Source organism: Fervidicella metallireducens AeB, assembly GCF_000601455.1.
GTDB lineage: Bacteria > Bacillota > Clostridia > Clostridiales > Caloramatoraceae > Fervidicella > Fervidicella metallireducens.
The window spans coordinates 1-50,262 of the sequence record NZ_AZQP01000018.1; the positions used below are offsets into that span (position 1 = coordinate 1).

The window sequence follows — 50,262 nt, forward strand, 5'->3', positions numbered from 1 at the left end:
CCTCATTTTGTGCTTAAACAACTAAAAAATTTACTCTTCTGACCCAAATTGTATCTAACTTCGATTTTACAGTGGAAGTTAATTCTACAAAGTGGAAGTTAACTTTTCAATTCACCTTTTATTTAATTAAAAACATTGTTATTAACTTTAATCTTTATTTAGTTTTTTCTTGTCAGGTAAGGGACCAAAATATTGATAGTAATAACATTGTATTCTTCCATTGTATAGTTTTCTATTTTTATCAGCCTTTTTCCCAAATAGTTTTTGGAAATTTTCATTTGATGTCAATATAAAATAAGACCACGAATCTAATTTTAAAAAAACCTCACCTATCTCAGTATAAAGTTTTTCTACTTCCTTAATCTCACCTAATCGTTCACCATATGGAGGGTTGCAGATAATACATCCATACTTTTTCTTAGAACTAAACTCTTGTACTGGTAATCTTTGAAATGCTATATATTCTTCAACTCCAGCCTTTTGAGCATTTTCCCTAGCAGTTTTAAGTACCCTTCCATCTATATCAGAAGCAAGTATTCTGAAATTTTTATGGTTAATTTTATTTTTTGCATAGTCTCTAGCTTCTCTCCATATATTTGAATCTATATTGGGCCAGTCTTCAGAAATAAAATGCCTGTTCAACCCTGGAGCAATGTTTTTCCCAATCAGAGCTGCTTCTATTGCAATGGTACCCGAACCGCAAAATGGATCTGCCAAAACCCTTGTTGGTTCCCATCTGCTTAAAAGTACTAGTGCTGCTGCTAATGTTTCTTTTAAAGGAGCTTCTCCACTTAATTCCCTATATCCTCTTTTATGTAGCCCCGCTCCTGATGTGTCGATAGTTAAAGTAACTATATCCTTAAGTAGCGCAACTTCTATTTTATAAACAGGACCTGATTCAGAAAACCAATCCTGATTGTATTTAATCTTCATAGATTCAACAATGGCTTTTTTGACGATTGACTGGCAATCTGATACACTGAACAAGCCTGATTTTACTGATTTACCAACCACATGCATTTTCCCATTTATGGGGATTATCTCACCCCAGTTTATACTTTTTGTACCTTGGAATAACTCTTCAAATGTTGTTGCTTTAAACTCTCCCATTTTTATTAAAATTCTATCTGCAGTTCTCAGCCATAAATTACATGTAACTATATCCCATTCATCACCTTCAAAGGTTACTTTTCCGTTTTCAACAACCAGATTTTCATATCCTAAATTTCTAAGCTCCTGCGCCACAATTGCTTCCAACCCAAATGTGGCAGTAGCTATTAAAGTATAGTTCATATATTTCTCTCCTATCTTAATGTTACAGTTTTATTTGCCAGCATTAACATTATATAATCATAAATCATCTTTTACAACATCAATAGTTTTTTAGTAGTTATAGATTTATCTTTGATTTAGTCGTAAAATATTCATGTAGGGAGGTTGTTAATATGTCTGAAGCAGTTTTAAATTTTTTTATCTGTAATAATAAAGTTTACGATACAGTGGCATTTGATAATGTGTATGTTGAAGAACATCCATCAGTTTATGAAGTAATAAGATTAATTAATGGGGTGCCTTTGTTTTTAGAGGAACATTTTGAAAGATTGATTAGTTCTGCTACCCTATTAGGATATAACCTGAATATAACATTAGAAGAAATACGCAAAAATATTGAAAGAATTGTAGAAAAAAATAATGTTCAAAATTATAATGTTAAGCTTGTTGTAAACAATCTAGATGAAACAAAAAAAGATATGTATTATTTTTTCATCGAAAGCAATTACCCTGATGAAGATATGTATTTAAAGGGGGTTTCTGTATTTTTATATAATGGTGAAAGAGAGAATCCAAATGCAAAGGTTATTCAAAAACATTTAAGGAATAAAATTAATGAACAACTCAAAAAAGAAAAATGCTATGAAGCACTCCTTGTAAATAGTAATGGTGAAATTACCGAAGGCAGCCGTTCCAATTTATTTTTTATAAAGGATGATATTGTTTTTACAGCCCCATCAGAGGATGTTCTTATGGGAATTACCAGACAAAGAATCATTCGTTTATGCAGCCTAAATGGCATTAAAGTGACAGAATCAAAAATTAAAGTTGCTGAACTTGACAGTTTTGACTCTGCATTTATAAGTGGTACTTCTCCTAAGGTTTTGCCTATTTCAAACATTGGAGATATGAAACTCTCAACAAATAATCCTTTATTAAGAAAAATCATGGAAATCTATGACGATGAAATTAACAGTTATATTAAATTTCATAAAAAAACTGTGTAATATATTAAAAATTTAATTGGATTGTTGATACATATTATTTGTGAACAAAATTTACAAGAACGTCATGATATAACTCTGTAAAGCCTAAAACTTAGGGAATTATTCATGACGTTCTAAAATATAAGTCTTTGTAAAATGTTCGAAAAAATGTCTTTTCTATTATTTAGAAAAAGAAAAATAGGTTATAAACAATTCAAAAAGTGTTGTATAAATTTTTATAATTCATTTTTCCACAATCCATGTAAATTACAATATTCCCTTGCATAAATAACTTTTCCATCTACATTAAATAATGCTTCTGGCTTGTCACCTGGATTTAGATATTTTCTATATAGTTTATTATCAACATGTAATTCTATCCATTCAATATAGTGATTATCTAGCATTGGATGCTCTACACTTCCTACCTTTACTAAAAAACCACCATCAACCCTCTCAATTATTGGAACGTGCTTTTCCCTTGCAGCATCAACCGTATTCTCAACCTGTAATGTCATTGGTTTTCCACAACATATTAATTGTCCTTGCCCGCTATGAATCCCTTCCACTATGTTACCACAAACCATACATTTATAGACCTGTTTAACCTCTAACATTTTAACCCCTCCCGATAATTATTTTCTTTTAATATTTATTATACCATATAACTCAAATTGTAAAATAGATATACCCGACTTATATCTAAAATTTAACATTAATTAGTACTTCTCTCATCCATATTATATTTTATTCCAATCACGAATTAAATATTTCTCTGTTTTTATCTTTTCACAAAATTCTCTTGAATAATAGGTTATATTTTCTATGGATTTTACAGGAAATACCCCAGCAACACTATTAGTAATAAAACATTCTTCAAAATATGGCATTTCATCACTTGTAATCACACAGCATTTTACTTCATAGCCAGTTTTTTGAGAAAATTCAATCACTTTCTTTCTAATTATTCCATTTAATATTCCAGATGTTATGCTGGGTGTATAGATTGTGTTCTTATTTCTGAAGAAAATATTGGCATAACACGTTTCTGCTATTTGAGATTTTGTGTTTAGGAAAAGGGCTGTATCATAACCTTTAGATTTTGCCCTTATATCTTCCATATAATTAGTCCCATAGTTAAAGGTTTTAATATAATTCAGTATGTTTGCTTCATCTCGTTTTGTCCTTGTTAAACAGAGTCTCAGTCCATTTAAATATTGTTGCCCTTTATAATTGGCATCCCTTATTTCAAAGTTTAGTTTATTATCTAAAATAGCTATTTTTAATACTCCTTTACCTTTGTTTCTTATATTTAAATATTTTTCAATTTCATAATTGTAATCTTCATATGTCAGCTTAAAATCAATGCTAAGAATCCTTGCTGCCCTTTTATGTCTTTTAAAATGTTCATCAACGTAGTGACATTTATTTCCCTCAAAATATAAAGTCTCAAATGGTACTAATCCATATGCTAATTCCTTTCTGAAGATACAATCCAAGTTATTCACCCTTTCCAGTTAAAGCTTTATATATTGCTCTCCCTTTATGAAGGGTTTCTTCATATTCATCCTCCGGATCAGAATCCCATACAATTCCTCCACCTACGTTATAATATACTCCCTTGTCATTGATTACAGCTGTTCTTATCGCAATATTTAAATCAAAATTTCCATTATTGGAAATATATCCAATTGAACCTGTATATATTCCCCTGGATACATTCTCCAGTTCATCTATAACCTCCATAGACCTTAACTTAGGTGCACCTGTTATTGAGCCCCCGGGAAAGGTACCCTTGATTATTTCAGAAAAACTAATGTCCTTAAGTAATTTTCCCTGTATTGTAGAGACTAAATGATTAACAGTTGCATATTCTTCAACTTCAAATAAACTTTCAACCTTTACAGTTCCAGGAATGCATATTCTTGAAAGATCATTTCTTTCAAGATCAATAATCATCAACAACTCAGAACGGCATTTTTCACTGCTGTATAAATATTCTTTTAAGGCTTTATTTTCCTCATAAACAAGTGATTTTCTAACTGTTCCCTTAATTGGTCTTGTTGTTATCAAGTTACCCCTTTTTCTTAAAAATTGTTCTGGGGATGTTGATAATATATAGCTACCATCAAGGTCTAAAAAGGCATTATATGGTCCATAATTTACCTTTCTAAATCTTGTATATACTTCATGAGGATTTAGACTACCTTCTCCAAGAAATTGTTGGGAAATATTAACCTGATATGTATCACCGCATCTTATATATTCTCTAACACCTTCTACTCTTTCTTTAAACTCTTCCTTTGTAAAATTTGATCTCAGAATAACTCTGTTGCAATTTTTGTCATCAATATTTATGTATAAACATCCTTTTATTTTTTCTATTACTTTTTCGTCTTCAGTACATATATATGTACATTTATTAGCATGATCTATTAAAATAAAATCTTCAAAATATGCAAAGTAAACATCAGGAATGTTTACATTGATTGGATTATTATTTTTTACATTCATTATTTCCATCCCAAAATCATAAGATAAATATCCTACAAATCCTCCATCAAAGACCAATCCAGTATTTAAAGGTTTTTTCTCCATTAATAGTTCATCAAGTAATTTCAAGATATCTTTTTCAACCAGCATATTATTTATATACGAATGACCTTTTTCGTATTTTACAATAAATTGAGGATTAAATACTATTATTGAATTATCTCCAGTATCTTTAACCATAAAGCTGCTTTCAAGCAAAGCTGTGTTTTTATCCTTTACTTGTAAGTAAGCTGAATAGGAATCAATTTCATAATCTAGTTTAGTTATTTTCATTTCTGCCACTCCTTAAAAAGTTTTTAAGCATATCTAAACCATGCTCGGTTAATATAGCTTCTGGATGAAACTGTACTCCCTCTATATTATATTTTTTATGTCTTACACCCATTATCTCGCCAGTTAAAGTTTCAGCTGTTATTTCTAAATCATCTGGTAAAGTCTCCTTTGAAATTACTAGTGAATGATATCTCGTAACATTAATTGGATTTTTAAGTCCTTGAAAAACACCTTTGTTTATATGCTTAACCAAGTGTACTTTTCCGTGAACTGGACTTTTTCCCTTTACAACCTTTCCCCCAAAGTAGTAACCAATACATTGATGGCCTAAACATACTCCCAAAATTGGTATTTCGCCTTTGAATTTATCAATAACTCTTAATGGCAGAATTGCCTCTTCAGGACTTCCTGGCCCGGGAGATAATACTATAAAATCTGGTTTCATTTTCTCTATTTCTTCTAAGGTTACTTCATCTCTGTTTTTTACAACCGTTTCTTCACCAAGTATTAAAAAATAATGATATAGATTGTAGGTAAATGAATCATAATTATCGATGATAAGTACCATGTTGTCCCTCCATAAATAAAATTATATTTCAATTATAACTTAATTATGAAAATTGAAAAATAATAACTTTTTCTGTTTAAAAGACAAAAAACAAATTTTTAGTTAAAGTTCACTGACTTTTTACTAAAAATTTGCAAAATCTCAATAAATAAATTTTAAATTAGAACATAACGGTTTAAATTATTTCTATGCTTATTAATTAGCTCTTATTAAATGGAAAATTTCGCTCATATGTCAACCAACTTTTTACTAAATGAAAGTCGCTAAATAAGGAAATGAATAAAAGAAAAAGATTTAAATATAGATATTCTTTAAAAATAATTGTGATTAAAAGCATCATAACTGTAAAATAAATTGCCGAGAATTTTACTTCTTTTTTATTAAGAGGTCTAGATACGTCGTGAAATCTGGTCTTATTTGCTATGTCATAGCATCTTTTATGATACGCGGCATCAGAGAAAAATCCACGTACACATGTAATAAGATCATCTTTTTGTCTTATTTCACATGTACAAAGAGAACATAAAACTTTACCCATGTTATTCCCCCATTTCCCTTTTATATACATGTAATGTTATTATTTACATTATTATAACATTTTACTATCAACCCTTCAACTTAGTAAAAAAAATAAAGCAGAAACCTTATATTTCTGCTTTATACACCATATTATCCCTGATCTAAACCAGCTAAAGTCTTATCAAAAACATTTATTGTACATTTCTTTCCATCCCATTTTTCGCAATTTTCGCAACTTCTCCCATAATTTATTATCGAAGCCGTCATCCCTGATGAACTGTAATGATTACAAGTTAATCCAACCAATTTCAATTGTTCTTTACTAGCCACAAATATTCCTCCTTTTAAATAATACAATCTTATTATTTGTAGGCTAATATAAAATATTCTAGCTTTTTTTTAAATTACCATAATAACAACAGCCAATTGCTCCATTATATTGGGGTTCATTGAGGCAAATCACATTGTCAAAATCCATACTTAGATATCTTTGTAATGCAGAATTCATTGCAACTCCACCAGATAAAACCAAATTTTTTCCTTTAAAATTTGACAACATTGGATGCAGTCTCTTGTACAATGAATAATTAACCCCTGAACATAACCTGTCGAAGGAATTTCCCTCAGCTATTTTCCCAATTAATTCAGATTCTGAAAAGACTGCACATGTAGAATTTATCTCTACTGGATCCTCATAATGTTTAAACATTTCTTCCAATGGGATTTCTAAGATATTTGCCATATTTTCTAAATATCTGCCACATGAAGCTGCACATTTTTCATTCAGTTCTAAATCAGTTATAACCCCTTTTTCAACCTTAACAATTTTAACATCTTGCCCTCCCACATCTAAAAGTATAAAATCTTTTAAACTTAACTGATAAAACACACCATAAACGTGGGCTTTTATCTCATTTATTGGTTCAAATTCCTGCAAATCGATGTTGTTTCTTCCATAACCTGTTGATATCCCTTTATCTATGTTTTCAAACCCTAACTTTGAAGTATCTACGATGATCTTATTTTTGTAAGAACAATATTCTTTATAAAAACTTACCGTACTTAACTTAAATTTTTTTGTAATTATTGAATTCTCCATTAAGGCTATCTTAACTTCTCTGCTACCCATATCAATTCCTAATATCCTCACTTGATTTCCTCCTTCTGATCTGCAATCATATCTATAAAAGCTTCTAACCTTAATTTTGTTCTGGAATCAAGTTCATTTATTTTATCACCCTCTATATTTAGTACAGGAACATCTAATTCATTTTTTATAATGATATCCTCAATAGCTCTGTAACAAAATGCCTGTGTATAATGTATCACACCATCTATTTTTCGTTCTTTAATCTGTTTTTTTATTTCATGAAGTCTGAAATGTACATCATAGGGATAAGTATAGTTACAATATTGCTCATATATATTGCGTACTTCATCAAACCTGGGGAAAGCAAATTCTCTTTGAACCTCATTATATACAAACCTGGCATCAAATTTTTCTACAAAATCGTAAATATCTCCAGTCATAGGAGGAACTCCTATATAGGCTAGTCTAATTTTTTTTACATCTGCCTCTCTGCTGGCTATTTCTTTTTTCTTATCTATAAGCATAATCTTAAACTTTTCTAAATCCCCGTTAAAATCGCTCAAAGCTATTTGGAATAAATGATTTTCAAAACCTGTTGCTTTATTTTCTATATAGTTGAGCTCATCAATGTCCCTTGCTAAACTACGAATTTCCTTTAATTTTTCTCTAACCTCCTCAACATCCTCTTCCTTTACTTTAAATAATTCCATAAAATTTTGGATTGATTTTTTAACCTCATCAATATTCCGTGAATGCGGATATGCAAAGGGATATACTTTCACACCATTGAGTTTTAAAACTTCAATTAGTGCTTTAGTGTTAGAGCAATCTCCTTCAATTACTCCTACAACCTCATTTATTTTATTTTCCAAACAAGCTCCAAAGATTCCTTTTATCCATGCACAGAGACTCTTTGGAAATCCTCCCCTTTCCGCTATATCGATATATCTTCCATAATCCGCAGAAGTTATAAATAAATTATTTAAATCTACAACTTTATATCCTGCTGCTAAAAGAACTTCTATAGGAACTGTTGTAGTTATTCCAATCACTTTCATAGCATTGTCCCCCATCATTAACATTTATCTTCTTTTATTTTTATCATAAATAATTAAGAAAATACAAAAGGGGCTAAAAGCCCCTTTACTATTGAAATAACTAAAAAATTTAGTTAATCCTAGTTTTGTTTAGAGACAGGATGGTTTCGAACTGTCTTATTTATTTTACGTGGATAGTATAGCATATGATTTCAACTAAAACAATAGCAATATAAATTAATAAACCATTATGACTGCTCTATAACTTTTTTTAATTTATCAGGATAGTTAGTTATTATGCCATCTACCCCTCCTTGAATAAAGTATCTCATATAATTAGCATCATTTACTGTATAGGTGTTTATAAAAAGTCCTTCTTTTTTAATATTTCTGATAGTTTCTTTATTAATGCTATAATAATGGGGATGAATACCATCTGCTAAAGCAGTTTTTACATAATTTTCGGGACAGTATAATTTTTCTTCTACCAGCAGAGCAGTTTTAATATTTTTGTTTATCTTCTTACATTTAACCATTGAAACATGATTAAAACTTGATAATATAACTCTGTTTTCCATATTATAGTTTACAATTACATCAATTAATTTTTCTTCGATTTCTTTATAATCTATGACACTGTTTTTTATTTCAAAATTTATAGCCGTTTCTTTATTTTTAAAGTATGATAAAACCTCTTCAACAGAAGGGATCTTTATTCCGATAAACTCATTTGAAAACCACTTTCCAGCATCTAATTTATTTAATTCATTATAAGTATAATCTTTTATAAATCCAACTCCATCTGTTGTTCTGTTCACCATCTCATCATGAAAAAGGATAAGCACTCCATCCTTTGTCATTTGTACATCCGTTTCAATGCCATCAGCTCCCATTTTATATGCCCATTCAAAGGCAATCATAGTATTTTCAGGATAATATCCACTAGCACCCCTATGTGCAAAATTAACTACCATAATTCACCATCCCCATCATTCATTTTATATATTACTAACTTACATAAAACTTCAACACCACAAAGATTTTTCCTTCTTTTTAATTTTAAGTTTTCTTTTTCGTTAAGATGAGTTATGGTTGTTCAGCTAAGAGTTATATATCGTTTTTTATTAAATCTTCAAAGGTTTGCCTCTTTACAATAATCCTGTCTTTACCTTTATTAGCCATTACAACAGCAGGTCTTCTCATTCTATTGTAGTTACTTGACATAGTAAAATTGTAAGCACCTGTACTTAATACTGCTAATATATCTCCACTTTCTAACTTATTCAGCTGACAATCCTTTATTAATATATCTCCTGATTCACAGCACTTACCTGCAATAGTTATAACTTCTTTTTCCTCAGATTCTTTTTTGTTTGCAACTACAGCAGTATAATTGGCATTATATAGAGAAGGTCTTATATTATCAGTCATACCACCATCAATGCATACATACTTTCTTATACCTTTAATTTCCTTAATTGCTCCAACAGTGTAGAGAGTAATCCCTGCTTCCCCAACAACCCACCTTCCAGGTTCTATATAAACTGTTGGTCTTTTTAAACCATATCCTGAAAATTCTTTATCAACAGTTTTATTTATAATATCACTATAAAATGAAATATTTCTTCTCTCATCTTCCTTTGAGTAGTAAATTGCAAAGCCTCCACCAACATTAATTTCATCAAGTTCAATACCGTATAGCTCTTTAATCCTCCTGTATTCTTCCACCAATATCTTTACTGCTGATATATATATTTCATTCTCGAAGAGTTGGGAGCCTAAATGAGAATGTAACCCTTTAAAATTAAAACAGTTTGAATGAATTACTTTATCTATGGCACTTCTAGCACTGCCATCCTGCAAAGAAAAACCAAATTTAGTGTCTATCTGACCCGTCTTTATATAGTCATGGGTATGACCCTCTATTCCTGGTGCTACTCTAATTTGAACATCTATTCTTTTTCCCTTACCTTTAAGTAAACTTTCAAGCATATTAATTTCATAAAAATTATCTAACACTATTCTTCCCACACTTAATTCCACTGCCATTTGCAGCTCATCAATTGTTTTGTTATTACCATGAAATACTATTTTATCCATAGGAAAATCAACAGAATAAGCAGTATATAGCTCCCCAGATGAAACAACATCCAAACCTAGTCCTTCACTCTTTACTATTCTACACATCTCTTTATTTAAAAAAGCCTTACTGGCATATAGTGCTATCCCATTATATTTATCAATATGTTTTTTTCTAATTTCCCTGCATCTCCTTCTTATTTCAGCTTCATCCATTACATATAATGGTGTTCCATACTTTTCTACTAATTCAACACAATCACATCCTGAAATTTCTAAATTTCCTCTATCATTTATTTTTAATGAATTATAACCGAACATTTAAATCCCTCCCTTTCAATCTCTTAACTATATATGCAATTTATGTGCCAATTCTTTAGTATTTCACTTAAGATAACTCATATTCATATATCATAGTTATAATAATTATTTGCAATACTTAAATAATTACACAAAAAAAAGTACACAGTTCAAAAATACGGATTTTTCCGCAAATCCGAACCATGTACTAAAGTATCATTGAATATTCAATTATCTCCTGCAGCTTTTTATTACAATGGAATTCTTTTCTGTCAATTACCTCTAATATTCTGCCATTTTCCATATAAATGATATAATCACATAATCTTTTTGCTTGAAATATATTGTGAGTAACAATAATTATTGTTACTGTATTTTTCTTTTTATAATTTATTATAGCTTCCTCTATTACCTTTGTATTTTGTGAATCAATGTTGGCAGTTGGCTCGTCAAATAATAATATTTCTGATTTTGCTAACATAACCCTGGCCACTGCTGTTCTTTGTGCTTCACCCATTGATATATTTAAAGCATTTCTCTCAGATATATCTGTTAATTTAAATTCACTTAATATTTCATCTATTTCATTTTTATTATTTTCTCCTTGGAATTTAATCCCCATTTTTACATTTTCCCTTATGCTCTGATCAAACAAATATGGGTTTTGAGATACATACCCTGCCTTTTTCCTGACCTCTTCAAGAGTAATATATGAAGTCCCTGCTCTATAGTCTATACTTCCCTTATAGTCCCTATCCAATCCCAAAATCATTCTAATTAAGGTTGTTTTCCCAGCACCATTGGAACCTATTATCCCATAAGTCTTATTTTCTTTAAAAACAAAATCATTAATATTAATTACTTCCCTATTTCCGTATGCTTTAACTAAATCCCTTAAAATAATCTCCATTTTATTCACCTTAACATATAATATTCCTAATTAAAATTGTAAGAACGTGATGAAAAGATCTCGACCTGCTGGAAATGTTCATCACGTTCTAGAATAGTCAAATTTGTAAGCAGTCTTAATTATTGTTAATCTTCTAAGTTACAAAAAGCTTAAAATCCATTCTGGTCCAACAATTAGCGAAACTATTGCAAGAACAATAAATATTGTTAAGGCTAATTTTACTACTTTACTTACAACTTTAACAGCCAATATTATTAATGCTATTACAATTATCCAATATAGAATATCCATAAAACACCTCCATAGTTAAAATTAATCTAATTATATGCTTAATTAAGTAAAATTTATTACCAGGCAGCCTCTTAAACCAAAGCCTTTGCGGAGTAAATATTTTTCTTTTTATATAGTGTTGCGCTTAAAATAAATCTTATGGATAAATCAATAATAATTGCTATCCATATCCCCGCAATACTTGTTTTTAATTTATATGTAAAAAATAAAGCCAATGGAATTCTGACTCCCCAAAGTCCAATTGCTGATATTATCATTGGTATCTCTGTATATCCTGCTCCCCTTAATGCACCATTAAGAACTCCTGCAAGATTTTGAGGAAATTGCACAGGTCCCATTAATAACAAATATTGTGCACCGATTATTATTATTTCATAATTAGTTGTTAACATGCCCATAATCTGCCTGGGAAGAAAGAATAAAATTCCTGCACAAAAAGATGTAATAATAACTGCTCCTTTGAAAATTTCCTTTATATACAGCTTTCCAAGATCCCTATCCCCTGCTCCTAATGACTGACCAACAAATGCAGTTGCAGCAACATAAAATCCAACTGCAGGCATATAAGAAATGGCTTCAGCCTGAAGTCCTATCTGGTAAGCAGCAAAGGCTATCTCACCATAGGAAAGTATTATCTTAGTAAGTACGATTGCAGAAAGTTGCCAAAAAACCGACTCCAAAGCTGAAGGAATTCCAACCCTGTATATACGTGATATTTCACGTATATCAAATTTGAATAGTTTTTCATTAACTGTATTGTTTAATACACCCTTTCTTCTAAACAAAATTACCAAACCTATAAAAGCACCAATAGACTGAGCAGCTACTAAAGAAAATGCAGCCCCTTTTAAAGAATAAGCTGGTACACCAAACTTTCCAAAAACAAGTATATAGCTTAAAACTATGTTTACTAAATTCATAATTAAGGCTATTATAGCTGGAATTATTGAATTACCCATTCCCTGAAGAACACCAGCTACCACAAGCATTATAACCATAGATGGCAAGCCAAAGGAAACAATTTTTAAATAAAGCAGGCTATTTTCCATTAGCACTGCCTTAGGACTAAAAATTTTTAATAAACTAGAAGCATTCCAATAAATCAATTGTTGCAATGTAATTGCCAAAACAATAGATGATATTAATGTCTGCTTTATAACGTTCTTCAGTTTTTCATTGTTTCCAGCACCATATGCCTGTGCTACAAATACAGTAGCCCCTGTAGTTATTCCTTTAAAAATTGCCCAGACTACTTGAGTTATCCTACTACTTAACCCAATAGCTGCAACTGCTATGGCACTGATTCTGCCTATAATGGCCATAGAAATAAGACCTGTTGTCATTTGTAAAACATTCTCCAATATTATTGGAAAAATCATAGTGTATATATTTTTTCTAATGTCTTTAATTCTTAAATTGTCCATCTTTCACCCCACTAGGAAATATTTTTATCTTATCGTATTTATATTTCTACATTCTTTTAGTTTTTCCTTCACAAAAGTATCTCACACATTTTATTGACAATAAAATTTTACTGAGTTAAAATAAGATTGCAAAAATTTAAATAATGAAGCTTCAGGTGTTCCAATATGGAATGAAAAGGGAAAGCGGTGAAAATCCGCTGCAGCCCCCGCTACTGTATACGGCGACAAAGCTCAATCCACTAAATATTTGGGAAGGAGAGCTTAGGATGACCCGTCAGCCAGGAGACCTGCCTGTTGCATACTGGATCTTTCGGAGGGAAAGAAGAATGTACGAATTATTTTGGTATATTTCTTTTAAAGAGCCTCTTAGGCTCTTTTTATTTTGCTTCCTTAATAAGATTCAGAATCTATTATAATTCATAAATTTGAAAGGAGTATTAAAGAAATGACTAACTATTTTAAAAAGGCAGTTGCCCTGCTTTTAACTCTAATACTTATGTTAAGTCTATTTACATCATGTTCAAACAAAAAAAATTCTTTACAAAACAACACTACTAATGTAACAACAACTTACCCTTATAAAATTGTTGATTCATATGGTCGTGAAGTTACAATTGATAAAAAGCCTGAAAGAATAATTTCTCTATCTCCAAACATAACAGAAATTGTAACTGCACTTAATGCAACTGAAAGGCTTGTTGGGAGAACAGATTATTGTGATTATCCTGAAACTATTAAAAGTGTAGCTTCAGTAGGCAGTATTACTGAGCCTAGTATTGAGAAAATTGTTGAACTAAAACCTGATATTGTTATTGCATCTTCATTGCTTAAGAAAGAAATCGTTGATAAAATAGCTGCACTAAATGTAAAAATTGTAATGATTAGTGAAAAAGAAAGTTTTGATGGTGTTTATACTACAATCCAAAAAATTGGTGAAATTATAGATGAAAATAATGCTGCAAAAAATCTTATAGAAGGAATGAAAACTAAGGTTTCAGAAGTTACAGAGAAAGTTAAAAATGCTGATAAACCTAAGGTTTATTATGTAGTTGGTTATGGTCAGTATGGAGATTATACAGCTACTAGAGATACTTTTATTTCTCAGTTGATTGAAATGGCAGGAGCTACTAACATAGCAACTGATGCAGAAGGTTGGAAGTACAGTCTTGAAAAGATAGTAGAGCATGACCCTGATATTCTGATTTGTTCAAAATATTTTGATACAAAAAAAGGTATTGAGCAATCAAATGGATATAAAGATTTAAGAGCTGTAAAGGAAGGCAAATTATTAGAAATCGATAATAACATGCTGGACAGACAAGGTCCTAGATTAGCTCAGGGACTTGAAGAACTTGCAAAACTTATACATCCTGAATTATTTAAATAATTATCAGCTTAGTTATATTCCTCCAGTAATTACTGGAGGAATATAATTGTATAAAAATAATGAAATGAGGAATTGCTATGACCTTCGAGGATAGGAAAAAAAATTATAAGAGTTTAATTCTTATATCAATTGTAGTTCTATTACTTTTGATATTATCGACAATTGCTTTTGGAGCTGCCAACATAACTTTAGAGGACTCATTGAATATTATTTTATCAAAAATACCTATATTAAAAAGGTTCTCCAATATGCAAAACATTAGCTCAGCCCATGCTGCTATACTTTTAAATATCAGATTACCAAGAATTCTCTTATCTTGTATTGTAGGGATGGGTTTATCTATTGTCGGAGCTGTTTATCAAGGAATTTTTAATAATCCTATGGCTGATCCTTACGTTCTTGGTATTTCATCTGGTGCAGCGCTAGGAGCAGCAATTGCTATTGTATTCCATGTTGAAAGTATGTTTTTAGGAATTAGTGGAGTAGCTTTTTCAGCTTTTCTATTTTCCATTTTAACAACACTTGTAGTCTATAATATTGCAAGGGTTGGTAATAAGGCACCAACTGTTAATTTGCTTTTAGCCGGTGTTGCTGTTAGTTTTTTCTTATCCTCCTTGATATCAATAATTATGATATTAAATAGAAACGAATTGGACAAAATAGTATTTTGGACTATGGGAAGCTTATCTGCAGCAAATTGGAAACAAGTTATATTTCTCTTTGTTGTTACTGTTCCTTTGTTCTTAGTTATGTTGTTTTTCTCAAGGGACATTAATATTATTCTACTTGGAGATGATTCAGCTAAAAGTCTTGGAATAAATGTTGAGTTAGTAAAAAAAATAATGCTTCTAATATCTTCAGTATTAATTGCTTCAATAGTATCAGTAAGTGGTATCATAGGTTTTGTCGGTTTAATAATACCTCATATAGTAAAACTGTTGATTGGATCAGACCATAGAATACTTATTCCATTTTCAGCAATAATTGGAGCCTGTTTTATGCTTTTATCAGATACCCTTGCAAGAACACTACTTGCCCCTACTGAAATACCTGTTGGCGCAATAACCTCATTATTTGGTGCTCCTTATTTCATATATCTTCTTTATAAAACTAAGAAGAGGGTGTTATAATGTCTATGGATAATTTTTCAATTATAAAAATAGAAGGTTTAAATTACAGTATAAATGAAAAGGAAATTCTAAAGGATATAAATTTAGAAATAAAGAAAGGCTTATTTTATAGTATTGTAGGTCCTAACGGTTCAGGAAAAACAACTCTTCTTAGAAATATTTCAAGAACAATAGAACCTCCAAAAAATACTATCAATATAGAAACTAAGGACATTCTTGATTTTAAATATAAAGATTTTGCCAAAATATTATCCTATGTACCCCAAAATACCAGTATTGATTTAGACTTTACTTCATTAGATGTAGTCTTAATGGGACGTCATCCATATTTAAAGAGATTTGAAAGTGAAAAACAATGGGATTTGGCTGTTGCAGAAAAATCTATGAAAATGACAAACACTTGGCACCTTAAAGATAAAAGTATTAAAACTTTAAGTGGTGGTGAAAGACAAAGAGTTGTAATTGCACGGGCACTTGCACAGGAAAGCAGAATTATGCTTCTTGATGAACCAATATCACAACTTGACATACATAACCAAATAGAAATTATGGATACAATTAGACTTTTAAATAAGAAGTATGGAATTACAGTAATATCTGTTCTTCATGATTTAAATATTGCTGCACAATACAGCGATTACCTTATATTTCTTCATGAAGGTCAAATTGTATCTCTTGGGGAACCAGATTCAGTGTTAACAGAAGAAACAATTAAAAAAGTATACAATTTGGATGTATTGATGATCAAAAATCCAATTAACGGTAAGCCTCATTTAATACCAAAATCCCCAAGATACAGTGGGTTATAAATTAATAATTTTAAAAAGAAGAGGCTGGAGCACTAGTAATTAGTGTTCAGCCTCTTTAATTTATTGACATACATCAATATAAACAAAGTTGCATCATTTAACTTTGTAAACGCCACTTAACTCTACCTTTTTAACTTTGGTATTATATAATCGTAAAGAAAACCAATAAAAAATACTGTAAAAGCAGCAACACCTGACATCATTGCTAATAATGCTCTAACTAAATCCATAAATGCCACTGTACTTTCTTGTTGTGATAAATAATAATTGTATACTCCAAATATTAAAGCTAAAATACCAGGTATATATTTTACATATTTTTTTTCTTTGAAATGCTTATTAAGTAACTTAGTCATAAAGGAAAAAATTACGATTATTAACAAAAGACTAAACACATATCTGTTCATTAATTCACCCCTATACAATATTAATTTTCCCTATTTATATTATATCGCAAAAACAAAATTTCTACAATTTTCGTCTTTGTTTTTAATTTAAAAATTTTTATTATTTTAGATTATAAAAATTCAAAAAAAATCTACCATTAGATTGATTTATTTATCTAATGTAGATTCAATATATTACAATACCTTTTTCACATCATAGAGTGCTCTTAAGACTAGCCAGTTTTGTGGGAAATATCTGCCTATTGTCCAATAGCTGACGCCACCTAAGTTGTACTTATTAACAAGCAATAATTTTGCTAATATACTTCTAGCATCTTCAAACCAAACTTCATGCTGCTTTCCATTTCCATCATAATAATTGTAAAAAGGAGATTCGGATTCCTTATCGTATTTAATAGCAGCTTTTACCATCCTTGCAAGTTCTACGGCACCCGTGTTAGATAATGTTTTTGCTGCAGATCCCTGAACAAATGGCAACGTCCAATCATACCCATAATTTGGAATTCCTAATAATATTTTATTTGGTGGAATGGCTGTTACAGCATAACTCAGTACCTTTTTGACTTCATTGATTGGAGCTACTGCCATGGCTGGTCCATAGGTATATCCCCATTCATATGTCATAAGTATAACATGGGAAACATATTTACCAATTGAAGGATAGTCATGGGCCTCATATAACAATCCCTTTTGCTCTCCTGAAGTCTTTGGTGCTAGAGCAACTGTTAAAGTGTAACCTAAAGGTTTAAGTCTCTCGTTCATTTTTCTTAAAAATTTTATATAATTTTCTCTATCATAGGGATAAATGTATTCAAAATCTACATCTAAACCATAATAACTCTTTTCCTTTAAGACATTAACCACGTTTTCTATTAATTTATTTTGAATCACGTTATTTGTCAGTATCTCATGGGCTATATCACTGCTAAATCCCTTCCCTTCCTCAATATTGGATATTACCATTAAAGGTGCTACCCTGAGTTTTTTTGCTTCATTTATCAGAGGCAGGTCATTTATTTCCTTTAATGTCCCATCCCTTCTTACTTCATAACTGAATATACTTAGATAAGTTAAGTTTGGAAGGGTTTTCATCAGTACATTCATATCTATATTAGGAAAAGCATACCCATTTACTTCTATAGTACCAAGCTTTTTTGTTTTGTCTGGTATATTTATTACTTGCCCTGGCATAAGTACATTTCCTAGATCTGGATTAGCCGACAATAAATCCTTAGTATTAACCCCGTAAAATTTACCTATAGAATAAAGACTTTGACCTGGCATAACCTTATGTTTTCGAAGGCCTTCAAGTACAACAATGGTCTGACCAACAACCAAATTATTAGGATTCATCATTTCATTATCTTTTATGATTTTGCTCATATCCACTCCATATAGTTTTGAGATACTATATAGACTTTCTCCAGGTTTTACAACATGTAATATCAAAAACCTCACCTAGTTTAAGTACTCTATTTATATTATATGTTGATTATCAATAAAATGTTACTTACATAGTAACATTTGTTATTTATGAAATTTTTAATTTTACTATTTTAATTGCCACAGCATTTTTTGTATTTTTTACCACTTCCACATATACAAGGATCGTTTCTACCTACTTTTTTCTCCTCAGAATTCTTCTCTTTATAGACCTCAATAGATGTATTACCCTTTAACACCCAAAGCTTTGTGTTATTCCATAAATTTTCAATGTGTTTTGTAATTTCTAGGAAAATACTTAAATCTTTAATATTGAACTTTTTTGATAATAAATCTAGTATTTCTGAAAAAGCATAATTGTTTTTTATTAAATATTTACACTTCTCAATAATTTCCCTTGCATATTCTTCTGAAGTATTATATGTTAACAAGATATAATTGTAAAAATCTTTCTCATGTTTTTCTAAATTTATTTCCATTCCACAGCTAGCATTAAGAACTTCATTTATATTAAGCTTTGCAAAATTTATATCCTTTCTCTTTTGTTGCTCAATGTATATTACTTCCGGTGATAAAACGTCTTTAAAATAATAAATATCATTACGCTTTAGTATTGTATCTTTATATTCTGCATTAGAATTTAGCTGCGTTAAAAATTCATCTGATTGAATGTCCTCTCCAACAAATTCTTTAACCATATGATACAAATCATCTGCATTCATTACACCATAATAAAATAAAAGCCCCTTTGCAATTTTTATCCATTTATGTCTTTTTAAAATGTCATCATAATAAATTTGATTCAATAAAAGTTTATTTATAATTTCTACAAATTCTAGTGGAATCTTAACTTCAGTTTTTACCATATCAGAAGATGCTATATAAATAACACCCCATTTTTTAATATTTAGTATCTTTTTTCTAAGTTGAAGATCAAATAAATTTACACAAGATTTACCACTGTTTTTTATAAGTGATAAAATGAATTTAAACTCCTCTTCTGTAAGTCTCTTTAATATGTAAGGTAGCTTCTCTTTTATCTCTTCTGATAAAAACCTCACAAGGTCACTCTTTTTTAACTTTGAATTTCCCTTCACTTCTAATCTTTTCTTTAAATCATTTAGTTCTGATACTTTCAGAAATTCTAAATACTCTTCTATTGACAACTCTTTATCTGTTTTTATTATCATCCTTTTAAAATCTTTTAACTCCATTAGATCTACACAAAATTGTGATTTAGTTGTGCTACTTTTAACTATTTTCTGTTCATTGGTACATTTTTTCATTTGCAATTTTCCCTTCTAAGCAACTATTTGTTATTCTACCTGTTAAGAAATAAATTAATATTAACAACAAAATATTTTATTATTTATTTATAATATGTCAATAGTTTGGATAACAATTTATATCATATAATTAATTCTGCTATTTATTTAAAATTATAAATATGTTAAAATACTTCTATCTAAATTAGTGGGGGTGGAAATATGGCTCAATGTAACGAAAAATGTACTTGTCCGAAAATTGAATGTGAAAACCATGGCAAGTGCTGTGCTTGTATAAATTATCACCGTGAATGTCAAACTCTAGTTTATTGTATGAGAAATATAAAAGATAAATAAAATTTTAAATTTACATAATTATATGGTTGACACTTTTTATTTTGAATATTATAATTTCAGTAATAGATTTAAAAACGATGAAGAGAAGAGTAGCTATAGGTACGATTTAAAGCGAGTCGATGATGGTGGAAGATCGATATGAGGCCTATAGGGAAGAACATCTCGGAGTTTCTAACCGAAATTCTTAAGAAAAGTAGGCTTAGACGGAGCCAAACCGTTACAGATTGGAGAGTATTATTTAGTACTTGTTAGAGCTGGTCATATTCAATATGACAAATAGGGTGGTACCGCGAAATATAACCTTTCGTCCTTTAAGGGATTGAAAGGTTTTTTATTTTTGAAACAGTATAAAATTTTCTAATATAATCAACAATAATAGTCTAGGAGGTATGGTTTATGACAACTACATTAGTTAAAAATCTCTACAGAGAAACCGAAAAATTTACAGGTAAAGAAGTTCAAGTTTCTGGTTGGATTAGAACAGTTAGAGATTCTAAGACTTTCGGCTTCATTGAATTAAATGATGGAAGCTTCTTTAAGAATGTTCAAATAGTTTTTGACGAAAAATTAGATAATTTTAAAGAAATAACTAAGCTTTCTGTAAGTTCCTCAATAGTTGTTAATGGTGTTTTAGAATTAACGCCCCAAGCAAAACAACCCTTTGAGATAAAAGCTACAAAAATTGAAATACATGGAACATCATCACCAGATTTTCCACTACAAAAGAAAAAGCATTCATTTGAGTATTTAAGAACAATTGCACATTTAAGACCTAGAAGCAATACTTTTTCAGCAGTCTTCAGGGTTCGTTCAGTTGCTGCATATGCTATTCATAAATTTTTCCAGGAACGTGGATTTGTCTATGTTCATACTCCAATAATAACTGGAAGTGACTGTGAAGGTGCAGGAGAAATGTTCAGGGTAACAACCCTTGATCTAAACGATGTTCCAAGAACAGAAGAAGGAAAGGTAGATACTTCAAAAGACTTTTTTGGAAAAGAAACTAATCTTACAGTTAGCGGACAGTTAAACGGTGAAGCTTATGCCTTAGCTCTAAGAAATATCTACACTTTTGGGCCAACATTCAGAGCAGAAAATTCCCACACTGCTAGACATGCTGCTGAATTCTGGATGATAGAGCCTGAAATGGCCTTTGCAGAACTTGAAGATTACATGGATATAGCAGAGGAAATGGTAAAATATATCATAACCTATGTTATGGAAAATTGCCCAGAAGAAATGGAATTCTTTAATACTTTCATTGAACCTAATCTTTTCGATAAATTAAACAATGTTGCAAATTCTGATTTTGCAAGAATAACCTACACTGAAGCTGTAGAAATACTTAAAAAATCTGGCGTTGAATTCCAATACCCTGTTGAATGGGGAATCGATCTTCAAACAGAACATGAAAGATATATAACTGAACAAGTATTTAAAAAGCCAGTATTTGTTACAAATTATCCAAAGGACATTAAGGCATTTTATATGAGATTAAATGATGATGGAAAGACAGTTGCAGCTGCTGATTTATTAGTACCAGGAATAGGTGAAATTATAGGTGGTAGCCAAAGAGAAGAAAGATTGGATGTTCTTGAAAGCAGAATTAACGAAATGGGTCTAAAGAAAGAAGACTATTGGTGGTATCTGGAACTGAGAAAATACGGTGGAACTAAGCATGCTGGCTATGGTCTTGGATTTGAAAGAATATTAATGTATTTAACAGGTATGACAAATATAAGAGACGTAATACCTTTCCCAAGAACTGCTGGAACAGCAGAGTTTTAAAATTAATACCTCACCAAATTTTTATGAATAAATAAATACAGTTGCAAAATAGAAAAATCAAATATCTAGATCCTACGTCCATAAACTCTGCAATAAATCAAATGTAGAATTTTCAGCTACATATTTATTAAGCAGATTTATGGACTTTCCTTTGTGAATATAAACTTTTATACTGGAGGTAAACATGGAATTGGAAATAATAAAATATATACAGTCTTTTTCAAATCCTATATTAGATAATGTTTTTCAATTTATAACCATCCTAGGAGAAGAGTATTTCTATATATTGTTTCTTACTATAACCTATTGGTTCATTAACAAAAAATTTGCTTATAAATTAGGTTTTACATTTTTAATCAGCGGCATACTAAACTGCGCTATAAAGGATTTATTTAAATTTAAAAGACCTATTGGGACAAATGGTATACGTTCACTTCGAATAAGTACTGCAACAGGATTTTCATTTCCAAGTGGACATACCCAAAATGCCGCTGCCTTTTGGTTTTTTTTAATTAAAAACATAAAAAAACAATGGATAAACATTTTGGGTACTATTATGATTTTTTCTATAGGTCTATCAAGGCTCTATCTTGGAGTACATTGGCCAAAGGATGTAATAGCAGGTATCCTCCTGGGTATAGCAAGTGTTTTTATAACAGATTCTTTGTTTGAATATAGCGAAATCAACAATAAACCACAAGTTTTTTTATTTATTCTAATTCCTGCATTCTTGGGGCTTTTTTTCTTTAGAAGTCCTGATTACTATAAAGCTGTAGGAATATCCACTGGTTTTTATATAGGATACATACTTGAAAGCAAATTTATAAATTTTGAAATTAATAAAAGCCTGAAATTAAATGTTGTTAAGTTTTTTATTGGTATAATACCAATAATTTTAATTAAAATATATATTAAAAAATTTTTACCAGAATCCATTCTTTCAGATTTAATTAGATATTTTTTAATAGGGATTTACACAACAACTGTAGCTCCAATATCATTTAAAAAAATTCATTAATCTAAATATGGCATTGTGTATATCTGAAGTAATTACACATTGATATTTCATCCCATCGAAATCTTTATAGTAATGCTCTTAAATTAAAAAACTGCTTAAAAAATTATTACTCTATTAAATCATATTTAAGTCAATCTTGTAATAAAATTTTATATAGCAATTTACAAGAAAGGATGGATATGAAGAAAAAACAATTTATCTCAAAAATTCTTATCTATATTTTATTAACATTTATATTAAGTGGTCCAATAAATTCCATGGCAGTTGAAGAGCCAATTGTTATTTCTCAGGAAATATATGTAAATAACATTAACATAGGTGGTTTAACTAAAGATGAAGCATACCAAAAATTAAAGGAAGAATTAAATAAATTTATAGAGGAGAAAAAAATAAATTTTGAACTAGAAAACATTTCTTTTTCAGCACCATATTCTGCCTTTGGTGTGTTTTACGATATTGATTCTGCTATTAAACAGGCTCAGCAATATACTATTGATAGACTTAATGATAATACTTCTGTAACATCTCCTTACTATATAGAACTACCTATGTCATATAATGAAAACTTAATCCTTGACTATGCTTCAAGTGTTTCCTCCAAATATAGTAAATTACCAGTTAACGCAAAACTTGAATATGTAAAGGATTATGTTGTTATAAAAAAGGAGGAATATGGAATTAATATTGATGAAATAGAATTATCAACTAACATTGTATTAGCCATACTAAATCTTGATGAATCAGTTAAAGTTCCATACATAAAAATATCTCCTGAGATTACATCTGAGAAACTTTCAAAATCTAATTTCAAAATTGCAGGTTTCTCAACACCACTTAAATCTTTAGATGCTAATAGAACAAATAATATCATTATAGCTGCAAATTCTATAAACGGATATATTATTAAGCCAAAAGAAACCTTTTCTGCAAACAAGGCTTTTGGTGCAAGAACAAAAGAAAATGGCTATAAGGATGCTCCCATATTTGTAAATGGAAAGGTAGAGCCAGGACTAGCTGGAGGTATATGTCAGTTAGTTACAACCTTGTACAATACTGTTTTATACTCAGATTTACAAGTCATTGAGCGAAAACCCCATGGAAAGGCTGTTACTTACGTCTCCCCTGGCAGAGATGCAACAATATCTGGTAATGCTATTGATTTTAAGTTTAAAAATACCACAAACTATCCTATTTATATCCAAACCTACGTCGACACTAAGAAAAAACAGGTAACAGTAAATTTTTATAGTCAAATGCCATCAGGTAATACAAAAATAGATATTTCATCATACGTTTATAAAAAAACCTCAACACATATTTATTCTAAAACCTATAAAAAAATATATGTTAATGGCAAACTGACTAAAACCGTTTTGGTTTCATCTGATTCATATTTAAGGTAAGTTAACCAATAGTTAAATTTTAAGTTATATTGAACCCCCTGAAGAATTTAAACCTAATTCCTTCAGGGGGTTTTGTTTTTTAATAATTTATGTCAACAATAAGTAAAAGTCTTGTTAGTAATTTTTCATCTTTATTATATTTTTTATAATCCTCCGGTATTTTTTTTAATAAAAAATTCTATCTCCTTTGTAAATGTATACTCCTGCTCCTTCAATAATTTTAAATATCTTTCAATAATTTTTTTAAGCTTTGTATTCTTGTAACGGTTTAGGGTGTTCTCATAACTTTTAATAACTGAGGGCTTCACTTTATTTGAATAAGAATCAATTATTGGATTTTTTTCATCTCCTTCCAGATATATATGCAGATATGCATAATATATATTTTCTACCCTGTCATGACGTGTGGATTTTTGGTAATTGCTTAGATAATTCTCAGTTAACACACATCTGCTGGCAATCTCGTCCCATAGATTCGTCATATCTGTATAGTTTTCAATTATATGGCATGATTCAATCTTCATAATATCGATATAGTCCCTTAATTCTGCATTAACCCTACTTCCAAATTTGCTGATTTTTTCATAATCTATGGTGGCAATGTAAGTTCCATCGATATTTAAAATTTTATACCCACTTTCACAGATATTTTTCAAAAGTTTTTTTAACTCCTTATCTGGTATAGTATCTATTAATGAATAATCGAAATAAATTGGAAAGGTTTTTCTCATTAATATATCATAGTCCTTAGATAAAAGCCTTTCATTTAACTTTTCTATTTTCTCCTCCTGAGTTCTTAAAAAATCATCTACTATGATGCTTGCCTGTTCATTGTTTAACACGTTTATATTGTTATCAATAAAAGTATATATATAATTAAAATCTCTTTGCTCCTTTCTCAAAGCATCATAATTGTTAAATATTTCTTTAGCTAAATCTATATTCGACGTACTTACATAACTCTTTGAGTATCCAAAATAAAATAAAAAAGCAACAGCTAATAAAATTAAGATATATTTTGTATATTTCATTGCAATATATCTCCCCATCAAAACAATCTATCAATGTTATTTTATGTTGTTTAGTTTTATATTATAAACACAATTTGTGTTATTTTAAAAGCCAGAGGAAAGATTTTCTCCTTCTAACTCTGGCTGTCTTTTATACTAACTCTCTATTCTTGTATTATAACTAATGTTCCCTTTGGTAAATTGTTGTAAATCCATTTTGAATCCTGCATACCTAGCCTTATACACCCGTGTGAAGCTAGTTGTCCAAGTTTCTCTTCTTCACTTTTGATTACTTTACCCTTGTTATCTGTTGGTACACTATGGAACAGGTAATTTTTATTAAACCTCACCCAATTATATGCACCTTGTTTGTATTTTGCACTATAAAAATAATTACCTTTATCGCCTATTAAAAATCTACCTACTGGTGTTGGACTTGATTTAACACCTGTTGAACATTTCATTTCCCTAATTACTGTATCCTCTTTGTATACATATGTTTTTTGTTCACTTAAATCTACAAGAACCATATAGCTCTGATGAGGTTTTACATTTTTTATTAGAGATGTTGGAACATATCCTTTAATAATTTTAAGATTATTATAATCTCTTGCCTGAATTAATGAATAAGTTCCTTTATTTTGTAATACTTTTATCTCCATAAGACTTCCGTATGCTTGTCCAATAACTTTGGATCTTGGATTAGGTTGTTCTCTTATTAAAACTGGTTTCGTTTGCTCTGCATTTAAAACAGTAATGTTCTCTACATTGGCAAAATTTTTTGCATATACAGAGGTTACAGTTGATAGAATAATAGAAATTAAAATAAAAATAGTATTAAAAATTAATGTCCTTCTTTTCATGCCTTTCCCCCTTGACTTCTAATACCTTAAATTGACATTGCATTATGCAAATTTAGTCAATTTTACTTATATTACATCTAATATTCTATCAAATTCGTTTTATTTTGCAAATATATCTTTGTAAATTCACCTGGTTTTAAAAATCCTGCAAAATTTTTTCCAATGATATTATCTTGGTATATAACAATCTTTTTGCCACGCAAGAAAATATACTATTATCTATTTTATCAATTCTTTCAACCATATCATAGACTTCCTTTTCCCTGCTGACAATGATGTATTTTAAATCCTCATAATTAAAAGAGAGTCTACAGTTTTTGTAAAGAATTTTATTAAAAGCATCTACCTCTTTCACGAATTTGTATTCACCTAATTTCAGTGGCAAACCTAACCTTATTAATTCATTTATATCTGGAACATATCTCCATTCCCTTTCGTCATAGTATTTTACTTCTGCTGTTTTATTATCTCTAAAGTTTTCATATGGCTTTAAATATGTGGTGAATTGATTAAAATAAGCTGCTATCGTATTGAGTTTATCTCCCTTTTGGTTTTTATAATCACAATCAAAAAACGAGGAATCGTTGTCATAAAAAAGTTCAAATATTTCTCTAAGATATGTTGTGGGCAAAGACTCTTCTAATATATACATAACAGGATTTATTTTATTTTTTCTTCCCCATTCCTTTGACAGTCCTATTGCATATCTTCCATAGTAAGCTATGTGTTTTTTTATCTGAGATAATGGAATATCACAAAAACATATCATAGGAACTGCATATTTATAATTTTCTTTTGTTTTTTCTTTTGAAAATAGATAGCTAAAATCCTCTAAACAATATCTAGGATAAAAACCATTTATTAAACTATCTTCGATTTCAATCAAATCATTGGTAAAATGAAACAATGCATTGGCACTGATAGTTGAGCCGCTCATTTTATTGTCCTCCTTTATCTTTTAGCAATAACAAACGCCACTATTATGCCAGAGGCATCGAAAGTGGCGCCATATAAGTCAATTTCCATAATATTAAAGTCACACATTAATTAATCTTAATATTATTCTTTTTTAAAATTTAAAAATTATTCCTGGAACATTTATTTTTCCACGATATTAATAAGTCCAACTCCTTTGAAACCCTCTTTAAATACTAAATTTCCTTCAATAGCTTTAGAAGTTCCAGGTGATTTACCCTCTACTTTTTCGATAACTCCATTTTTTAAAAGTTTTTTTATCATCTTTGCATCAATCATAATTTCCAAAGTTTCTAAGGAATTTTTCCATATAGTAAACTTACACCCATTTTTCCATTCACTACAGTAAAAGGCCTTTGTGTTTTCAAGTACAATACCATTTTTACAAATTGGACATTGCCCTAAGTTAGTAAACTTTTTTTTACTTGTTTTGCTTTTATTGTCATCTGTAAATACAACTTCTTTATTTTCCTTCAGGCAAGTTTCAATTATATATTTTACATATCTTTTAATGCTGTTCATAAATTTATTTGAATCTAATTTACCCTTTGATATAGATGATAAACCCTTTTCCCATTTTCCCGTTGTTTCAGGGGATTTCAATTCATTTGGAACTATATCAATAAGTTTCATACCTTTTTCAGTTGGAACTAAATTCTTACCCTTTCTATTTATATATCCTACCTCAATTAGCCGTTCTATTATTCCTGCCCTGGTAGCTGGTGTACCTAATCCCCCATCCTTCAGCTGTTCCTTTAATTCTTCATCATCTATAAATCTGCCTGCATTTTCCATTGCAGATAAAAGTGATGCTTCAGTATATGCCTTTGGTGGTTTCGTTTCTTTATTTATAATTTTTGTATCTTGTATCTGATATTCCTCACCTTCCTTAATATCTGGAAGATTTTTTTCTTCATCATTTTCCGCTGATTCAATAGAATTTAATTCTGTCCAGCCATGCTGTATAATAGTTTTTCCCTTGGTTATAAAACTTTCTCCTTCTACTTCAGTCATAACAGTTGTTAATGTATATTTATAATCTGGCATAAAAACTGAAACAAATCTTCTAACAATTAGATCATATATTTTAAATTCTTCCTGAGTTAATCCTTTGATATTCTGACTTCCATCTGTTGGAATGATTGCATGATGATCTGTAATCTTAGTATCATCTACTATTCTTTTAGTTATTGTAAGTTTATCCTTATTCATAATATAATCTGTATATTTTCCATATATCTCTTTATCTAGCTTTCCTATTATTTTTTTTAGTTTTGGTATCATATCCGTACTTAAGTATCTACTATCAGTTCTAGGGTATGTAATTAGCTTCTTTTTTTCATATAAATCCTGGGCAACTGATAGTGTCTTTTGGGCAGAAAATCCAAATTTCCTGTTTGCTTCCCTCTGTAGTTCAGTTAAATCATAAAGCAAAGGTGGAGGTTGTTTCTTAACTTCTTTTTTTACTTCTGTTACCTTGGCTTTTTTTCCCTTTACTTTATTTAGCAGTTCTTTTGCTTTACTTTCATTGAATATTTTTGTTTCATTGTCCTTCTTATCAATCCAAGTCCCGGTAAATCCATCATATAGATTTACTATTTCATAAAATTTTTGAGGAACAAATTCATTTATTTCTCTTTGTCTTTGAACTATTAATGATAAAGTTGGAGTCTGAACTCTTCCTATACTTAATAGAGCATTATATTTTATTGAAAACGCCCTGCTGGCATTCATTCCTACAAGCCAGTCAGCCTCAGAACGACACTTTGCAGAATAATACAGATAGTCATATTCTCTGCTTGACTTTAAATTTTCAAACCCATCTTTTATTGCAGTATCAGTCATACTTGAAATCCACAATCTTTTAAACTCTTTTTTACATCCTGCCATTTCATATATATACCTGAATATGAGTTCCCCTTCTCTTCCACTATCTGTTGCACATACAATATAGTCGGTATCCTTGCTATTCATTAATTTTTTAACTATGGCATATTGTTTCTTTGTTGAAGCTACTGGTTTTAATTTCATTTCTATTGGTATAATTGGCAGATTACTGAATGTCCATTTTTTATATAATGGGTCATATTCCTCAGGTTTGCATAAAGTTATTAAATGCCCTATGGCCCATGTAACAATATATTTATCCCCTTCTAAAAATCCTTCACCCTTTTTATTGCAACCCAAAACCTTAGCGATATCCCTTCCAACAGATGGTTTTTCTGCAACTACTAAAACTTTTCCCATTTTATCACTCACTTTTCCTCTTTATGTTAATATAATATTTTTCTTTAGTATTTTAATTTATAACTACCGGTGTTCCAATAGGAACTTTATTAAAAAGTTCAATTACATCTCTATTATACATTCTTATACAACCATGGGATACATATTTACCTATTGATTCAGGTGAATTTGTTCCATGAATACCAATACCATTTACATTTAGCCCCATCCATCTTGCTCCAAATGGTCCTCCTGGATTAATTACTTTATTTATTATTTTAAATCTTCCCTTTGGTGTTGGTGTGGAAGGTTTTCCAACACCTACTTTATAACTTTTGATTATTTTATTATTTATTAATAAACTTAACCTTCTTTCCTTTGTATCAACTATAATCAAATAATTGGCTCTTAATAAAAAGAAAGCTTTTGCAAGTGGACAATAATACATGACATCACCTTTTAAAATTGTATACATTTAATTATATTATACTTTTTAAAAAAATAAGCAATCATAAAAATTAAATAAAAAAAACTTACAACATTAATGAAAATAAAAATGCCCATAATTTATTCAGATAATAAAACTACTCACCTTTAAAGAAGTTTTATATTATCCAAATTAACATTATGGGCATATTTTATTATTTTCTTATATATTTTAATAGTCGATTATTAGATTATATCCACCTTTTATTGTGATTTAAATTTGTTTTTTGCTTCTATCTGTTGTTTAAAGGCATGTAACCCAAGGGAAACGCCTATTACTCCATACGCAACGAATACTCTAAAATACTCACCAATCTGAGCACTGCCTAAAAGGTTTTTTCCAGCCAATGGCGATACGATAAACAAGGTGTGGAATAATATTATACCTATTATTGCCTGGCTATTTGTTGCCTTTGTAACTGAAGCCCCTCCGATTAAAAGAGCTGCAATTGCAAACATACCTACTTGTTCATGGCTTCCATAGGTATTCAAAGTACCAATATTTTGTAAGAAAATTAATTGTCCCCAAGCAGCAAGTACAGTGGATATGATTATTGCTGTTACTCTGATTTTGTCAACATTTATACCTGAAACATTTGCTACATGCATATCCTGTCCAACAGTTCTGAAATCCTGACCTAGTTTAGTCTTAACAATAAAAACATTGAATATGCAGATAGCAACAATAACAAGTATAGTTACAAATGGAACTTTGATAAACATAAATGAGGTTCTAAAAACCATAAGAGCTATAGATAAAATAAGTAATAAAATTGATGCTCCAACTGAAAAAAGATACTTCTCATTATCTTTTCTTTTTATTTTTTTTGTTTCTAAATATTTATAAATATTTATTACGATTAATATCAGCGATATTATCAATAAGGCTAGTGACAATGGCATCCTATAAAGACCATCCACAGCATATTTTATTCCACCAGAAAGATCTATTGTATTTTTTATTCCTATACCTCCACTTAAAACTAAAGTTGGATTTTTCATAGGAATAATTGTTCCTATAAAAAACAAGAACAGAAGCTGATATAAGCCATTTGCAAAAAATCCTAAAATCATACTGGCTATCATTTCCTGACCTTTAGTTTTATTTAGAAGTCTACCAGTAAAATAACCAAACAATATCGCCAATGGGGTACTAATTAATATACAAAGTAAGAATCCAGCAATGCCTGTTATTTTCCAGTGAGTAACTGCAATAATTGCTATTTGACCAGCCATAGCTCCAATAACAATACCAAAGTTTAAACCCATACCTGCAAGTACTGGTATAATAAGTGATAATACTAAAAATGCATTTCTAGCAATTCTTGTTATTAATTCTCCAGTAATAAAGGCTAATGATTGTCCAGAAAAATATATTCCAAATATACAAAGTACAACGAATAGAATCGTTACCATATTATCAAACAATATCTTTTTTACAATTCCTCCTAACCCTAAGCTGTTTCCTTTATCTCTTTGTAAATTTAAACTAGTATTTTCACTCATTCTATTCGCCACCTCCGCCAACCTTTGTTAGTGCATATAGGATAATCCCATTACTTACAATAATTCTTAAGACTTCAGCTAAATTACCTTCAGTAACAATTTTATTCGCTACTGGCAATGCAACTGTCAATAACCCTTGAAACAAAAATGTACCTAAAATAACATGGGATATCTTTGCATTTTTTGCAGATGCTCCTCCAATTAAAACTGCTGCTACTGCTGCAAAACCCATCATCATCGGTGCTTGATATAATTGATAAAAACCAAAACTCTGTGCATATGCAATTATACCAACTGCACCTAAAATCGTTGATAGCATGGTACCAATTATTCTTGACTTGTTAACATTAATACCTGAAGCACTTGCGAAAACTGGATTATCTCCTACTGCCTTCATAGCTATACCTGCCCTACTCCTTAAAAATCTCCACATAATAAAACAGCAAATTAAAAAGAAAGCTAAAAGACCTGTAGGAAAAACAATTCCTCCTATAGAAAAGCTAAAGAGGTTATCAAGTACCTTTGCATATCTTGAAGTAAGTGTAATTGTAGTTCTTAAACCTTTACCTATTGGCCATTTGATTTCAGGACTATTAAATGGCATGACCAACCATCCTATACACATAAGGGATACTGCTGAAAACCCTACATATGTAGATACCATCATTTCTGAGCCTTTAACCTTGTTTAAAAGCATTCCATAAAAATACCCAACTACTGCTGAGATAGGTACTGATATTAAAACTGCTACTGAAAAAGCCTTAAGTCCAGTTAAATTCATTTCAATACTTATTAGCCCACCGATTAAACCACATACAATCCCCAATGGCAAACCAAAATTAAGACCAATACCACATAATATTCCAGGGACCATTGCTAAAACTAGCACACCATTCATTCCTGTTCTTACTAAGGTATCAGAAATTAATGAACCTATTGGTAACCCTAATAATACTGCAAGTATACACAAAAATATAAAAAATGCAGTTATTATCAACCTTGGTATACCAATTCTATTGATAGTTTCTTGTAGCTTCTTAGGCATCCTCTAGTCCCTCCCTATTACGCAATTTGCTGTAATGTCCAGCCATCATAAGACCAAACTCAGCATCACTATCCTCAGGTTTTAAAATACCCTCTATCCTTCCCTCAGAAACAATAGCTATCCTGTCACATATTGCCCTCAATTCTCCAAGTTCGCTTGATGTCATAATAATTGTCATTCCTTTTTCTCTATTGAGTTTCAATAATAGATCTAGAACCAACTTTTTTGCACCAATATCTATTCCTCTTGTTGGCTCTGAAACAAAAAGTATTTCTGGTTCCATAGTCAAAGCCCTTGCTATGCAGACCTTTTGCTGATTACCTCCACTTAATCTTCTAGTTACCTGCTGTGGTCCTCTGCATCTTATATCCAGTTCCTTTATCATTTTTAAACTGTGCTGCCTCATTTCACTTTTACTTAATTGTGTAAACAAAAAATAATTCTTAATAAATTTCTTTTTGATTTGCATTGCAGTAATTGTGATGTTTTCTTCTATTGAAGTATCCAAAAGTAGTCCTACTCCCCTTCTATCCTCAGACACAAAAGCAATACCATTATTTAAAGATTCCTCTGGAGAGTTTAATTTAAGTTTTTTGCCCCTGAATATAACTTCTCCATCAGAGTTATATAATCCCATTATTCCATTTGCTATTCCTATCTTGCCTTGACCTGCAAGACCACCAATACCTAATATTTCTCCCTCTTTTATTTCAAGGTTCACACCCTTAACTTCCTCACCTGGCATTTGAACCTTTAAGTTCTTAATTGTCATTATATTTCCCTTGGATAAATTTCTCTTTCCATCACTCTTAGCAATTCGCTCAATCTTTCTTCCAACCATTAATTCTGCTAATTCCATTACATTTGTGTCCTTTTTATCTCTTGTTGCCACAACTTCTCCATCCCTTAAAATGGTTATACTGTCAGCAACACTCATTACTTCATCAAGTCTGTGAGTAATGAAAATAATAGCTATGCCTGAATCTGCTAATTTTTTCATTGCAGAAAGCAGAGTTTTAGCTTCACTCTCTGTTAAAACTGCTGTTGGTTCATCAAATACCAACAATTTTACATTGCTTTTGTCTATCTCCCTTGCAATTTCTACAAACTGCATGTAACCAACTGGCATACCTGCAATCGTTGCCCACTCCTCTATATTTATTCCAATAGTATTTAAAGCTTTTCTTGCATCCTTGTTCATATTTTCATAATCTAGACTTTTTAAATTTTCACCAAATACCCTGCTCAGAAGATTATGTTTAAGTATCTCTCTATTAAGCTTTATATTTTCTGTTACAGTGAAGCCTGGTACCAGCATAAACTCCTGATGTACCATACCTATCCCCTCATTCATTGCATCCTTTGGTGATTTTATATCTACCTTTCGTCCCTCAATTAAAAATTCTCCTTTGTAACCACCAGTACTATGTATAACAGGCATACCAAATAGTATATTCATTAAAGTTGATTTTCCAGCACCATTTTCTCCAAGCAGAGCATGTATTTCTCCTGCCCTTACGGATAAATTTATCCCCTTGAGAACTTTATTTCCAAAATACTCCTTTTCAATATTCTTCATCTGGAGAATATTTGCACCATTTTTCAAGTCCATCCCCCCGCATCCAAATTTAATTACGCAGAAGGCTGTCAAAAAGACAGCCTTTGCTGTAGATTTATTAGAATGTTATATAATCTGAAAGAATCATAAAGAAGTTATCAAATGTTTTGCCAGTACTTTCATTTTTAAAAGTATTTAAATTGATTTTCATACCAGCTATGCTTGAGAATATTTCTTCAATCTTAGATTTATCTACCTTTCCATTTGTCTTACCCTCTAAAAATGCCTTTGCATATTCAACTCCGCCTTCAACAAACATCATATTAACTGGAACTGGCCAAGTTGAGAATCTACCTTTTCCGCCCTTTTCTTGTATCTTCTTTCCAATTTCAGCAACAACATAGGACACATCACCCTTCTTATCATCAGGTATCTGTATTCCAAGTGCTCCTGGGTATCCATGATAAGGTGATGGGCAGCATTGTTGTGGATATATAGCTCCCTGCTCTAATACTGATTTTATAAGTGGTTCCTGCATTGCACAGTTTGTACTGAAAAATGCAGTATCCTTACCTAATTCCTTAACTTTTCTTGGAACATCTTCAAGAATGAATTGTTGTGCTCCTGGAACTCCAGCATCACCTGTTGGGTCTGGTGCAGTTGCATCAACAAACTTTATCCCATTCTTTTCACATTCTGCCTTAAATATGTCTCTTCTCATAGCAAGAAGTTGATAGGACATATGTCTTGGAAATGAATAATGAACAAATGTCTTTGCTCCCATTTTCTTTGCCTGAGCTATTATTGTTGTTCCCATTCCCAGCTCGTCAGCCTGAAGAACGATATCTGCCTTCCCTGCTATCATATCTGGGTCTTCACCAGGAACTCCAGCAATAAATAACATATCAGGCCTAGTTTCCCTGACTGCATCAATTGCCGCTGAAACCCCTGGAACAGCTTGACATATTACAATAGCTTTAACATCTGGATCAGATGCCATGGTTTTAACATTTGAAATTGTAGTTTCCTGTTCTTTCATAAAATTATCAGGATATGTTTGGAGAACGATCATATCTCCATATTTTGCTTTCATCTTTTCAGCAGCCCTATATTCCTCTTCACCCTGTGATACAGTACCAGTCATTATACCAATTTTAAAATTTTTTGAACTTGAAGTTGTACTTGAACCACAAGCTGTTAGTCCTACAACAACAAGGACTGATAAAATTAATGCTAATACTTTTTTAAACATTAATACCCCTCCCAAAGAATGTTTTAAAGAAAAAATCCTTTTCCCCCCTTTAAATAAAAATATATAGTTATATTAATAACTATTAACTGATTGGGTAAATCTTTTATATTCTTATTCTCCATTTTTTAAATTTTTCCTTCTTTTGAATTTCATTTTTTGTAAAATTTTGAATTTTACATCAGTTTATCTGTATTATATATATATTTATATTTATATAACCTTTAGAACTTGCTAAAAATTATCATAAGTTTCCTAATGGAACCCATAATAAAAAGGAGCAGATTATTCTGCTCCTACTTCATCCTCATTTTCCCAATATATATCAAAAATTATTCCATCAATAACCTTTTCTATTGTCCATAATTCCATTGGACCCGCTTCAGCATGATTTGCCACCCTTTTCCTTTTTCCATCATACTCTACTGTTGTTATAACACTAGCACTTTCACTCTCATTTAAAGAATAGTTATCGTCTAAGTCTAAAAAATTTAATTTATTAATTAATTCAACCAACCAATTAAAGTCATTTTTATCTATTTCACCAATATAACGTCCAATCTTTTCAACATTATCTTTACCTTCATATATTGCAGTGCCATCATTTCTAAATATAATCTTATACACCGGAAATCTCCCATAGCTCATTGTTCTTTCAAGTGTAATTTCTCTTATATCTGCTTTTTCAATTAAACCACTCATATAAAACATCCTTTCTTTCAATAAGGTAAATTGCTACAACAATAATATTATTTACTTAACCATACCATTTAAATCATATTATGAAAATAAACATCTGAAAACTCTATTTTTACACGGTCCAGGTTAGAATAATCTCCAAAATGCTTTCTGCTTGATAACTTTCTTTTCGGAAGCTTGCGTATAGGTAATTCTATAATAAATTCGCTTCCAACATTTATCTTACTATTTACGTATATATTACCACCGTGAAGTTCTATCAAGGACTTTACAATTGACAAACCTATTCCACTACCCTCACTACTTCTTGAAAGCGATTTGTCAACCTGTACAAATCTGTCAAATATATAGGTCAGTTTTTCCTCAGGAATACCAACACCCCAGTCTTTAACTGAAACAAAAAGTTTTTTATTTCTTTCATAAAGGCTTACAAATATTCTTCCATTTGTTCCTGAAAATTTTACTGCATTTGAAAGTAAATTCAGCATAATTCTTTCTATTTTTTCTGGATCCACTGAAATAACCTTTTCTTCTATTTCCGTGTCAAAAACTATCTCAATTCCAGCATCCTTTACATATTCTGCAACTGAAGTTACAATATCCTCAATAACTTTAACTATATCGCAATTTTTATATTCCACAGAAACACTGCCAGTATCGAGCCTCGATATATCTAATAAATTATTTACTAATCTGATTAATCTAAAGCAATTTATTCTCATCATTTCGAAATATTTGTTTAATGAATCTGTATCATTCTTCATTTTCTCATTATTAAGCATAAACGCACACATTTGCAAAGCGCTTAAAATAACATTGATTGGTGTCCTTAACTCATGAGATATGTTAGCAAAAAATTCTGTTTTAAGCCTATCGTATTCCAATGCCTCATTTAGAAGTTTTGTACTTTCCTCCATTTTTCTATTTATTTCTTCCATCTTTTTCTTTTCGGAAATATCTATATTCACTATCAATGTTGCTTTTTTACCATTGAATTCAATAAGCATTCTTATAGTTTCTAACTCTAAAACTTTACCATCGCAGACTCTGATTAATTTTTCCTCCCTCAATGGGATTATTCCGTTTTTTTCTATTTCTTCGAAATGACTGTAAAACTCATTTTCCGAATCAGGATGGGGATAAAATAACTGATTGATATTTTTCCTATTAGATCTTCTGGTTTATTTAAAGCAAAATACTTTGCAGCTGTCTTATTGGCAAAAACAATTTCGTTATCTATTCTTACGAAGATACCATAGGGAAGTAGCTCAATTAAGTCTCTATATCTTTTTTCGCTATCCCTGAGTTTTTCTTCTATAATTCTTTTTTCTTCAAGATCCTCTGCTAATTTTGAAGTCCTTTCTTCAACCAGTTTTTCAAGGTCTTCATTGCTCTTTTTCAGTTTTTCTTCGATTTCCTTTTGCCTTAACTGAACATACCCTGCCTTTGATAGCAATTCAGATAAATGAGCGTAATACGACATACAGTTATCAACCTGTTCCATCGTTATAACAGGTACCTTTAATAAAGCATCTATATATTCTTTTTCATCATAACCAAGTTCTTTTCCTTGACTTTTGAAGTAATCTATATCAGGCTTATCCAGAAAAAACTGACCAAAAACTATATAAGCTACATCTTCACCCTCTACCTTAATTGGTGTAAATGCCTCAACAAGCCCATTTTTGCAAACATAAATTCCATACCCTTTATCTGTAATCTCTACACCATTCAATGCCAAATCACTTTCTTTACATCTAATGGCACTCTTTTCATATTTTCTGTGGAAATTTGTGCATATACTTTGCCAACCGATTGAACTCAAAATATTCCCATCTTTATCTAATAATCCATGGGGTATACCAGTTATTTTATAAAAGTCTTTCATTAATTTTTCAAAACTTTGAATATCAACAAGGTCAGTGAAATTGTATTTCAATTTTTTCCCTCCTAGAATGTATGGAATATTTTAAAATAGGCTAGTTTAATCAGTAAATTCAGATTTAATATTATATAAAAATAAAAAAATATATTATAATCATTTTTTAATAAATATTAATTTTTGTTGTATTTTAGAGAAACTTGTTATATTATATCACTTCTCAAAATACATTTACAATAATTCCGAGAATTAAATGTTCGTCATTTTCTGACATTTATTTTAGCATAAAAAGAGAGTGGCTTTACCACAAAAGTCCACTCTCTTAACAAAAACAATAAAATTTAGCTCATTTCAAAATTTTATATATCTGATTTTCTTTGTCCCATACATAAATCCCCTCTTTACATTCAATTACCTCTCCAATTAAAGCTATCATCATAAGAGGATGTTTTTTCTCTTCTATTGCTTTCTTTTGCTCTTTAATGTCTTTCATTACATCAGCAATACTTGCAAGCTTATGGTTTTCTGAGAAATCCGGAAAAAAATACTCCATGAAAACCAATCTAACTTCCTCAAGATTTTCACTATTTAAAACTAAAGGCATATAATTTTCATCTTTATATATAATACTTTTTCTTACTTTTTCACCTTTATTGTCTTCTATACTGTACTCTGCCTCTAGATTATAAATATCACCTGATTTTATTACTATCTCTGTTCCGTTAGCTAGTTTAGCAAATAGATTCTTTTTAATCATAACCCTTCTTGTCATAAATTCCCCCCAAACTTTAAATAATTTCATAGTATTCTATAATCATTAATAAGCATTTGAACTGATATGTTGTTATTCCATTCATTAATAGAAGGTTTAAAAACTATATCCATTTTCAAATTTATTTCCATTGGATTTCTCATTACCTCTTCTAAAGGTATATCCTCCACATACTCTTTCAAATTAGTAATTAACATGTCTGCTTCAGAAAATTTAACTGCAGTCATTGAAGTTTCAACCCCTGATTGTTTACATAAAAATTTAAACATATCTTTATTTTTTCCTATAATATCTATCTTCTCAATAATAGTATTTTCTATTTTAAACAATGGCTCTTTGTTTCCTTTTCCAAAGGGTTCAAGCTTTTCAATCTCATTTATAAATTCCATATTTATATCCTGGATTTTGAGTACCTCATCAATATCAATTTTACACGTCAAGTCCTTCTCAGTTAATTTACAATTTTCATTTAACATTTTTCTGAATCCATCAATATTTTCTTCTAGCAGGGAAAAACCTGCAGCCATTGGATGACCTCCAACTTTAATCAACAAGTCTTTACACTTTGTTAACTCACTAAACATGTCATACTCTTCTATAGATCTTCCTGAACCTTTAGCTGATTCCTTTGCCTTTGTAATAACTAATGCAGGCCTATTATATCTGTCTCTTAATCTTCCAGCAATAATTCCAGCTAAACTCTCATGCAAATCATGTTTATACACAACTAAGACTTTGTCATTAATTAATTTTGAATTTTCTATTTGCAATATTATTTCTTCTAAAGCTTTATTTGTCAAATCCTGTCTTTCCTTATTTAATCTCCTGAGTTTCTTTGCCATATCTTCAGCCTTAGATTCATCCTCACTCATTAATAACTCTACTGATATTTCTGCACTTTCCAGTCTCCCAGTAGCATTTATACATGGTCCAAGCTGAAATCCTATATTCCCTGACCTTAACTTTTTTCCTTCATAACCAATTTCTCTAATCAGTGCCCTCAGACCTTTGTTTGTTGTTTGATTTAGCATCTTTATGCCAATACTTGCTATTATTCTATTTTCTCCTGTTAATTCTACAACATCACATATAGTTCCTATAGCTGCTAGTTCTATAAATTCATGTAGTTCTTTTGAATCAATTTTACATTTATGGTACATAGTCTGAATAAATTTAAATGCAACACCTGCACCACAAAGGTGCTTAAATGGATATTTACAATCACTTCTTTTAGGATTAATTACTGCATCTGCATCAGGAATTAACTCAATTTTTTCTCCTCTTTCATTAACTTCAAATGGAATCTCATGATGATCTGTTATAACTACTGTCATACCTAAACTCTTAGCAAGCTTTACCTGCTCAATGCAAGAAATACCATTATCACATGTTATTATGACTTCACACCCATTTTTATGGAGTTTTTTTATTGTTTCACTATTAAGACCATATCCTTCTTCTATTCTATCTGGAAGATGATAGCTCACCCTAGCTCCACACTTTAACAGACCCTTATACATTATTGTTGTACTAGTTACGCCATCACAATCGTAATCTCCGTAAATAACAATTGATTTTTTTTGATTTATTGCATCCAAAATTATATTCGTTCCCTTATCCATGTCCATCATGTTTCTTGGGGAATGTAAATACCTTAATTTTGGATTTAAAAACTTTTCTGCATCATCTATATTCTGTATACCTCTTGAATAAAGAATTAATCCTAATGCCTTGCTAACCCCTAGGGTTTTAGAAAAATTATCTATATCTTCAACATTAAAATCATTTTTCATTCTCCATATTGTCTTCATTCTTGTCCTCCATAATTTATAATAATCTTTATGAGCAATAATAGCTTAGCTGTCCCATATAAAAAAGAGGGTTATACCCTCTAAAGATCCACTTGCTCTTTTTTGCTATTCCCCTTAAGAAACTCCCATTTTGTTTCAGCGGTAATTATAGCTGATAATATTATAACACATCCTAAAAACATTTTTAGCGTAAACTTTTCACCTAACAGTAAAACTGATAATAAGCTCCCAAAAACCGATTCCATGCTAAGTATTATTGCTGCATGAGTTGAAGTAGTGTATTTCTGTGCTGTGGTTTGAATTAAAAAACATATCAGTGTACTGAATATTCCAAGATAAAATACAGCAAAAATTCCATATGAAGATAACGCCTTAGGTAATGGTTCAAATATCAGCGCTGATGCAACAGATAAAACCGTAGCCACTCCCATTTGAACAATAGTTAAAAGAACCGGGTTCAAATTTTCTGCAAAAAAGCCTGTAGATACAATATGAAAGGCGAATAATAAAGCACATAGTAATGTCAGACTATCACCTAAATTTATACTTAAATTATTATCTAATGTTAACATTCCAATGCCAACAAAACATAAAAATGCAGCTATTACCGAAAATTTATCCGGTCTTTTTTTATTTATTAACCAGTATAAAAAGGGAACCATTACTACATTGGTACCTGTCAAAAAAGCCTGTTTTCCTGCAGTTGTATACTGAAGACCAATAGTCTGCGCTGCAAATGCTGTAAATAGAAAAAGACCAATAACACTTCCTCCAATTAATTCTTTTTTGTTTATTTTTATTAAATTTTTCCAGAATACTATACTCATTAGAACAAAGGCAATCCCAAACCTCATAGCCATCATGTACAGAGGTGTTACTGAATTTAGAGCATTTTTTACAGCAACAAAGCCACTTCCCCATATTACCGCCACCAGCAATAAAGATAAATCTGCAACAAGGCTCCTTTTTTTCTCTGTTAATTTCATTTACATCCCCCCAATATTAAATATGAAAATATTTGACTAATTTTATATTCACACCTCACTAGATAAATAAATCTTTATTAAAAAAATTGTCCTTTTTGATTACTTCTATAAAAACATCTACTAAATCAGGATCAAATTGCGTTCCCTTATTTCTCATAATCTCTTCAATTGCCTCTTCTTTTGTCAAAGCTTTTCTATATGGTCTGTCCGATATCATGGCATGGTAAGCATCCGCAATACAAACTATTCTTGCAAAGAGGTGTATGTTTTTACCTGCTAAGCCATCTGGATATCCACCTCCATCCCATCTTTCGTGATGATTTCGTATACAAGAGATTATGGATTTTTCTTTTACAATATGTCTTACTATGTTATTACCAAGTATAGTATGGTTCTTTATTATTTCGTATTCTTCTTTTGTTAATTTAGAAGTATTTCTAATTATTCCATCCGGTATACCAATTTTACCACAATCATGAAGAAGGGCACCAATTTTTAACTTTTCTCTTTCCTTTTCTGTTAACTTCAATCTCTCTGCAAGGAGCATTGAATATCTTGTTACTAATTTAGAATGTTTACCAGTGTAATCATCCTTTGCATCAATTGCTTCTGCTAAGGTTAAAACTGAATCGATTAGTAATTCTTTCTTTACACTGTCCTTGGATGTATAGCTGACAATTGCTTTCATATTTTCGTTGTAAACGTTACACTGGTTTCTTCCATTTCTTTTTGAATAATACATTGCTAAATCAGCTTTGCTTATTACATTCTTAACGCTTTTACCATTATCAGGATAAGAAGCTATACCTATGCTTATTGTTATGGGAAAATAATCTGCGTATTTCTGTATCTTTTCACAACTGATAACAGATAGCCTTAGTCTTTCAGCAATGACTAAAGCCTGGTTTACATTCTTATTTTCAAGTATTGCAACTATTTCCTCCCCGCCAAATCGAAAACCCTCACCAAATCCGCCAATATGTTCCTTTACTATTTTTCCTATTTCCTTAAGAACCATATCTCCAACAGCATGACCATAGGTATCATTTATAATCTTAAATTTATCAATATCACAAAATAGAATTGATATATTCTCTATTCCATTATCTATTAATTCCTGAAATTTTTCAAACAAAAATCTATGATTATACAAAGTAGTTAAGTCATCTGTATTAGATAATATTCTTAAACTCTCATTCTCTTTTTTATGCAGATATAAACTATCAATCATTTTATTAAATGTTTCAGCTAAATTTAAAATTTCATCAGCCCCATCAACTTTAACATGCATCAATAGATTTTCTTTTGTCATATCCATAAGTTGCTGTTCTAATTTTTTAATAGGACTTATTATTCTTTTACTTAATTGTACTCCGGATATTATAAGTACAGTAAGTGATAATAGAAAAATAAAAAATAAATTCTTTTTTATTATATTCCGTGCCAAAATCATTTCATCCCTGGTATCCACAACATAAACATTTATTTTTTTATTTAAACCATTCTCCCCAAATGAACTTTTACCGATAATATATTTTTTATCTATTATCTTTATTTCATCAGTCATATTGCCAATTATTGATTCTATGTTTTTTCCATACATAGTTTCACCTGGAGATATTATTTTATCATCAAATTGAAAAATAATATCATAACCATATTTTATTCTTAAATCGTCAAGAAAGTTTTTAGTTATCTTTTTTCCAAAAATAACAACACCTCTACTTGGCCCTGTACTATCAGATTTCAATATAGGAGATACTGAAAGAATATATACTTCATTATTTATCTTCTTTATATAGCTTGTACTTTTAAGTCTTTTCATTTTATATCCATGCAGATCACCATCAAAAATATCCTCTTTAATGATATCGTTTTTGATTTCAGAATCTAGTCCATACTCACATTTTATCTTATTGTCATTATCAGCAATTAAAATTAAATCAATTTTAAAATGCTCTGGCAGCCACAAAGTAAAATTTTCCTCTAACCATTTTTTATCTATATTTTCTTTTACAACAAGTTCATATAGTTCATCCCAGTTTGAATAATCCACTATTACTTGTTCAAGCTGCTGACATTGGGATTGTAAAATAATTTTACCCTGGCTGACTTTCCCTTTAATATTATCCCTTTCAATTTTTGAAATATATTTAAAAATAGCAAAATGGTTTAACAAGGCATTTCCAAATAATATAACAAGTCCCACAATTAACATAATGACTATAATTTTAAATTTCATACTGTTTGTATACTTCCTGCATTTTTTAACGTTCATATAACCACCCCAAACAAGATGTCTTGATAAAGCTTATTCTAATTTTATTCAATTTTATCATAAAATTCAAAGGAAAAATGTCGTAATATGTTATAGATATATTTTCCAAAATTAAATAAAGGGGCTGTGGCATTAGCAACTAAAAAATACTAATGTCACTACCCCTTTATTTTACAATTAAAGTCTTTGGTGATATGTCCTTTTTATAACCTCCAGCTGTTGTTCTTTAGTTAGTTTGTTAAAATTAACTGCGTAACCTGAAACCCTTATGGTTAAATTGGGATATTTGCCTGGATTCTGCATTGCGTCTATCAAAAGTTCTTTATTTATCACATTGACATTTAGATGGTGCCCACCTTGAATAAAGTATCCATCAAGAATTGCTATAAGATTTTCAATTCTTGTTTTCATGTCTTTTCCTAGTGTTTCAGGTGTAACTGAAAATGTGTTAGATATACCATCTTGACAAACGTCTTTATATGGAATTTTTGCAACTGTATTTAAAGAAGCTATAGCACCATTAAAATCCCTGCCATGGAAAGGATTAGCACCTGGAGCAAAAGCTTCTCCTGCCATTCTCCCGTCTGGAGTAGCACCTGTCTTTTTTCCATAAACTATATTAGATGTTATCGTTAATATAGAAAGTGTGTGTTTTGCATTTCTATAAGTCTTATGTTTTTTTAGTTCTGAGATGAACTTTTTTACGATTTCAACAGCAATGCTATCTACACTATCATCATCATTACCATACATTGGATAGTCATTTTCTCTTACAAATTCTACAGCTATACCGTTGTTTCTTTTAACTTTTACCCTTCCATGCTTTATGGCACTAAGTGAGTCTGCAACTACTGATAGCCCCGCTGCTCCAAATGCCATGTATCTTGTAATATCTGTATCATGCAATGACATAAGAGCTGCTTCATAAGCATATTTATCATGCATATAATGAATCACGTTCATAGTGTTTACATATAACCCTGCAACATATTCTAAGACTTTGTTAAAATTATTCATTACTTCATTAAAGTCTAGTTCACATCCATCTATTTCATCTATCCCTGGTACTACCTTAATCCCAGTAACTTCGTCTACCCCTCCATTTATTGCATATAAAAGTGCCTTTGCAAGATTACACCTTGCCCCAAAAAACTGCATATCCTTTCCCATCCTCATAGCTGATACACAGCAGGCTATTCCATAATCATCTCCATATATTTCTTTCATTAAATCATCATTTTCATACTGAATTGAATCTGTTTTAATTGACATTTCTGCTGCGAACCTCTTAAAATTTTCAGGTAAATTTTGGGACCATAGGATAGTAATATTTGGTTCTGGAGAAGGTCCTAAATTGTTTAATGACTGCAAAAACCTGTATGAAGTTTTTGTAATCAATGTTCTTCCATCAGAGCCCATACCCCCAATAGCTTCTGTAATCCAATTAGGATCTCCTGCAAACAGACTATTATATTCAGGTGTTCTAAGATGCCTAACTAGCCTTAACTTTATTATAAATTGATCTATTATTTCCTGGGCTTCTTCTTCGTCTATTATTCCCCTTTCTAAATCTCTTTCAATATAAATATCAATAAAGGTGCTTGTCCTGCCTAAAGACATCGCTGCACCGTTATTTTCTTTTACGCCAGCTAAATATCCAAAATACAAAAACTGCACAGCTTCTCTTGCACAACCTGCAGGCTTTGATATGTCAAATCCATAGTTCTTTGCCATATCTTTAATATCTTCAAGTGCCCTTATTTGTTCACTTAACTCCTCACGCATTTTGATTAACTCTTCTTCGAAATTTCCTGTTAATTTTATAAAATCCTGTTTCTTGTTTTTTAATAAAAAATCTATTCCATATAATGGAATCCTGCGAAAATCTCCAATAATTCTGCCCCTTCCATATGCATCAGGAAGACCTGTTAATAAGCCTACTTTTCTTGCAATTCTCATTTCCTCTGTATACACATCAAAAACGCCTTGGTTATGAGTTTTTCTAATCTTGTTGAATATACCTTTTATTTTACCTGGTAACTCATATCCGTAGGATTTGACTGCTTCTTCTGCACATCTGATTCCGCCATAGGGGTTTAAAATTCTTTTTAATGGCTTATCAGTTTGTAATCCTAATATTACTTCATTTTCTCTGTCAATAAATCCTGGGGGGAAACTATTGATTCCTGAAATTCTTTCTGTATCAACATCAACATAGTTTTGCTTCATCTCAATATCAATTAATTCCATTGCCTTTTGCCAAACTATTTTAGTTTTATTGCTAGCTGCTGATAGAAAATCTCCATTACCTTCATAGGGTTTATAATTTTTCTGAACAAAATCCCTCACATCAATATAATTCATCCATTTTCCTTCATTAAAACCTTGCCACTCCTGAAATATCATTTTAAAAACCTCCTAGTCTTGTTGATAACAAATTCAGGAGTCAAAAAAAACACAAGACCACCTGAACTTGCGCCCAGGCGGTCGGCATTTCACAATCACACTCCATGTGGTAACTCCACTTCCGCCAGTCATGTGATTGAAACTAAACTAACGCTTTAGGAAAAGCATATCATAATATTAATTCCCAGTCAATACGGTAATTATCGCTATAATGCATACTTTAAAATAAAAATATGTGATTTTATTCGTCATCTTGCTTTAGGAAGACCTTTAACAGGTTTTTTCATGCCAGATTCAACATCAACTATTACTGGGTTTTCTTCATTTGGCTTATAGGATTTATTTTCTTTTATTTTAACTTTTTTCGTCATATAATAAACTCCTTTCAACGTGAATTAATACCATTCATTATTATTATTTCTATAAATATTAATTATATCCCTTAAAAGTGAAGCTGCAGCTGGAATTGTACCAGAAGCACCACCAACTATCGTTAATTCACCCAGTGTATCTGAATAGTATTTTACTGCTTTATTTTTACCTTCCACGTTGTAAAAATCGCTTAAGAAATTTATTTTTTCCAATTTGACAGAAATGTTAACATCATCACCTGTCTTTTCAGCTGTTCCTATTAATTTATACCTTTTTCCTTCTTCTTTTGCTTTTTGAATCTTTTCAACAGTAATGTCAGTTATTCCTTGAATGCTTATATCCTCTATTTTTTTGTTAGATTTCATTATGACATTAGATAAAATCAAGATTTTTGTTGCTGTGTCAAAGCCTTCAACATCCAAAGTTGGATTAGACTCAGCAATGCCAAGTAACTGTGCAGTTTTTAATGCTTCTTCATAACTTACTATTTTGTCTTCCATTTCCTTTAAAATAAAATTTGTGGTACCATTTAGGACTCCTTCTATTTTATATACATCACTTCCAGCTAATTCAATTATCCCCCCGTTTATAGATGGAAGGGCACCCCCAGTTGTACAGCCTATACCTAATCTGGCCTTATTTCTTTTAGCAATTTCTGCTAATCCATGATAATCAATTAAAACTGGGCCCTTATCGGCAGTCACAACGTTTATTCCATAACTCAAAAATTTCTTTATATAAGTAATTCCTGGTTCCCCATTATTTTTATTCGTTGGAGTAGCTAAAATAACAGTTTCTATTCCACAAGCTTTAATTAAATCGATAACATCAACATCTTTCTTAAACTCTATATTATTTTCTAACAACTGACCATTTTCTAATTCTCCAATTAAATTATTACAATCAATTCCAAATTGACTATAAACAGCTCCCTTTGAATTTGCCACTAAACATAGTTCTAATTCAATATTATTCAACAGCAAAAAATTTTTCTTCATAGCAAGCAGCTTAATAAAAGCTTTACCAACATTTCCAACACCTATAAGAGCCAAACGCATGTAATCACCCCATTTTCTACAACAAATTTAATTCTCTCTTGTCAATAACCAAGGCCCTTCCGCCCACTTTAACATTTTTTATTTCATCATTTTCAAAATTTAATGAAACCATTATTTCTGATGGCTTATTCATTGAATATCCCTGCTCAAATATCAAATTTCCTGCATTTTCTTTATCAATCAAACCATATTTATATAAATAGCAGCTTAAAGCACCATTTGAAGTACCAGTTGCTGATTCTTCCGGAATATCATAAAGGGGAGCAAAATTCCTGCAATGAGCTGTAGAATTTAGTTCCGTTTCTAAAGTGAACAGGTGATACCCAGTCACGTTATACTTTTTACTTATATATGCAATCTTCTTAAAATCAGGTTTGATTTCATTTAAATCCCTCATGCTTCTAATTGGGACAAATATATCCCTAAGACCAGTTGAAACAACTTGGAGAGGTAAATTGGGAATGAATATATCCTCTTTAACCTTTAATGTATCTGCAACCTCACTTTTATCTATTATTTCTCCAAATTTGGGTTCTGTTTGATCCATCAGTATATATCCATCCTTTAATACCTCAATATCCAAAATTCCAGCTTTTGTTTCTTGTTTAAAAACACCTTTTTCTATTATTTTTTTCTCAGCCATTAAACTAAAAGCTGCTATGGTTGCATGTCCACATAAATCCACCTCGCCATTAGGAGTAAAAAAGTTCAACTTAAAATCAGCATTCTCTGCTCTTTGAATAAATGCAGTTTCTGAAAACCCTAAATTCGTTGCAATATTCTGCATGATTCTCTCGGATAAATTACCTGCATCAAGTACTACCCCCGCTGGATTCCCCCCAAATTTTGTTTTTGCAAAGGCATTTACAGTATAAACAACAATCTTCATTATTCATCCCCCATATATCACAATATTTTTACTATGGTTCTTAGCCATTTATTACGGTAACTACATTGTTATTAAGATAGATAGTAAAATCTTTATAATACATAATTTCAAAAATACCGTATTTATTTGAAATAAATTCTGTTCTATCTGGGTTCCCCATGTTTAAAATCAAATCATCCCTTTTCATACCAACATTTAACATTATAATCTTGTCGGTGGTAGGTTTTTCATTATACAACTGAACCCATTGCTCAGATGGTATATATTTTTCTACTTCAATTTTTATTTCATCTGACAAAGTTCCTTGATAATCTGGATTTAACTTTGCAACAATTTTTTTAAGTTCCTTTAAATCTATCATGTTAGTTTTTGTCAATTTCTTATCATTTTTTGAACCTTCAATGTTGTTTTGGCTATTTTTTATAAATAAAAGTAATTCTATATAATTACTTATCTGTTCCTTTTGTGCAGAGTACATCCTTCCATTTACTTCATTTAATTTCTCAATTGCCTTATCATAGTTTTTCTGCTGTATTAAATTCTTAATCTCATTTAGTGTTTTATCTGTTGCCTCAAACTTTATTTTTTCATTTAATTCCTTTAATTTAAAATTTATTACTTTTCTTAGTTCCATAATGTCTTTATAGTATTCTGGATTTTTTGCTTCTTTTAATAAAATCTCCTTTTTATCGATATACAATAATGCCTTTTTGTATCCTTTTACTTCCTCATTATATGTCTCATACTTTTCAAAAAACAGTTTATGAGGGTAAATATAAGAATACAACTCTTCTGAATCTTTATAATGAGTTACTTGTTCCATTAAATTTAAAGCACTTATCCAATCCCCCTTTACTATATAGTTTTTAGCTTCCTGATATTTATTTTCAGTTACATTGCTGGCATAGAGAAGCATTCCAAAAATACTAACAAAAGCAACGATTAGAATAGTTAATATAAGCTTTATGAATTTCAAAAACATTCCCCCCCTTTGAAATTATGCATTAATTCAACAGCATTTAATAAAAAAATTCAGTCTGCTTACAAAGTCATGAATAATTATATAAATTTATCTCTCCTTATCTAAATTAGAAATATCTCCTGAGTCTTACATCCTTTTAAATATTTTTTATCTGCCAATCAATAGGATTTTTACCTATGGATATCAGAAAATTATTTGTTTTAGAAAAAGGTTTGCTTCCAAAAAATCCCCTGTTTGCAGATAAGGGACTTGGATGTGGAGATTTAATTATCAAATGTTGTCTATTGGTTATAATATCAGCTTTTGCCTGAGCATAATTACCCCATAAAATAAATACAATGGGGTCTTCTCTTTCATTGAGTATCTTTATAATTTTATCAGTAAATATTTCCCATCCTTTCCCTTTATGTGAATTAGGTTTACCTTCCATAACAGTCAAAACTGAATTTAGTAACAAAACACCTTGGTCTGCCCAGGATTTTAGATATCCATTATTAGGTATATAGCAGTTTAAATCAGCCTTCAGCTCTTTAAAAATATTTATTAAAGATGGCGGTGGTTGTATACCTGGTTTTACTGAAAAGCTAAGACCATGGGCCTGATTGGGCCATGATAGGGATCTTGTCCTAATATTACAACCTTGACATCTGAATATGATGTATAATGCAATGCATTAAATATATCAAATTTATCTGGATAAATTACCTTAGTTTTATACTCACTAATAAGAAACTGTCTCAGCTTTAAATAGTACTCCTGATTAAATTCATTCTCTAGATAATTCTGCCAATCGTTTTTAAATATCATCATTTATATCACCCTAAAGTATTATAACATATTTAAAAGACTACATTAATAAAATATTGCGCTATAATGTTTAATGGGTATTTTTTCTTTTTA

The 50,262-nt window shown here is 30.5% G+C and carries 46 protein-coding genes, 1 pseudogene, 2 riboswitches and 1 other annotated feature; of the genes and pseudogenes, 8 read left to right on the forward strand and 39 right to left on the reverse strand.

Going from position 1 to position 50,262, the window contains the following annotated elements:
• Nucleotides 1–147: 147 nt before the first annotated feature.
• Nucleotides 148–1,293 (reverse strand): THUMP domain-containing class I SAM-dependent RNA methyltransferase, encoded by a 1,146-nt coding sequence (locus Q428_RS06895; protein ID WP_035379452.1) that lies wholly within the window; start codon nucleotides 1,291–1,293, stop codon nucleotides 148–150.
• 152 nt (nucleotides 1,294–1,445) lie between these two features.
• On the opposite strand from Q428_RS06895, the gene Q428_RS06900 reads away from it, so the two are divergent.
• A complete protein-coding gene (locus Q428_RS06900; RefSeq protein ID WP_035379454.1) occupies nucleotides 1,446–2,279 on the forward strand; it encodes an aminotransferase class IV in 834 nt (277 codons plus the stop codon).
• Nucleotides 2,280–2,494: 215 nt separating this feature from the next.
• Here Q428_RS06900 and Q428_RS06905 read toward each other — a convergent pair whose 3' ends face one another.
• The 13 genes from Q428_RS06905 to Q428_RS06960 form a co-directional block, all read right to left on the reverse strand.
• Nucleotides 2,495–2,875 (reverse strand): desulfoferrodoxin, encoded by a 381-nt coding sequence (locus tag Q428_RS06905; RefSeq protein ID WP_035379456.1) that lies wholly within the window; start codon nucleotides 2,873–2,875, stop codon nucleotides 2,495–2,497.
• Between the two features lie 123 nt (nucleotides 2,876–2,998).
• Entirely contained in the window at nucleotides 2,999–3,757 is a 759-nt protein-coding gene (locus Q428_RS06910) for an aminotransferase class IV (RefSeq protein ID WP_035379458.1), read from the reverse strand.
• A gap of 1 nt (nucleotide 3,758) precedes the next feature.
• Complete coding sequence (gene pabB, locus Q428_RS06915) at nucleotides 3,759–5,084, reverse strand: aminodeoxychorismate synthase component I (RefSeq protein WP_035379460.1); 1,326 nt, start codon at nucleotides 5,082–5,084, stop codon at nucleotides 3,759–3,761.
• Nucleotides 5,071–5,652, reverse strand: coding sequence for an anthranilate synthase component II (locus Q428_RS06920; protein WP_035379462.1), 582 nt, complete (start codon nucleotides 5,650–5,652; stop codon nucleotides 5,071–5,073). Before Q428_RS06920 ends, pabB begins: the two co-directional genes overlap by 14 nt.
• Nucleotides 5,653–5,851: 199 nt before the next feature.
• Nucleotides 5,852–6,190: a hypothetical protein gene (locus Q428_RS06925; RefSeq protein ID WP_035379464.1), complete on the reverse strand. Its 339-nt coding sequence runs from the start codon at nucleotides 6,188–6,190 to the stop codon at nucleotides 5,852–5,854.
• Nucleotides 6,191–6,321: 131 nt separating this feature from the next.
• Nucleotides 6,322–6,501 (reverse strand): hypothetical protein, encoded by a 180-nt coding sequence (locus Q428_RS06930; protein WP_035379466.1) that lies wholly within the window; start codon nucleotides 6,499–6,501, stop codon nucleotides 6,322–6,324.
• A gap of 58 nt (nucleotides 6,502–6,559) precedes the next feature.
• Complete coding sequence (locus tag Q428_RS06935) at nucleotides 6,560–7,321, reverse strand: acyl-CoA dehydratase activase (RefSeq protein WP_035379468.1); 762 nt, start codon at nucleotides 7,319–7,321, stop codon at nucleotides 6,560–6,562.
• Nucleotides 7,318–8,319 (reverse strand): 2-hydroxyacyl-CoA dehydratase family protein, encoded by a 1,002-nt coding sequence (locus Q428_RS06940; RefSeq protein ID WP_035379470.1) that lies wholly within the window; start codon nucleotides 8,317–8,319, stop codon nucleotides 7,318–7,320. The genes Q428_RS06935 and Q428_RS06940 overlap by 4 nt, the downstream gene beginning before the upstream one ends.
• Nucleotides 8,320–8,546: 227 nt before the next feature.
• Complete coding sequence (locus tag Q428_RS06945; protein ID WP_035379472.1) at nucleotides 8,547–9,272, reverse strand: glycerophosphodiester phosphodiesterase; 726 nt, start codon at nucleotides 9,270–9,272, stop codon at nucleotides 8,547–8,549.
• A gap of 133 nt (nucleotides 9,273–9,405) precedes the next feature.
• Nucleotides 9,406–10,698, reverse strand: a complete 1,293-nt coding sequence (lysA, locus tag Q428_RS06950; protein ID WP_035379474.1) for a diaminopimelate decarboxylase — start codon at nucleotides 10,696–10,698, stop codon at nucleotides 9,406–9,408.
• A gap of 187 nt (nucleotides 10,699–10,885) precedes the next feature.
• Entirely contained in the window at nucleotides 10,886–11,587 is a 702-nt protein-coding gene (locus Q428_RS06955; protein WP_035379476.1) for an ATP-binding cassette domain-containing protein, read from the reverse strand.
• A gap of 138 nt (nucleotides 11,588–11,725) precedes the next feature.
• Nucleotides 11,726–11,878 (reverse strand): hypothetical protein, encoded by a 153-nt coding sequence (locus tag Q428_RS15380; protein ID WP_161633602.1) that lies wholly within the window; start codon nucleotides 11,876–11,878, stop codon nucleotides 11,726–11,728.
• A 71-nt stretch (nucleotides 11,879–11,949) separates the two neighbouring features.
• Nucleotides 11,950–13,302 (reverse strand): MATE family efflux transporter, encoded by a 1,353-nt coding sequence (locus Q428_RS06960; RefSeq protein ID WP_035379478.1) that lies wholly within the window; start codon nucleotides 13,300–13,302, stop codon nucleotides 11,950–11,952.
• Between the two features lie 136 nt (nucleotides 13,303–13,438).
• Nucleotides 13,439–13,611, forward strand: a riboswitch (cobalamin riboswitch).
• 136 nt (nucleotides 13,612–13,747) lie between these two features.
• On the opposite strand from Q428_RS06960, the gene Q428_RS06970 reads away from it, so the two are divergent.
• From Q428_RS06970 to Q428_RS06980, 3 genes are all read left to right on the forward strand, one after another.
• The gene (locus Q428_RS06970) at nucleotides 13,748–14,689 is read left to right on the forward strand and encodes an ABC transporter substrate-binding protein (protein WP_035379482.1); all 942 of its coding nucleotides are present in this window, start codon (nucleotides 13,748–13,750) and stop codon (nucleotides 14,687–14,689) included.
• A 77-nt stretch (nucleotides 14,690–14,766) separates the two neighbouring features.
• Nucleotides 14,767–15,819 carry a FecCD family ABC transporter permease gene (locus tag Q428_RS06975; RefSeq protein WP_035379484.1) on the forward strand — a complete coding sequence of 351 codons (1,053 nt, stop codon included), beginning with the start codon at nucleotides 14,767–14,769 and terminating at the stop codon, nucleotides 15,817–15,819.
• On the forward strand, nucleotides 15,819–16,628 hold the full coding sequence (locus tag Q428_RS06980; protein WP_051515023.1) for an ABC transporter ATP-binding protein: 810 nt from the start codon (nucleotides 15,819–15,821) through the stop codon (nucleotides 16,626–16,628). The genes Q428_RS06975 and Q428_RS06980 overlap by 1 nt, the downstream gene beginning before the upstream one ends.
• Nucleotides 16,629–16,750: 122 nt before the next feature.
• On the opposite strand, the gene Q428_RS06985 is transcribed toward Q428_RS06980, so the two are convergent.
• The 3 genes from Q428_RS06985 to Q428_RS14475 form a co-directional block, all read right to left on the reverse strand.
• Nucleotides 16,751–17,035, reverse strand: a complete 285-nt coding sequence (locus Q428_RS06985; RefSeq protein ID WP_035379486.1) for a hypothetical protein — start codon at nucleotides 17,033–17,035, stop codon at nucleotides 16,751–16,753.
• Between the two features lie 174 nt (nucleotides 17,036–17,209).
• Nucleotides 17,210–18,484: a glycosyl hydrolase family 18 protein gene (locus tag Q428_RS06990; protein WP_035379488.1), complete on the reverse strand. Its 1,275-nt coding sequence runs from the start codon at nucleotides 18,482–18,484 to the stop codon at nucleotides 17,210–17,212.
• Between the two features lie 107 nt (nucleotides 18,485–18,591).
• Nucleotides 18,592–19,764, reverse strand: a complete 1,173-nt coding sequence (locus Q428_RS14475) for a YecA family protein (RefSeq protein WP_051515024.1) — start codon at nucleotides 19,762–19,764, stop codon at nucleotides 18,592–18,594.
• A 201-nt stretch (nucleotides 19,765–19,965) separates the two neighbouring features.
• Here Q428_RS14475 and Q428_RS16330 point away from each other — a divergent pair, with 201 nt between their 5' ends.
• The 4 genes from Q428_RS16330 to Q428_RS07010 all read left to right on the forward strand — a co-directional run bounded on the left by Q428_RS16330 (nucleotide 19,966) and on the right by Q428_RS07010 (nucleotide 24,309).
• Nucleotides 19,966–20,100 (forward strand): hypothetical protein, encoded by a 135-nt coding sequence (locus Q428_RS16330; protein ID WP_278244880.1) that lies wholly within the window; start codon nucleotides 19,966–19,968, stop codon nucleotides 20,098–20,100.
• A 68-nt stretch (nucleotides 20,101–20,168) separates the two neighbouring features.
• Nucleotides 20,169–20,415 (forward strand) — a binding site (T-box leader).
• A gap of 81 nt (nucleotides 20,416–20,496) precedes the next feature.
• The gene (asnS, locus tag Q428_RS07000; RefSeq protein ID WP_035379491.1) at nucleotides 20,497–21,888 is read left to right on the forward strand and encodes an asparagine--tRNA ligase; all 1,392 of its coding nucleotides are present in this window, start codon (nucleotides 20,497–20,499) and stop codon (nucleotides 21,886–21,888) included.
• Nucleotides 21,889–22,072: 184 nt separating this feature from the next.
• Nucleotides 22,073–22,906 carry a phosphatase PAP2 family protein gene (locus tag Q428_RS07005; protein WP_035379492.1) on the forward strand — a complete coding sequence of 278 codons (834 nt, stop codon included), beginning with the start codon at nucleotides 22,073–22,075 and terminating at the stop codon, nucleotides 22,904–22,906.
• Nucleotides 22,907–23,085: 179 nt separating this feature from the next.
• On the forward strand, nucleotides 23,086–24,309 hold the full coding sequence (locus tag Q428_RS07010; protein WP_035379494.1) for a VanW family protein: 1,224 nt from the start codon (nucleotides 23,086–23,088) through the stop codon (nucleotides 24,307–24,309).
• Between the two features lie 143 nt (nucleotides 24,310–24,452).
• Here the strand turns inward: Q428_RS07010 and Q428_RS07015 are convergent, their stop codons facing one another.
• The 22 genes and pseudogenes from Q428_RS07015 to Q428_RS07115 form a co-directional block, all read right to left on the reverse strand.
• Nucleotides 24,453–25,340 (reverse strand): hypothetical protein, encoded by an 888-nt coding sequence (locus Q428_RS07015; RefSeq protein WP_035379497.1) that lies wholly within the window; start codon nucleotides 25,338–25,340, stop codon nucleotides 24,453–24,455.
• Between the two features lie 143 nt (nucleotides 25,341–25,483).
• Nucleotides 25,484–26,182 (reverse strand): L,D-transpeptidase, encoded by a 699-nt coding sequence (locus tag Q428_RS07020; RefSeq protein ID WP_051515025.1) that lies wholly within the window; start codon nucleotides 26,180–26,182, stop codon nucleotides 25,484–25,486.
• A 136-nt stretch (nucleotides 26,183–26,318) separates the two neighbouring features.
• Complete coding sequence (locus tag Q428_RS14480) at nucleotides 26,319–27,119, reverse strand: abortive infection system antitoxin AbiGi family protein (protein WP_051515026.1); 801 nt, start codon at nucleotides 27,117–27,119, stop codon at nucleotides 26,319–26,321.
• Nucleotides 27,120–27,280: 161 nt separating this feature from the next.
• Nucleotides 27,281–29,404, reverse strand: a complete 2,124-nt coding sequence (locus Q428_RS07030; RefSeq protein ID WP_051515031.1) for a DNA topoisomerase III — start codon at nucleotides 29,402–29,404, stop codon at nucleotides 27,281–27,283.
• 52 nt (nucleotides 29,405–29,456) lie between these two features.
• Nucleotides 29,457–29,831: a L,D-transpeptidase gene (locus Q428_RS07035; protein ID WP_035379499.1), complete on the reverse strand. Its 375-nt coding sequence runs from the start codon at nucleotides 29,829–29,831 to the stop codon at nucleotides 29,457–29,459.
• 242 nt (nucleotides 29,832–30,073) lie between these two features.
• A complete protein-coding gene (locus tag Q428_RS07040) occupies nucleotides 30,074–31,375 on the reverse strand; it encodes an ABC transporter permease subunit (RefSeq protein WP_201769263.1) in 1,302 nt (433 codons plus the stop codon).
• A gap of 1 nt (nucleotide 31,376) precedes the next feature.
• Nucleotides 31,377–32,420: an ABC transporter permease subunit gene (locus tag Q428_RS07045; protein ID WP_035379501.1), complete on the reverse strand. Its 1,044-nt coding sequence runs from the start codon at nucleotides 32,418–32,420 to the stop codon at nucleotides 31,377–31,379.
• Entirely contained in the window at nucleotides 32,413–34,026 is a 1,614-nt protein-coding gene (locus Q428_RS07050; RefSeq protein ID WP_341349015.1) for a sugar ABC transporter ATP-binding protein, read from the reverse strand. The genes Q428_RS07045 and Q428_RS07050 overlap by 8 nt, the downstream gene beginning before the upstream one ends.
• Before the next feature lie 70 nt (nucleotides 34,027–34,096).
• Nucleotides 34,097–35,230 carry a DUF3798 domain-containing protein gene (locus Q428_RS07055; protein WP_035379505.1) on the reverse strand — a complete coding sequence of 378 codons (1,134 nt, stop codon included), beginning with the start codon at nucleotides 35,228–35,230 and terminating at the stop codon, nucleotides 34,097–34,099.
• A 282-nt stretch (nucleotides 35,231–35,512) separates the two neighbouring features.
• Nucleotides 35,513–35,929 carry a DUF6438 domain-containing protein gene (locus tag Q428_RS07060; protein ID WP_035379507.1) on the reverse strand — a complete coding sequence of 139 codons (417 nt, stop codon included), beginning with the start codon at nucleotides 35,927–35,929 and terminating at the stop codon, nucleotides 35,513–35,515.
• A 68-nt stretch (nucleotides 35,930–35,997) separates the two neighbouring features.
• Complete coding sequence (locus Q428_RS07065; RefSeq protein WP_051515028.1) at nucleotides 35,998–36,996, reverse strand: sensor histidine kinase; 999 nt, start codon at nucleotides 36,994–36,996, stop codon at nucleotides 35,998–36,000.
• 20 nt (nucleotides 36,997–37,016) lie between these two features.
• A complete protein-coding gene (locus Q428_RS07070) occupies nucleotides 37,017–37,865 on the reverse strand; it encodes a PocR ligand-binding domain-containing protein (protein WP_051515029.1) in 849 nt (282 codons plus the stop codon).
• 289 nt (nucleotides 37,866–38,154) lie between these two features.
• The gene (locus tag Q428_RS07075; RefSeq protein ID WP_035379509.1) at nucleotides 38,155–38,580 is read right to left on the reverse strand and encodes a hypothetical protein; all 426 of its coding nucleotides are present in this window, start codon (nucleotides 38,578–38,580) and stop codon (nucleotides 38,155–38,157) included.
• A 26-nt stretch (nucleotides 38,581–38,606) separates the two neighbouring features.
• On the reverse strand, nucleotides 38,607–40,391 hold the full coding sequence (recJ, locus tag Q428_RS07080) for a single-stranded-DNA-specific exonuclease RecJ (protein ID WP_035379511.1): 1,785 nt from the start codon (nucleotides 40,389–40,391) through the stop codon (nucleotides 38,607–38,609).
• An 80-nt stretch (nucleotides 40,392–40,471) separates the two neighbouring features.
• Nucleotides 40,472–41,377: a DMT family transporter gene (locus Q428_RS07085; protein ID WP_035379513.1), complete on the reverse strand. Its 906-nt coding sequence runs from the start codon at nucleotides 41,375–41,377 to the stop codon at nucleotides 40,472–40,474.
• A 58-nt stretch (nucleotides 41,378–41,435) separates the two neighbouring features.
• Complete coding sequence (locus Q428_RS14485; protein WP_051515030.1) at nucleotides 41,436–43,655, reverse strand: diguanylate cyclase; 2,220 nt, start codon at nucleotides 43,653–43,655, stop codon at nucleotides 41,436–41,438.
• 177 nt (nucleotides 43,656–43,832) lie between these two features.
• Nucleotides 43,833–46,058: a formate C-acetyltransferase gene (pflB, locus tag Q428_RS07095; protein ID WP_035379531.1), complete on the reverse strand. Its 2,226-nt coding sequence runs from the start codon at nucleotides 46,056–46,058 to the stop codon at nucleotides 43,833–43,835.
• A gap of 67 nt (nucleotides 46,059–46,125) precedes the next feature.
• Nucleotides 46,126–46,203, reverse strand: a riboswitch (ZMP/ZTP riboswitch).
• Nucleotides 46,204–46,309: 106 nt separating this feature from the next.
• Nucleotides 46,310–46,432: a hypothetical protein gene (locus Q428_RS16335; protein ID WP_278244881.1), complete on the reverse strand. Its 123-nt coding sequence runs from the start codon at nucleotides 46,430–46,432 to the stop codon at nucleotides 46,310–46,312.
• 24 nt (nucleotides 46,433–46,456) lie between these two features.
• On the reverse strand, nucleotides 46,457–47,491 hold the full coding sequence (locus Q428_RS07100) for a homoserine dehydrogenase (protein WP_035379514.1): 1,035 nt from the start codon (nucleotides 47,489–47,491) through the stop codon (nucleotides 46,457–46,459).
• A 16-nt stretch (nucleotides 47,492–47,507) separates the two neighbouring features.
• The gene (locus tag Q428_RS07105) at nucleotides 47,508–48,380 is read right to left on the reverse strand and encodes a PhzF family phenazine biosynthesis protein (RefSeq protein ID WP_035379515.1); all 873 of its coding nucleotides are present in this window, start codon (nucleotides 48,378–48,380) and stop codon (nucleotides 47,508–47,510) included.
• A 40-nt stretch (nucleotides 48,381–48,420) separates the two neighbouring features.
• Nucleotides 48,421–49,356 carry a hypothetical protein gene (locus Q428_RS07110; RefSeq protein WP_035379516.1) on the reverse strand — a complete coding sequence of 312 codons (936 nt, stop codon included), beginning with the start codon at nucleotides 49,354–49,356 and terminating at the stop codon, nucleotides 48,421–48,423.
• A gap of 142 nt (nucleotides 49,357–49,498) precedes the next feature.
• A pseudogene (locus tag Q428_RS07115) lies at nucleotides 49,499–50,172 on the reverse strand (uracil-DNA glycosylase).
• Between the last annotated feature and the right edge of the window lie 90 nt (nucleotides 50,173–50,262).

What these genes read in the sequence shown, in the direction of transcription:
- Q428_RS06980 (WP_051515023.1), top strand. Translation starts at nt 15,819, where the DNA reads ATGTCTATGGATAATTTTTCAATTATAAAAATAGAAGGTTTAAATTAC.
- Q428_RS06955 (WP_035379476.1), bottom strand. Translation starts at nt 11,587, where the DNA reads ATGGAGATTATTTTAAGGGATTTAGTTAAAGCATACGGAAATAGGGAA.
- Q428_RS07055 (WP_035379505.1), bottom strand. Translation starts at nt 35,230, where the DNA reads ATGTTTAAAAAAGTATTAGCATTAATTTTATCAGTCCTTGTTGTTGTA.
- Q428_RS07100 (WP_035379514.1), bottom strand. Translation starts at nt 47,491, where the DNA reads ATGCGTTTGGCTCTTATAGGTGTTGGAAATGTTGGTAAAGCTTTTATT.
- Q428_RS06940 (WP_035379470.1), bottom strand. Translation starts at nt 8,319, where the DNA reads ATGAAAGTGATTGGAATAACTACAACAGTTCCTATAGAAGTTCTTTTA.
- Q428_RS07015 (WP_035379497.1), bottom strand. Translation starts at nt 25,340, where the DNA reads ATGAAATATACAAAATATATCTTAATTTTATTAGCTGTTGCTTTTTTA.
- asnS (WP_035379491.1), top strand. Translation starts at nt 20,497, where the DNA reads ATGACAACTACATTAGTTAAAAATCTCTACAGAGAAACCGAAAAATTT.
- Q428_RS07020 (WP_051515025.1), bottom strand. Translation starts at nt 26,182, where the DNA reads ATGAAAAGAAGGACATTAATTTTTAATACTATTTTTATTTTAATTTCT.
- Q428_RS06900 (WP_035379454.1), top strand. Translation starts at nt 1,446, where the DNA reads ATGTCTGAAGCAGTTTTAAATTTTTTTATCTGTAATAATAAAGTTTAC.
- Q428_RS07035 (WP_035379499.1), bottom strand. Translation starts at nt 29,831, where the DNA reads ATGTATTATTGTCCACTTGCAAAAGCTTTCTTTTTATTAAGAGCCAAT.
- Q428_RS06925 (WP_035379464.1), bottom strand. Translation starts at nt 6,190, where the DNA reads ATGGGTAAAGTTTTATGTTCTCTTTGTACATGTGAAATAAGACAAAAA.
- Q428_RS06895 (WP_035379452.1), bottom strand. Translation starts at nt 1,293, where the DNA reads ATGAACTATACTTTAATAGCTACTGCCACATTTGGGTTGGAAGCAATT.
- Q428_RS14485 (WP_051515030.1), bottom strand. Translation starts at nt 43,655, where the DNA reads ATGAACGTTAAAAAATGCAGGAAGTATACAAACAGTATGAAATTTAAA.
- Q428_RS16335 (WP_278244881.1), bottom strand. Translation starts at nt 46,432, where the DNA reads ATGACGAAAAAAGTTAAAATAAAAGAAAATAAATCCTATAAGCCAAAT.
- Q428_RS06920 (WP_035379462.1), bottom strand. Translation starts at nt 5,652, where the DNA reads ATGGTACTTATCATCGATAATTATGATTCATTTACCTACAATCTATAT.
- Q428_RS07075 (WP_035379509.1), bottom strand. Translation starts at nt 38,580, where the DNA reads ATGACAAGAAGGGTTATGATTAAAAAGAATCTATTTGCTAAACTAGCT.
- Q428_RS07105 (WP_035379515.1), bottom strand. Translation starts at nt 48,380, where the DNA reads ATGAAGATTGTTGTTTATACTGTAAATGCCTTTGCAAAAACAAAATTT.
- Q428_RS15380 (WP_161633602.1), bottom strand. Translation starts at nt 11,878, where the DNA reads ATGGATATTCTATATTGGATAATTGTAATAGCATTAATAATATTGGCT.
- recJ (WP_035379511.1), bottom strand. Translation starts at nt 40,391, where the DNA reads ATGAAGACAATATGGAGAATGAAAAATGATTTTAATGTTGAAGATATA.
- Q428_RS06945 (WP_035379472.1), bottom strand. Translation starts at nt 9,272, where the DNA reads ATGGTAGTTAATTTTGCACATAGGGGTGCTAGTGGATATTATCCTGAA.
- Q428_RS06985 (WP_035379486.1), bottom strand. Translation starts at nt 17,035, where the DNA reads ATGAACAGATATGTGTTTAGTCTTTTGTTAATAATCGTAATTTTTTCC.
- Q428_RS14480 (WP_051515026.1), bottom strand. Translation starts at nt 27,119, where the DNA reads ATGAGCGGCTCAACTATCAGTGCCAATGCATTGTTTCATTTTACCAAT.
- Q428_RS07005 (WP_035379492.1), top strand. Translation starts at nt 22,073, where the DNA reads ATGGAATTGGAAATAATAAAATATATACAGTCTTTTTCAAATCCTATA.
- Q428_RS06970 (WP_035379482.1), top strand. Translation starts at nt 13,748, where the DNA reads ATGACTAACTATTTTAAAAAGGCAGTTGCCCTGCTTTTAACTCTAATA.
- Q428_RS06975 (WP_035379484.1), top strand. Translation starts at nt 14,767, where the DNA reads ATGACCTTCGAGGATAGGAAAAAAAATTATAAGAGTTTAATTCTTATA.
- Q428_RS07085 (WP_035379513.1), bottom strand. Translation starts at nt 41,377, where the DNA reads ATGAAATTAACAGAGAAAAAAAGGAGCCTTGTTGCAGATTTATCTTTA.
- Q428_RS07040 (WP_201769263.1), bottom strand. Translation starts at nt 31,375, where the DNA reads ATGAGTGAAAATACTAGTTTAAATTTACAAAGAGATAAAGGAAACAGC.
- Q428_RS16330 (WP_278244880.1), top strand. Translation starts at nt 19,966, where the DNA reads ATGGCTCAATGTAACGAAAAATGTACTTGTCCGAAAATTGAATGTGAA.
- Q428_RS07060 (WP_035379507.1), bottom strand. Translation starts at nt 35,929, where the DNA reads ATGAGTGGTTTAATTGAAAAAGCAGATATAAGAGAAATTACACTTGAA.
- Q428_RS06905 (WP_035379456.1), bottom strand. Translation starts at nt 2,875, where the DNA reads ATGTTAGAGGTTAAACAGGTCTATAAATGTATGGTTTGTGGTAACATA.
- Q428_RS14475 (WP_051515024.1), bottom strand. Translation starts at nt 19,764, where the DNA reads ATGAAAAAATGTACCAATGAACAGAAAATAGTTAAAAGTAGCACAACT.
- pabB (WP_035379460.1), bottom strand. Translation starts at nt 5,084, where the DNA reads ATGAAAATAACTAAACTAGATTATGAAATTGATTCCTATTCAGCTTAC.
- Q428_RS07010 (WP_035379494.1), top strand. Translation starts at nt 23,086, where the DNA reads ATGAAGAAAAAACAATTTATCTCAAAAATTCTTATCTATATTTTATTA.
- Q428_RS07045 (WP_035379501.1), bottom strand. Translation starts at nt 32,420, where the DNA reads ATGCCTAAGAAGCTACAAGAAACTATCAATAGAATTGGTATACCAAGG.
- lysA (WP_035379474.1), bottom strand. Translation starts at nt 10,698, where the DNA reads ATGTTCGGTTATAATTCATTAAAAATAAATGATAGAGGAAATTTAGAA.
- Q428_RS07030 (WP_051515031.1), bottom strand. Translation starts at nt 29,404, where the DNA reads ATGGGAAAAGTTTTAGTAGTTGCAGAAAAACCATCTGTTGGAAGGGAT.
- Q428_RS06960 (WP_035379478.1), bottom strand. Translation starts at nt 13,302, where the DNA reads ATGGACAATTTAAGAATTAAAGACATTAGAAAAAATATATACACTATG.